Below are 56742 nucleotides of genomic sequence, written 5' to 3' on the forward strand. Positions count from 1 at the left end.
ATATCGAGTGAACGTTTTTTTTGAGGAATCGGGCGGATTGAAGGCGGGCAGCGTGCTGTCGCGACAAGGCGATGCGCTGCAAGTCGAACTGCCGGGCGGCCGGCGCACGAAAGTGCGCGCCAAGGATGTGCTGATCGAGTTCGGCGAGCCCGCGGCCGGCGAGTTGTTGCAAAAGGCGGATACAGCGGCGCAGCAGATCGATCTCGATTTCCTGTGGGAATGCGCTCCGCCGGACGAATTTCCTTTCGCGGCGCTCGCCGACGAATATTTCGGCGCGTCGGCCGGGCCTGTCGAACGCGCCGCGCTCGTCTTGCGCCTGCAGGGCGCGCCCGTGTATTTCCGCCGCAAGGGGCGCGGGCTTTATCAGCGTGCGCCCGAGGAACAGCTCAAGATGGCGCTCGCCGCGCTCGAGCGCAAACGTCAGCAGGCGCTCGTCCAAGCCGGCTACGAGGAAGAGCTGAAGGCGGGACGCCTGCCCGCGGCATTCAATGGCAAGGCGCTCGCGCTGCTGACGAAACCCGACAAGAATTCGATCGAATACAAGGCGCTCGAAGCGGCCGCCGCGGCGCGCGGAGTGTCTCAGGCGCGGCTCATGCTCGAGTGCGGCGGCGTCGCATCGGCGCGCGCGCTGCACGAAGCGCGGTTTCTGTCCGAATATTTTCCGCATGGAACGGGCTTTCCGAGCGTCGTGCCCGGGCCGGTGCCCGACGATCTGCCGACGGCTCAGGTCGAGGCGTTCTCGATCGACGACATCACGACGACGGAGATCGACGACGCGTTTTCCGTCGAGATTCTTGCCGATGGGCGCGTGCGCGTGGGCATCCATATCGCGGCGCCCGCACTTGGCATCACGCGCGGCGACGCGGTGGACGCCATCGCGCGAGCGCGCCTGTCGACCGTCTATATGCCCGGCGACAAGATCACGATGCTGCCCGATGAGGTCGTCGACGTTTTCACGCTCAAGGAGGGCGGCCTGCGTCCGGCCTTGTCCCTTTACGTCATCGTCGATCGCGCGACGCAGGATATCGTCGCGACGGAAACGCGCGCCGAACGCGTCTTCGTCAAAAGCAATCTCCGGCACAACACGCTCGATGCGCAGGTGACGGAAGAGGCGCTCGCCAAAGGCGAAGGCGACTATCCGCACAAAGAGGAGATCGCGATTCTCTGGCCGCTCGCGCAGGCGCTCTTCGAAAAACGCCAGGCTGCGCGCGCGGGCTATGGGCTCCGACGCGAAGTGTTCGGCAACACCGACTACAACTTCTATGTCGACGGCGAACATGTGACGATCACGCCCCGCCGGCGCGGCTCGCCGCTCGATCTCATCGTCGCCGAGCTGGCGATCCTCGCGAACTCGAGCTGGGGGGCGTTTTTGCACGATCACGGCGTGCCCGGCATCTATCGTACGCAGCGCACGTTCGCCGCCGCGGGGCCGAAACGCACGCGCATGCAGACGAGCGCCGCGCCCCACGAGGGGCTCGGCGTCGCGCAATACGCATGGAGCACGTCGCCGTTGCGCCGCTATGTGGATCTCGTCAACCAATGGCAATTGCTGGCCTGCGTGCAGCACGGCGTGACGGCCAAACTCGTCGCACCGTTCAAGCCCAAGGACGCCGATCTTTTTGCAATCGTGCAGGGCTTCGACGATACCTATTCCGCCTATGCCGACCACCAGCGGCGCATGGAGTACTTCTGGTGTCTGCGCTGGATCACGCAGGAGGGCAAGCGTGAAGTCGTCGCCGTGGTCGTGAAGGGCGATCTGGTGCGTCTGGAGGAAGTGCCGCTGCTGTTACACGTGCCTGGTCTCGGTGTACACGCGCGCGGTACGCGCGTGGTGCTCGAAGTGATGTCGGTCGACGAGTTGACGGTAGAAGCATCGGTGCGTCCGACTCGTGTGCTCGACGCGCCTGGGTTGGCGGCGGGCGCAGGCGACGAGCTCGAGGCGGGCGAGGACGAGCAGCTCGACGACGTCCTCGATCCGGCGGATGCATCGGACGCCTCCGCCGAGAGGGAAGAAGAGGCGCGAGCCGAAGGCGGTGAGGGCGACGCAGGCGACGCGGGCGCACAGAGCGAGCAGCGAGGCGAGCCGGACGCTGACGGTGACGGTGACGCTGGAGCGGATGGCGCGCGCGTTTCGGGCGCGGGGCAGTCGATGGGCCCGTCGAGCCGTGCGACCCATCTGACCGAGTGAGCACGATGGAACCGATCGAACTCCCAGCGATCGCTCCGGCTACGGAGGGTCGCGAACTCTATGCCGTCGTGGGCAATCCCGTTGCGCACAGCAAGTCGCCGTTCATTCACGCGCGTTTTGCCGGGCAGACGGGAGAGCCCGTCGAATATCGCCATCTGCTAGCGCCGATCGGGGGATTCGCCGACACGGTACGTGCATTCATCGCCGCACGGGGACGGGGCCTCAATGTCACCGTGCCGTTCAAGCTCGAAGCGCATGGGCTGGCCGACCGGCTGTCCGCGCGCGCCGAGGCGGCAGGCGCGGTCAATACGCTGCGCGTCGACAGCGACGGCCTGTACGGGGACAACACCGACGGCGTGGGTCTCGTGCGCGATATCGAGTCGAACCTCGGAGTCCGTCTTGCGGGCGCGCGCATTCTGCTGCTCGGCGCGGGCGGTGCGGCGCGCGGCGTCATTCTGCCGATACTGGCTCGTTCGCCGGCTGAATTGACGATCGTCAATCGCACGGCCGAGAAGGCCGATGCGCTCGTCGACCGATTCCGTACTGCCGCGAACGATGCGGGTTGTGCGCTCGGCGGCGGCGGCCCGCAGGCGGCCGCCCCGCGCGCGTACGATATCGTCGTCAATGCTACGGCGGGCAGCCTCGACGCGGCGCTGCCCGAATGCGACGAGCGCGTTTTCGGCGCCGGCACACTCGCCTACGACATGATGTACGGCATGCAACCGACTGTCTTCATGCACCATGCCGAATCGCTCGGCGCGCGCGCGGCGGACGGTCTCGGCATGCTTGTCGAGCAGGCGGCCGAGTCCTTCTTCGTCTGGCGCGCGGTGCGGCCGGCGAGCGCACCCGTGCTCGCCGAGTTGCGCGCAACGCTCGCCGCCGCGCGCGCATGAAGCGGGGTGGCGGCTCGACGGGCCCGGCCCGCTGGGCCGTGTATGCGGTTTCGGTTGCCGTTGCCGCGTGGCTTGGAACGCAGGCCTATTACTTCGCGCAGATTGCCGTGTGGACGTTCGTCAATCCGGGATCGACTGCGTTCATGCGCGCCGATGCGTGGCGTCTTGCCGCGGACCGCCCCGACTTGTCGATCGCGCATGAATGGGTTCCCTACGACAAGATTTCGCGCAATCTGAAGCGAGCCATCATTGCGTCCGAAGACGCCAACTTCGTCAATAACAGCGGCTACGAGACGGATGCAATCCTGCAGGCTTGGGAGCGCAACAAGTCGCGCGGCAAGATCGTCGCGGGCGGCTCGACGATCACCCAACAGCTCGCGCGCAACCTCTTTCTCTCGCGCGAAAAGAGCTACGTGCGTAAAGGGCAGGAATTCGTCATTACCTGGATGCTCGAAACGCTGATGGACAAGCAGCGCATCTTCGAGATCTATCTGAACTCGGTGGAATGGGGCAATGGCGTCTACGGCGCGCAGGCCGCCGCACGCTACTACTACCGCGTTTCCGCGGATCGGCTCACCGCCTGGCAGGCGGCGCGGCTCGCCGTCATGCTCCCGCGGCCGAAGTATTTCGACGAACATCGGTCGTCAGGCTATCTGGCGCAGCGCGCGGCGGTCATCGCTCGGCGCATGGGGGCCGCGGAAGTGCCGCGCTGAGGCGTTCCCGGGTCGACCGGCGCCGCGCGCGCGTGCTCAGTCGTTCCGCTGCGCCGCTGCGCCGCTGCTCAATTGCCTTCCCAGTAGCCGACGCCGGCTTCCTTGCGCGAGACGAAACGGAAGACGGTGGAGGGCTCGCCAGCGCGGCCGGGTAGTTCGGCGAGCAGGCCGAATTTGCCCGAGTCGGGATATTCCACCACTTCGGGCAGACTCATCGTGCTCACCGCCAGATACCGCAATTCCGACTCGCCCGTATTCACGATCTGATGGGCAGCATCTTCGCCGCCAGGCGGGCATGCGATGACATCGCCGGCGCGGATCGGATAGCGCGCCTCGCCGATCCGTATTTCTCCCGTACCTTCGAGCACGAAAAACATTTCCTCGTTGACCGAATGGCTGTGACACGGAAACGCCCGCTTGCCGGGCGGCACGGCCGTCACGTTGTAGCCGAGCTTGCGCGCACCGATTGCGCGCCCGATCTGGCCGATCCGGACCTCCCCGTAACGGTCGTTCATCGATTCTGGCGGTGCGAAGGCGGCGGGCCGCGGTGAGAGTTCGACGTCGGCAAGATTGATGATCGGTTTCATTTCGTGGTCCTCGAAAGGGGCGGGCCCAGGGAAGAGAGAAGCTGCTCAATATAGAACACGTACGCGCGGCCGGCGCTCATCTCCCCCTATCGAGCCTTCGCGGTACGCAATCGCCGGCATGACCGGATGCGCGAAGAATCCCAATATATGGACGTTGAACTCATATGTTGAACAGTCGAAGGCGGCCGCCTACAATCTCGACGAAATGACATGGGAGACAGCGATGAACCCCCCCGAACAAGCGGCGCATACGCCCGACGGGCCGGATACGTCGGATATACCGGAAACGCCGGGCGGCGCAGCCTTGGCCGCCGCGCTCTCCTCGCGCGCCGGTGCGGACGAAATCAGCCTTTCGGGTACCCCGCTCGACATCGCGAACCAGCAGGCCGGCACGCAGACACTGCTGCGCGGCCTGGCGATTCTCGAAGCCGCGGCCGCGGGCGCGCACGACATGCGTGCATTCGCCGCGGTGCTCGGCACCTCGCGCAGCACCACGCATCGTCTGTTGAACAGCCTCGTGCAGGCGCGGTATCTGCGTCAGACGCCCGCGGGCTATTTGTTGGGACCGAAGCTGATCGAGCTCGGTACCATCGCGCTCGAGCAAATGCCGCTGACGGCGGTGGCGCGCCCCCATCTCGAGCGGCTCGCGCAAGCCACGCTCGATACGATCCACCTGGGCGTACGCGATGGCGACGACGTTCTCTATATCGACAAGATTTCCGGCCAACGCGGACTCGAAATGCGTTCGCGTGTCGGACACCGGATGCCGCTGGCGTCCACAGGGATCGGCAAGGCACTGATGCTCGATTTGAAGCCGGACGATTGGGAGCGGCTTTTCGACGTCTCGCGTCGGGCCCTCGCGGGCGTGACGTTCAAACCCGAGAATCGGCCCGACAAGCCGCTCTTCCTGCACCGCATGGTGCGCTATGCAGCAGGCGGATTCACGTTCGATCTCGAAGAAAACGAGACGTCGATCCGCTGCGTGGCGGGACCGGTGCGCGATGCGTCGGGTGCGATCGTCGCGGCCGTCTCGGTTGCCAGCACGGTTCCGTACATGTCGCTCGAACGCATGGACGAGCTCGTGCCGCTTGTGCAGCGCGAGGCACGCGGAATCTCCGAGGAACTCGGCTGGCGCGCGCCCCAGGGAACACGGCGGATCAAACGATGATCGGATCGCATTCGACATTTGCCGAGCCGGCACTGATCGGGCTCGATTGGGGCACGACGTCGCTGCGCGCCTATCTTTTCGATGCGCAAGGCAACGTACTGGCCACCCGCGCATCGACTGCCGGAATCATGAACTTGCCGCGGCCCGGCGGCTTCGACGTCGCGTTCGAAGCCGTCGCTGCAGAGTGGTTCGAGGCGTTCCCCGATCTGCCGGCGATCGCCGCGGGCATGGTCGGCAGCGCTCAAGGTTGGCGCGAGGCGCCCTATGTCGATACGCCCGCCACGGCGCGGGAGCTCGTTGCGGGCATCGTCGATGTCGCGACGGCGCGCGGAGTCGTGCTTCACATCGTACCGGGCGTGATCGAGCGCGGCGAGCTGCCGAACGTCATGCGCGGAGAAGAGACGCAGATCGTCGGGGCGCTCGCAAGCGATGCCGCGCTCGGTGCAAACGGCGCGGCGGCGCTCGTCGGATTGCCGGGCACGCACGCGAAGTGGGCCGTGGTGCGCGGCGAACGCATCGAAGCCTTTCATACCTTCATGACGGGCGAGCTCTTTGCCGCGTTGCGCGATCACACGATCCTCGGCCGCACGATGACGCAGCCGGCCAAGCCCGACACGGAAGCATTCCTGCGCGGCATCACGGTGGCGAAGAACGCCGATCATGCGGGGCTGCTGGCGACGATCTTCAGCACCCGAACGCTGGGCCTCACCGCGCAGTTGCAAGCGGACCAGCAGCCCGACTATCTATCCGGGCTCCTGATCGGGCACGAACTGGCCGGCCTTCGGGCGGTGCTGGCCTCGCGAGGCGAGGGGCTCGAGAACGAGGCCCTGCGGCTGATCGGGGAGCCCGCACTGTGCGAGCGGTACCGACTCGCGCTGGCGGAATTCGGCAGCGCGAATGCCGCGATCGTCGAGCATGCGGCCGAGCGCGGATTGTGGCGCATCGCCGTGCAAGCCGGGCTCGTCGGCGGCGCGGCAGCGCCGGCCGCGAACGCGGTCGGCACCACGGACCTGGGCCGCTGAGCGGCGCATCACGACATCGACGGAATACGACATGGTTACGACCGACCCTAACACCACCGATCTCGACCTGCCTGCACCGTACCGGCCGCACCCACGCTTTGCCGCCGCGTTCGCCGCTTGCCCGCTGATCGCAATCTTGCGCGGCATCGAACCGGGAGAAGCTGGCGAGCACGGGCTTGCGCTCTATGACGCGGGGTTCCGGGTCATCGAAGTGCCGCTGAATTCGCCTGCGCCGTTCGAGAGCATTGCGGCGATACGCGCGGCGCTGCCGCACGATGCGATCGTCGGGGCCGGGACCGTATTGCGGCCCGAGCTCGTCGGTACGCTGGCCGGCGCAGGCGGCGAGCTCGTCGTCATGCCGCATGCGGATGCGGCGGTCATTCGTGCGGCGAAGGCCGCGGGACTGGCATGCACGCCCGGCGTGGCCACGCCGACCGAGGCATTTGCGGCGCTCGCGGCCGGTGCCGATGCACTGAAGATGTTCCCCGCCGAGCAGCTCGGCGCGCATGTGGTCAAAGCATGGCGGGCGGTCGTGCCCAAGCGCGTACCGATCGTACCGGTGGGGGGCGTCTCGCCTGAGAACATGCAGCCGTTTCTCGCGGCGGGTGCGGACGGATTCGGGCTCGGCTCGGCGCTTTATCGCCCGGGTCAGGGTCCTGACGAAACCGCCGTGCGTGCGCGCGCATTCGCCGACGGACTGCGCGCGGCACGCGAAGGAGTCGCGCGATGAATCGGCTGGCCGGCAAAGTCGCGCTCGTGACCGGTGCCGGCCGGGGCATCGGCGCGGCCATCGCACGGGCATTCGCGGGCGAAGGCGCAGCGGTGCTGCTGGCCGAACTCGATACCGATGCCGGTGAAGCGAGCCGCGACGCGATCCAGCGCGAGCATGCCGGGGCGCGCGTGAAGGCGCATCGAACCGATGTGACCGACGCGGCCTCCGTGCGCGACGCGGTCGCGGCGGCAGAAGACGCGTTCGGTCCCATCGACGTGCTCGTCAATAACGCCGGCATCAATGTGTTTTGCGATCCGCTGACGATGACCGACGACGATTGGCGCCGGTGCTTCGCGGTCGATCTCGACGGAGTCTGGAACGGTTGCCGGGCGGTGTTGCCGGGCATGGTCGAACGCGGACGCGGCAGCATCGTCAATATCGCTTCGACGCATGCGTTCAAGATCATTCCCGGTTGTTTCCCGTACCCGGTCGCCAAGCACGGCGTGATCGGGCTCACGCGTGCGCTCGGTATCGAATACGCGGCGCGACAGGTGCGGGTCAATGCCATCGCGCCGGGCTACATCGAGACGCAGTTGACACTCGATTGGTGGAATGCGCAGCCCGACCCCGAGGCCGCACGTCGCGCGACGCTCGCGTTGCAGCCGATGAAGCGAATCGGCCAGCCGGAGGAGGTGGCGATGACGGCGGTGTTTCTCGCATCGGACGAGGCGCCTTTCATCAATGCGAGTTGCATCACGGTGGACGGGGGACGCTCGGCGCTCTACCACGATTGAGCGACGGGGCCGGCGGTGCCGAGGCGACTCGCACGCGGTATCCGGGTAGCAAAGAAAGCAGCAAGAAGGCAGCACGACAACAAATCATCGACATCGGATGACGCACCGGCCGCGTGAGTTATCCGACCAAGACAACGCGGCCCACACCTTCAATAGACAGGAGACACGCACATGAAGCGCAGAATATTCCTTTCGCTCGCAGCGGTTGCGGCAGGCGCGATGTTCGCCGCAGCGCCGGCTGCCCAGGCGGCCGACCCGGTGAAAATCGGCTTTCTCGTGAAGCAGCCCGAAGAGCCGTGGTTCCAGGATGAATGGAAATTCGCCGAGAGCGCTGCGAAGGAAAAGGGCTTCACGCTCGTGAAGATCGGCGCGCCCTCCGGTGAAAAGGTCATGAGCGCGATCGACAACCTGGCGGCGCAAAAGGCGCAGGGCTTCATCATCTGCACGCCGGACGTCAAGCTCGGGCCCGGTATCGTCGCAAAGGCGAAGGCGCACAACCTCAAGATGATGACGGTCGACGACCGTCTCGTCGATGGCAGCGGCAAGCCGATCGAAGCCGTGCCGCACATGGGCATCTCCGCCTACAACATCGGCAAGCAAGTGGGTGACGGCATCGCGGCCGAAATCAAGAAGCGCGGCTGGGACATGAAGGACGTCGGCGCCATCGACGTGACCTACGAGCAGCTGCCGACGGCTCACGATCGCACGTCGGGCGCGACCGACGCGCTCGTTGCCGCGGGCTTCCCGAAAGCCAACGTGATCGCCGCGCCGCAAGCGAAGACGGACACGGAAAACGCCTTCAACGCCGCGAACATCGCGCTCACGAAGAATCCCCAGTTCAAGCACTGGGTCGCCTACGGCCTGAACGACGAAGCCGTGCTCGGCGCCGTGCGCGCAGCCGAGGGACGCGGCTTCAAGGCCGACAACATGATCGGCGTCGGCATCGGCGGTTCGGACTCGGCCTTGAATGAATTCAAGAAGCCGAACCCGACGGGCTTCTTCGGCACGGTCATCATCAGCCCGAAGCGTCATGGCGAAGAAACGTCCGATTTGATGTACACGTGGATCACGACGGGCAAGGAGCCGCCCAAGCTCACGCTGACGACGGGCATGCTCGCGACGCGCGACAACGTCGCGCAGGTGCGCGAGAAGATGGGCCTGGCCTCGAAGTAACCGTGGCGGCAGTCTCTGCGGACATGGGGCGGCGAAGCCCCATGTCGGCGGGGATCTTCAATCAGTACGAGGTGAAGCGACATGGCAGCAACGCTGCGTTTTGACAACATCGGCAAGGTCTTTCCGGGTGTGCGCGCGCTCGATGGCGTCTCGTTCGAGGTCGAGGCCGGGCAAGTGCATGGCCTCATGGGCGAAAACGGCGCGGGCAAGTCGACGCTGCTGAAAGTGCTCGGCGGCGAGTACCAGCCGGACTCGGGCCGCATCATGATCGACGGGCAGGAGGTGCACTTCTCGAGCGCGGCCGCGTCGATCGCCGCCGGCATTGCCATCATCCATCAGGAACTACAGTACGTGCCCGATCTGACGGTCACGGAAAACCTGCTGCTGGGCCGCCTGCCGAATGCGCTCGGGTTCGTCGACAAACGCGGCGCGCAGCGCTTCGTGCGCGAGCGGCTCGCCGCGATGGGCGTCGATCTCGATCCGAATGCGAAGCTCGGACGGCTCTCGATCGCGCAACGCCAGATGGTCGAAATCTGCAAGGCGCTCATGCGCAATGCGCGCGTCATCGCGCTCGACGAGCCGACGAGCTCGCTCTCGCACCGCGAGACCGAAGTGCTGTTCAAGCTCGTGCGCGATCTGAAGGCCGATGGCCGTGCGCTCATCTATATCTCGCATCGCATGGATGAAATCTATTCGCTTTGCGATGCCTGCACTATTTTTCGCGATGGCCGCAAGGTCGGCTCGCATCGCGATCTCCACGAAGTCAAGCGCGAGACGCTCGTCGCCGAAATGGTCGGGCGGGAAATCACGGACATCTACGATTACCGGCCGCGCGAGCTCAAGGACGTGCGTCTTGCCGTCGACGGCATAGAGGGGCACGGGCTCGCCGCACCGGCGAGCTTCGAGGTCCGCGCGGGGGAAATCCTCGGATTTTTCGGCCTCGTGGGCGCCGGGCGCAGCGAGCTCATGCGGCTCGTCTACGGTGCCGAAAAAAAACGCGGCGGGCGCATTGCCCTCGACGGTGCCGAGATCGACATCAGGAGCCCGGGACAGGCGATTCGCCACGGCATCGTGCTGTGTCCCGAGGATCGCAAGGAAGAGGGCATCCTTGCGATCGCGTCCGTGGCCGAAAACATCAACATCAGCTGCCGCCGACACGGTCTGCGCGCGGGCCTCTTTCTCAACCACGCGAAAGAGGCGGAAACGGCCGAGCGTTTCATCAAGCTGCTCAAGATCAAGACGCCGCACCGCCGGCAGCGGATCCGGCTGCTTTCGGGCGGCAATCAGCAAAAGGCGATTCTCTCGCGCTGGCTCGCCGAGCCCGGGCTGAAGGTCGTGATTCTCGACGAGCCGACGCGCGGCATCGACGTCGGCGCGAAGCACGAAATCTACAACGTGATCTACGAGCTGGCCGAGCGCGGTTGCGCGGTCGTGATGGTGTCGTCCGAGTTGCCCGAGGTACTCGGCGTATCGGATCGCATCGTCGTCATGCGCGAGGGGCGCATCTCGGGCACGCTCGAGCGCGGCCAGGCCAACGAGTCGGCCCTCTTGAGCCTCGCGTTGCCGCAAGGCGGCGACTCGCAGGCAGCCGGCCAGGCGCAAGAGGCCGCGTAGCCGATCCGCGTCGCGCGGGCGGCGCATCGATGGCCGTAGCGGGACCGAAGCGACATGCTTTGACAGGACAACACGGTAGCCCGTGGACGACGGACGAACAAACGGACCGGGAAGCGGGCGAAGAAACGGGTGAAGGAGCGACGAAATGCAAGCTAGAGAAAACCTCGCGAGTTCGGCGGCCAAGCAGGCCGCCGAGGCGCTGATTCCGAAGACGAACGATCGGCAGAAATGGTGGCAGCAGGTCACCGAATACAGCCTCATCCTGATCTTCGCCCTGATGTTCATCACGACGTCGCTGACGGTCGATCACTTTTTCTCGATCGACAACATGCTGGGCCTCGCGTTGTCGATTTCGCAGATCGGCATGGTCGCCTGCACGATGATGTTCTGTCTTGCCTCGCGCGACTTCGATCTCTCGGTCGGTTCGACCGTCGCGTTCGCGGGCGTGCTGTGCGCGATGGTGCTCAACGCAACCGACAACACGTTCGTTGCGATCGTCGCGGCCGTCGCGGCCGGTGCCGTCATCGGATTCGTGAACGGTGCCGTCATTGCCTACCTGCGCATCAACGCACTGATCACGACGCTGGCGACGATGGAGATCGTGCGGGGCCTCGGTTTCATCGTGTCGCACGGACAAGCAGTCGGCGTGTCGTCCGACACGTTCATCGCGCTGGGCGGCCTGACGTTGGGTGGCGTCTCGCTGCCGATCTGGGTGACGCTGATCTGCTTCATCGTCTTCGGCGTAATGCTCAACCATACGATCTACGGCCGCAATACGCTCGCCATCGGCGGCAATCCCGAAGCGTCGCGTCTGGCCGGTATCAACGTCGAGCGCACGCGCGTCGTCATTTTTCTCGTCCAGGGCGCGGTGACGGCGTTGGCGGGCGTGATCCTTGCATCGCGGATCACGTCGGGCCAGCCGAATGCGGCACAGGGCTTCGAACTCAACGTGATCTCGGCTTGCGTTCTGGGCGGCGTCTCGCTGCTCGGCGGCCGCGCGACGATCTCGGGCGTCGTGATCGGCGTGCTGATCATGGGCACGGTCGAGAACGTCATGAACCTGCTCAATATCGACGCGTTCTACCAATACCTCGTGCGCGGCGCGATTTTGCTCGCCGCCGTGCTGCTCGACCAACTAAAGAACCGCGGCTCGCGCGATTGACGCGCCGGCCGACGTAATCGACGGAGATTCCTCACGATGGCGTTACCCGATCATCCGCAACCCGGTCCCTACGCGCGGTATCCCAGCCTCGTCGATCGCACCGTCTTCATCACCGGCGGCGCAACGGGCATCGGCGCCTCGTTCGTCGCGCATTTCGCGGGACAGGGCGCTCGCGTGGCCTTTTGCGATATCGACACGAGCGCGGGCGAGGCCCTGGCAGACGCGCTGGGCGATTCGCGGACGAAGCCGCTGTTTCTTGCTTGCGATATCACCGACATCGAGGCGCTGCGCGGCGCGCTTGCCGATGCGCGCGGCGCATTCGGACCGATTGCGGCGCTGATCAACAATGCGGCGAACGACAAACGTCACACGATCGCCGAAGTCACGCCGGAATCGTTCGATGCGGGCATCGCGGTCAATCTGCGGCACCAGTTTTTTGCGGCACAGGCCGTCGCCGACGATATGAAAGCATCCGGCGGCGGCTCGATCGTCAATCTCGGCTCGATCAGCTGGATGCTTAAGCAGGGCGGCATGCCGGTCTATCTGACGTCGAAGGCGGCGATCACGGGGCTCACGCATGCGCTGGCTCGCGATCTAGGTCCGTTCGGGATTCGCGTCAATACGCTCGCGCCTGGCTGGGTCATGACCGACAAGCAGCGGAGCCTGTGGCTCGACGAAGCCGGCTTGCGCGCACTGAAGGCCGGCCAATGCCTCGATGGCGAATTGCTGCCCGAGGATCTCGCGCGCATGGCCCTTTTTCTCGCTGCGGACGACAGCCGGATGATCACGGCGCAGGAGTTCATCGTTGACGGAGGTTGGGCATGACGGGGCACGACACGAACGGCGATACGCCGCGCAGCTATCGCGCAGCGCTTGTCGTCGATACGGAATGTACGCTCGGTGAAGGGGTGCTCTGGTGCGCCCGCACGGGGCAACTGTATTGGACCGACATCGAAGGCCAGCGGCTCTTTCGTTACAACCCCGGCACCGGCGAGCGCGCCGAGTGGCGCATGCCGGAACGGCTGGCCACGTTCGCGTTCACCGCGCGCGCGCACGTGCTGCTCCTTGGCCTGGCCTCGCATCTGGCGTTTTTCGATCTCGCGACGAATGAATTCACGCGCATCGTGGAGGTCGAGCCGGGCATGAGTACGCGTCTGAACGACGGCAAGTGCGATCGGCAGGGGCGCTTTGTCTTCGGCACCATGCATGAAGCGGACAAGCAGCAGCCCGTCGGCGGTTTTTATCGTCTGGGTCTGGACTTGTCCGTTGAAAGGCTGCCTCTACCCGCGCCGGCAATCGCGAACAGCATCGCGTTCAGCCCCGACGGCGCGACGATGTACTTCTGCGATTCGTTGACGCGCGAGATTCGTGCCTGCGCCTATGGCGCCGATGGCAGCGTCGGACCGTCGCATCGGTTCGCAGCCGTCACCGATCCCGACGGCGACCCCGACGGATCGACCGTCGACGCCGAGGGCGGTTTATGGAATGCGCACTGGGGCGCCGGGCGGGTCGTGCGCTACGACGCCGCCGGCCACGAAACCGAGCGCGTCGTGGTCCCGGCCCGGCAGCCGAGCTGTGTTGCGCTGGGCGGAGCGGACCTTGGCACGCTCTACGTCACGACCGCGCGAGTCGGGCTCGATGCCGATCAGCTTGCCGCCGAGCCCGACACAGGCGGCGTGTTCGCCGCGACAGTCGTGCGCCGCGGGGTGCCCGAGGTGGTGTTCGCGGGTTTGCCCGCCTGAGGTTCTGGCCAACTGCCAGGAACCGAACGATAAATAAAGAGACAAAGGCGGCAGGTATCGCCGCCTTTCAAGTAAGACCCGTCCGATCCGGACCGCATCTCGCCTCTCGAGGAGCAGACTATGGCCGCAGCGAATTCCGATGCCCGACTGGCGCGGGGCGAGACACCGTCCGCGGCGCGCCGTGCCAAGCTCGCGGCGGTGAGTCAGCCGGTGCGGCCGGGGCCCAGCACCGCGGTGCTCGCGCGTGGGCTCGGCGCGGGCGGCGAAAGCGCCACCGTGTCGCTCTCGACTTCACAATTGCGTCTCGACGTGGCGCCGGCGCTGGGCGGCGCGATTACGCGTTTCGACTGGCGCGGCAGCGGCAACGGAACGGTCCCGGTGTTTCGCCGCACGCCGTCCGTCACAGCGGGCGCGGACCCCAACGCGCTGGCCTGCTATCCGCTCGTACCGTATTCGAATCGCATCGGGGGTGCCTCATTCAGGTTTGCGGGGCGCCAGGTCGACGTGCCGCGCAACCGTCCGGCCGAGCCGCTGCCGATCCATGGCGATGGCTGGCTGCAGGCTTGGGAGCTCGTCGCGCACGACGCCACGAGTGCGACGCTCGCGCTCGATCGCAGCCGCGGCAAGCCGTACGGCTACCGTGCGGCGCTGACCTATGCGCTCGACGGCGCCAGCCTTGTCGTCTCGCTCGCCGTCGAAAATGCCGGGCGCGAGCCGTTGCCGTTCGGGCTCGGCCTCCATCCGTTTTTGCCGCGCAACGGCGAGACGCATCTTGCCGCGGCGGCGAGCGGCCTGTGGTTGGCCGGCGACGATTGGCTTCCCGTGCGGCATGTGCCGGTGCCGCCGGCCTGGCAATTCGGTGTCGCCTATCCGCTGCCCGGCGCGCTCGTGAACCACTCGTTCACAGGCTGGAGCGGACATGCCACGGTGGTCTGGCCGGAAAAGCGCTTGTCATTGACGATCGCGGCGGACGCCGACTACTACGTGCTTTACACGCCGCCGGGTGAAGCGTTCTTTTGCTTCGAGCCCGTCGATCATCCGATCAACGCCGTCAATCTGCCCGGCGGCCCCGATTCACACGGCATGACCGTGCTTGCGCCCGGAGAGAAGCTCTCGCGCGAGTTCCGGTTCACGGTCGAGCGCGTCGGCAGATAACGCCGCGAGCCGTGCCGCACCGCGATGGTGGTCGCGGGCGGGTCCGGCTTGCGCATGACGGCGGTTAGAATACGCACCTCACATTCGATAACCGGCCCTCGCGGGCGCTCGATCCATGTCTTCCAGCCCGTCTTTCGTCCGCACGCTCGACCGTGCGTGGCAACGCACCGATTCCCTGCTTTGCGTCGGGCTCGACCCCGAACCGTCGCGTTTTCCCGGCGCGCTGGCGAACCGCGGCGATGCCATCTTCGACTTCTGCCGCGCGATCGTTGATGCGACGGCGCCGTTTGCAAGCGCCTTCAAGCCGCAGATCGCCTACTTCGCGGCGCATCGTGCCGAGGATCAGCTCGAGGCACTGATTGCCCATATTCATGAGGCGCACCCGGGCCTGCCGGTCATTCTGGATGCCAAGCGAGGGGATATCGGCAGCACGGCCGAGCAGTACGCACGCGAAGCATTCGAGCGGTATCGCGCGGACGCGGTGACAGTCAACCCGTACATGGGTTTCGATTCGATCGAGCCTTACCTCGCGCACCCGGGCAAGGGCGTCATCGTGCTTTGCCGGACCTCGAACGCGGGCGGCTCGGATCTTCAGTTCCTCGACTGCGGTGGCCGGCCGCTCTATCAGACGGTGGCGACGCTTGCCGCGCAAAAGTGGAATGCGAGCGGCGAGCTCGCACTCGTCGTCGGCGCGACGTTTCCGAAGGAAATCGAAACGGTGCGCGCAATCGTGGGCGATATGCCGCTGCTGATTCCGGGCATCGGCGCGCAAGGTGGCGATGTCGAAGCAACCGTGCGCGCCGGGCGCACGCAGGCGGGCACGGGGATGATGATCAATTCCTCGCGCGCGATCCTTTATGCGGGGAAGGGCGACGATTTTGCGCAGGCGGCCGCGACGGCGGCACGCGAGACGCGGGATACGATCAACCGTTACCGATAGCAGTCAACGGGCGCGGCGCATGACTGACCGCCGTGCCCATCGAGCACTCCATGTCGAACCCGCGAGGCGTGCTGCTTCGTCTGCCTGGCAGGCGGAGATTCTTGAAGTGGTTGAAATCATTTTCAGCCATTAAAAGATTGGGGAATTCACCCAATTCGAATAGATCGGCTAATCGATCGGAAGTCCTATTCAAAAGGACATTCTAATTTTCCCATTCCTCTCCGTAGTATTCTCCGGCGCTCGGCTGGAGCGATCGGCTTGCTCCGTATCAAAATATTCAACTGGCATGTATCTCAAATGCGTTTTGAACCGAGCATATTCGACAAGCTGTTTGAGCGTCATTCGCCCCAGGGGAGTGCGTCGACTGTACGCGCCTTGTCGCTCGATGAAATCAAGCATTCGATGGCGGGCGATCTGGAGTCGCTGCTGAACACACGCATGACGTTTTCCGAAGCGCAGATGGAGCCGTTTCCGGAATGCGCCAGTTCGATGCTGTCCTACGGGTTGAACGATTTCTCGGCCCGCAGTCTTGCAAGCTCCGACGATCGCGAATTCATCTGCGAGTCCATCCAGCGCGCGATCGCGCGTCACGAGCCGCGACTGAAAGACGTCGAGGTGACGCTTGCGCTTCATGAGCGGTCCGTCAGCGCGCTGAACTTCACGATCAGGGCCTTGCTGGTTCTACATCCGGCACAAGAGCTGGTTAATTTCGATGCGCAGTTGCAACCGTCGACACGCCGGTACTCTGTGGCCCGCACGAGAGGTAAGGCTTAAGGGGATTCGGGATGGACGATTTGCTACCCTACTATGAGCGGGAACTGGCGTATCTGCGAAGGTACTCGCGCGAATTTGCCGAACGCTATCCAAAAACTGCCGGCCGCCTGGGCATACGCGGCGAGCTTGCCGAAGATCCTCACGTCGAACGTCTGATCGAGTCGGTGGCGTTTCTGAATGCACGGATCAGCAAGAAGATCGAAGACGATTACCCTGAATTGACGGACGCTCTGCTCGAGGTCCAGTATCCCCATTATTTGCGACCATTTCCGGCCTGTTCCATCGCACAGTTCAGCGGTGGGGACGAAGTCAACCAGCTCACGAAGCCTCGCATCATTGCGCGCGGTACGGAGGCGAAGTCCCACCCGGTGCGCGGCGTTCGATGCACGTTCCGGACGGCCTACGATGTAGCCCTTGCTCCGATTCGCGTGCTCGACGCCCGCTATGTGCCGGGCGGCCCCGACCCGAGCGTGGCTGTCGTGCCGTCCAATACGGCGGGAATGATTTCGATCACGTTCGAATCGAGCGCGCCTCAGTTCGACCTCGGCGGCCTGCAGCTCGACCGGATACGCGTGCATCTGTCGGGCGATCAACCGCTCGTTGCATCGCTGAACGACGCGCTGTTTCTCCACACGTTGGAAGCTTACGTAGAGCAGGGGGCCGGCGGGCGTTGGACACGTCTATCGAGCGTTCCGGTTGCCGAAGTCGGCTTCGATGAGGCCGATGCGCTGATCGACTTCCCGGGTCATGCACATCCGGCCTATCGCTTGCTGACCGAGTATTTCGCTTTCCCCGACAAATTCAACTTCATCGACTTCGACCTCGCGGCTATGGCGAGAGCAGCCGGCCCATGCGAGCGCATCACGCTGCACCTCGCCGTCAGGGAAACGGGCGATTCGCATGCTGCGGGATTGCTGGGCTCGCTCGCAGCGCATCACCTGCGGCTTTTCTGTACGCCGGTCATCAACCTGTTCAGAAGACCCGCAACGCCCGTGCTGCTGACCCAACAGGCCGCGGCTTCTCCGGTGGTGGGTGACAGCCATAAAGCCTTTGCGTATGAGGTGTACTCGATCGACTCCGTTCGCCTTGTGCGCAAGAAGGAAGACCGAGGTGAAGAGATCGCCGAACTCCGGCCTTTCTTTTCTCTGCGTCATGGCGAGGCATCGCAGGCCGGGCTTTACTGGTATGCGCGCCGCAGCGACTGGGTGGCGCAGCACAGCCCCGGTTATGAAACCGAGCTATCGATCGTCGATCTGGGCTTCAACCCGGCCGAGGTACAGATCGACACGCTCAGCCTTGAGATCACCGCCACCAACCGGGATCTGCCGGAGCGTCTTTCGATCGGCCAGCCGAGCGGCGATCTGTTCATCAGCGGCGCGCCGCTCGGGCAGCGGATCGCGCTGCTGATGCGGCCGACGCAGACCACACGTTTCGACCGGCGAAACGCTGCTCACTGGCAGATCGTCTCGCACCTGTCGTTGAACCATCTTTCGCTCGCGAGGAACGGCGAGAAGACGCTCAAGGAAATGCTGCGGCTCTACGATCAGCGCCGCACATCCGTATCCGCCCTGCATATCGACGGTATCGTGTCGCTCGAGGCAACTTCAGCCCTCGAACGGATGGCTCGGACGCCGGAGACAGGCAATTATCCGTTCCCAATCTATGTGCCAGGTATCGGCATTCGGCTCACGCTGGACGAAGAGCATTTCGTCGGGGCGAGTCTTGCCACCTTCATCGATGTTCTGGACCGGTTCTTTGGCTTGTACGTCCACATCAACAATTTCACGCAACTGACAGTGGTGTCGGCGAAGACAGGGCGGGAAATCATTCGCTGCAAGGCTCGCAGTGGCGAATCGATTCTCGTGTAATCGCGTGCGGACCGCAACAGGAACACGTGCATGAACCTCTACGACCCGATTCAAAGTGTCAGCCGGGGCGTGGCGCAGAACGGGCGCCTATTGAAACTTGACACGCCCCTGGGCCAGGACGTGTTGCTTCCGCTGCGCCTGGTGGGGCATTCACGCGTCGGCCGCAACTTCAGCTTCCGGGTGGATACGGTCTCGCTGGCGAGTCAGATCGAACTGAAGCATCTGATTGCGCAGCCTGTCACGCTCTGGATGCAGCAGGCCGATCGGTCTTACCTGCCGCACCATGGTTATGTGCATACGGCGAGCAGATTGGGCGCGGATGGAAGTGCGGTGTACACGCAGCTCGAATTCTCGTCCTGGTTGCACTTTCTCAAGTTCCGCAAGGACGCGCGGATCTGGCAAGACAAGACGGTCGAAGACGTTCTTTGCGATGTGTTCGAGGCGCACCCGCAGGCGCTAGGACGATATCGTTTTGCGTTGTACAACGCGCTGCCGAATCGCTCATTCTGCATGCAGTACGAGGACGACTGGAATTTCGCGCACCGGCTCATGGAATCCGAGGGGCTATGGAGTTACTTCGAGCAGGCGCCGGATGGCCAGTCCCACACGCTGGTCATCACTGACCTGACGCATTTCTGTGAACCGCTCGAGCCATCGACGATTGCCTTTTGGCGATCGGACGTCGACGCCGAGATCGATGCGCTCACGCAATGGGCCGGTACGCGGACCTTGCAGAGCGTGAAATACACGCCCATCACGGGCGACTACAAGTCCCCAGCGGATCACCGGATCACATACGGTGAGACGATGCCCAACCAGGGAAGCCTGCCTGAGCAGCTGGAGGTCTACGAGTATACGGGCCCCTACAGCCACCTCGATTTCGATCGGGGCGACCATTTGAATCGGATACGGCTCGAGGAATGGGAATCGCGCGCGAAGCGGTTTTTCGGGAGCGGCGGTGTGCGTCGCGTGGACGCGGGCCGCTGGTTCGAACTCGCGGATCACCCGGACCATCAGAAAGACAAGCGGCAGGATCGCAGCTTCCTGATCATCGAGACGCGCTGGTTCATCGAGAACAATCTGCCGCTTGGCAATACGCGGCGATTCCCGGGCAGTTTGGAAGCGGAGCTTGAACAAGCTCGGGCCATCCACCATGGCGAGCCGACAGCAGCGGCCGGCAGCGCAGGGTTCTTTCTGACGTGGATCGAAGCGCAGCGTCGGGCCATACCGTTTAGGAGCCCATGCGAGCACCACAAGCCGCAGATGCGTATGCAGTCGGCGACGGTCGTGGGGCCACCCGGCGAAGAGGTCTATACCGACGCGCTAAATCGCATCAAGGTGAAGTTTCGGTGGGACCGGCATGCTAGCGGCGACGAGACGTCGTCATGCTGGATACGCGTGATGCAGTCCGACACGGGAAGAGGATACGGCGGTACGCACGTGCCTCGTGTCGGCGAAGAAGTGTACGTCGATTGGGATGGGGGAGATTGCGACCGACCGATTGTCATCGGACGAGCGTACAACGCAGCCGTGCAGCCGGCCTGGCACACGAGCGGCATTCTCTCGGGCTTTCGCTCGAAGGAGTATTCGGGTAGCGGTTATAACCAACTGGTCCTGGATGACTCGACGGGTCAGACGCGCGCTCAACTCATGAGCAGCAGCGCCAACAGCATGCTGCATTTGGGCTACCTGATTCACCACAGCGGCAATGTACGAGGCTCCTACCTGGGCAGTGGTTTCGATCTGAAAACCGATGCGCACGGTGCAGTGCGTGCGAACCGCGGCTTGTATGTGACGACGTACTCGACATCGGTGAATAGTCCGCCGATGGACGCTCGGCAAACGCGTGCGCAGCTGAACGATGCCGGTAGTCTCGTGCAATCGCTGTCCGACGCCAGTACGAAACATAACGCTGAGACGTTGGCGCCGGGCCGCGATGCCCTGAGACAGTTCGTGGATGCGACCGATCACAGCGTGACGGGAGAGGCAAAAGGTGGTGTGACTGCGGGCGGTGGATTGGGTACCGCCGATGCGTTCAAGGCGCCGGTTCTGGTGCTTGGGAGTCCCGCTGACATTGGCGTGTCGAGCCAGCGGAATGTGCACGTTCAGGCCGGTCAGCACGTGAATCTGGTGAGCGGGCAAAGCACGCACCTGGCAGCCGGGAAGTCGCTGATTGCGAGTGTGGCCGAGAAGATCAGCCTGTTCGCGCAGAAGGCCGGCATCAAGCTGTTTGCCGCGCAAGGGCCAGTCGCAATCCAGGCGCAAGGCGATCAGATGGCGTTGGCATCGTTGAAAGACCTCACGATCACCAGCTCGGACGGGAAGATCGTTATCAATGCGGCGAAGGAGGTGTGGATTGGAGCGGGTGGGTCCTATATCCAGATCAGTGCGAACGGGATCGTCAATGGGTCGTCCGGGCCCATTGTCGAGAAAACGCCGCGGTGGAGTAAGTCGGCGACCGATGCGCAACGTCAGCCACTGCCCACCCTGCCTCAGGGCAGCTTGAAAACGACCAGCGTTTATCCTCAATCGCGCTAATCATGATCATCAGCCCTCCTTTTCTCCCACATTCCGGTCTTGTATCGAGCGACGCCGCCGATCCGGACCCGATGATGACGGCGGTCGATGCATACGCATCCGGTTATTCCGGCATCTATCCCGTCGCATTTGATCGTCGCTGGCATGGGGGCGTTCATCTGGACAACGCGCCCGCGAATGAACCGGTTCGAGCTATTGCCGATGGCGAGGTGGTCGCATACCGCGTTAGCCAATCCACCATTTCGGATGGCCATGTCGATGAAGCGACAGGCAAGGAAGTACTCAATACCAACACTGGCTTCGTGTTGCTTCGGCATGTTACCGAGACGGGGGCTGGGCGGACGCTGACCTACTATTCGCTTTATATGCATTTGCTGGATCTGGCGGCGCAAGCCGCATTCGTCGGTTCACGTCCATCGAATCCCCCGCTGGACACATCGCCCACGGCGCTCTCGGCGTGGTTACTCGAACCGGGAGGCGGGGTAACCTCCGGCAATGGCAAAAGGGTCTATCGCAAGGACATCCTTGGCTACATGGGGCAATCGCAGGGCCTGAGGCATTTGCACTTCGAGATCTTCATGACCCAGCAGGACTTCACGTCGTGGTTTGACCAGGCGGGACACATCGTTCAAGTTGGGCACAAGCGTCCGGTTCAACCGACCTGCCAAGATTGGTGGGGGCACGCCTACTACATCATTCCCGGCTCGATTGAATTTGTCGATCGCCCGGGGACGCAAAACGATACGACTTGGTTTCCGAAGCTGAGGGCGGGGAAGCTTCCCAATGCGAGCAGCAATTTGTACGTGGAGACCTATTTCCATATCGGTCAACGGTATATGCGCGCGTGGATAGATGAAAACGGCGACGGGAATTGCCGGCTGCTGACACCGCAGCCAGTAAAGGATCCCTATGACGACTACGAATACAAGCTATACGAGCGTTCGATGGCGCTGTATCCCGGGTGTCCAAGCGACGGCTATGAGCTGCTGAGGTTTGGCCGCATTCTGTCGACTACGCCAACTTTAACCTCTGAACAGGACAAGACTACCTGGGTCGCCGTTCCATTCAATGAAAACGGGTCACTGGGGTACGTCGATATCAATCGAGCATCCATCGTGAAACTGTCCGATGCGGATTTTCCCTTTTTTGCGGGTTGGCGAAAGATCGATGGTCGCGACGCACCATTGGACGGTGACGGTCTGTTCAGCTACCAGAAACTGAGCAAGCTATTCGGTAACGCAGCGACGAACACACGCGGCGCCTCGCAGACCGGTCAACAATTCGGCCTTGACGGCCAGCTCATTGACTATATTCGAAACACGGATGGTGTGCAGGAAAGCTTGAGTGGCTTTATATGTGAGTCAAAGAGCGAATGGGATCCGGTCAATAACGACGCCCGCTATCGGGGGCTCAATAGGTGCGACGGTTATTTCGGTCGCTGCAAAGAAACGAATCCAGATGGTTACGACAAATTCTTGGGGTTTGTAACGAAGCTCCAGTTTCTGGATCAGGTGCCGGCGTTATCGGGCGGGAGGAGTTTCTGGTACTTTCATCCACTGGCATTCATTCGACATTTTAGAAAGTGTGGGTGGCTGGCTCTTGCGGAAATGGCATCGACCTTCCCAAAGTATCCTTATTATGAGGAAGGTGATGGCGTATATCGGGCAGTTAAAAAAGGGCCGAGCAGTGCGTTGCAAAATGATGTAGCGAAAAGAAGAATCAAAAACTATGTGATGAGCATGAATTGCTCGATGCGCAAATACGGAATTTCTGTAAGCAGAACTCGACAGTCGCATTTTCTTGCTCAGGTCTTACTGGAGACCGATCGATGGAATACTGTAGAAGAATATGGTCGCGGAAAATACAACCCGCGTCAACCGGCGACCCAATATTACGCGGCATTCTACGGGCGCGGGTGCTTGCAGCTCACATGGGCGAGTTTGTATGAGGAGTATGGAAAATTCATGAGTTTTCCCCACAATGCCGCCGGCGTGTATGCAGATCCCCGCATTACGCGGGCATCAGCACATTGGTTCGGGGATCCCCGACGGAGAGGGGCGCGCAATGGCACAACTATTGGAAGCCAGAGACTGTGGTTTCCTCGCTACGATCCACGGGTAATTTCCGATTTCCCACATTACGCATGCGACAGTGCCGGGTTCTTCTGGGTGCATAGACATTACGCACACGTTCGCGACATAAATCGCGTTGCAGATCGTGGCGTCGATTCATTCGTCGTGGGGCGAGTTTCGGTTTTGGTAAACGGCGGAGCCAATGGATTTTACGAGCGACAGGCTTTTGCATTGGTTGCGGCGGAGTACTTGCTTGACTGTATTCGGCATGCAACAACTAGAACTTTAGTACCTAGTGGTCGTCAGAGTTCAATCGTTGTTGATCTCGAAAATGCCAAGAGTGACTGAGTGAAATCATTTATAACGCATATGACTGCCGCAGGGATCGCCGTCATGCTGTGCATTCCGCATCTTTCGCATGCGGCGGGAAAGTATCCGATATTACATTATACTAAAAAATTGCCGCGCGCTCAGCGCACGACTCTTGCCAAAGAAGGTTTCGATATGGATCGAGTGAAATCTGTCATTGCGTGGGAGCTTAACGGCGTCCGTCATTATTTTGTCGCCGTGAATGACATTGGTGGTGGGTGCGGTATTATTGATATAAGCGACGCCGGATCGTCTAAGATCCTGGATTCGTATGGTCAGTGCAGAATTTTGGGTGCGCCTCGGATCGCTGACTTGAGTGGCGATGGCAATCAAGGGATTGTCGTGAAATTGCGAGTTAATTCGAACGGTGCGGCGCCCGCTGTCGTTGAGCAGGTTAACGGTTATCTATACGTGAAAAGCGCTTCCGAATTTTGTAGGAATAACGATGCTGGAAGCTTTGCCAATGGGACGAGGGTTCCAAATTCGGTACTAAAGTATAGCGCGTCGATCTGCCGATAATGATGAACTCTGCCAAAAATGACCAAACTCCTTGTCTGCCACGATGACCCCACCACCACTGGCGGCAAGGTCATCGCAACAGCATCGACCATGTTCGACGGCGGCCGACGCATCGCGCTCGACCGGGAGATGGCGACGTGCGGCAACTGTCCCGGCGAGTATCCCATACAGGGAACCGGCACCGACATGGACGAAGACGGCCGGGCCGGCGTTCTCGACGGCGATGCTGTCCAGTGCCCGTGCGGCAAGAACTATGTCAAGGCAAACCCCAACGCCGGATGCTCGATCGGCTGACACCAAACGGCTTCACCATGTCCTTCTCGCTTGAAAATCCTCGCGTTCTCGAGCGTTTGCTCGATAAACCGTACCGCTTTCAATTCGTCCAGGCAGTGCGCCTGCTCGAACGCTGGTTCACCGAGCACGGCGGAGCCCAGCTGCGCCACGTTGTGCCTTATCGCATTGCTTTCCGCACCACGCTCACGACGACGTTTCCACCTAGCGAGATAGAGCAAGCGTTATCGTTCGACGACGCCGGTGAAGATCTAACCGATAAAGCGACCCGCATAGGCGCCATGATGGCCGGCAAAATTTCAAAGGTGGACTTGACGCCAGCATTCTTCGGGCTGCTTGGCGGTCAAGGCGCATTGCCCCTGCGCTACACCGAGCAAATCGCCAGTAGCGACTGGTCGAGTCCCGACCGCCCCTCACAAGCTTTTTTCGACATCTTTTCGAATCGCTCGACGGCGCTCTTTTACGCGGCGTGGAAGAAGTACCGCCTGCCGCTGCACTATGAGCTCGATCGAAACGAGCGTTATCTCCCGATCCTGCAGGCCCTGGCCGGCGTAGCCGACACAAGTTCCCGCGAGGCGTTGCGCGAAGAGCCCGGCGCGCTCGCGGACGATGCCGTCGCGGGACATAGTGCGGCCGTCCGCCATCGCGCAGTGTCGGTCGTGTATCTGCGACGCACGTTGTCCGAATACTTTGGCATACCGATCCAGATCGAGCAGTTCATCGGCAACAAGTACCGGGTTCCGCCTGAAAAGCAATCCAGCACCGGAATCGGCAACATGGCCCTCGGTTCGACCGCAATGCTCGGCGAACACATCTGGATGCGTCACGCTCGCATCCGTCTCGTCCTTGGGCCGCTATCGGCAAGCCAATACGAGGAATTCCTGCCCAATTCCGCGAGCATGTGCGTGCTGAACCGCCTGCTGCAGTTGCTGATCGGCATCACGCTCGAAGCTGAGGTACGGCCGGTACTGAAACGGGACGAAGTCCAGCCGCTTCGGCTCGGTTCGAACGGCCGCGTCGGCTACGATGCCTTCCTGGCGACACGTCCGTCGCAGATCGACCGTTCAGACATGCGTTACACGCTGAACGCATTGTCGATCGCTCGATCGGAACAGGACGCTGGAGCCGGTTAACGTTTGTAGTCCACCCGCTACCGCTCGTTCTCGTCGATGAGCGCAAGCAAGCCACGCAACGCATGCGCCGCAGCCTGCCCCCGGATCTGCTCGCGATCGCCTTTGAACGTCACGGTCTCGCACGACGTATGAAGGCGATTGCTCCACGCAAACGAGACCATGCCGACCGGCTTCGTTTCCGTGCCGCCACCGGGGCCGGCCACACCCGTAATCGCAAGCGATACCTGTGCGCGGCTATTGCGCAGCGCGCCTTCGGCCATCGCTCGAGCAACGGGTTCGCTCACCGCGCCATGCTTGTCGATGAGTTCGGCCGGCACGCCGATCATTTCGGTTTTCGCCTGATTCGAGTACGTCACGAACCCGCGCTCGAACCATCCGCTGCTGCCCGAGATGTCGGTGATCGCCGCGGCAACCATGCCGCCCGTGCAGGACTCCGCGGTCGTCAACATGAGCCGCGTCTCCCGTAGCTTGTTGCCGGCACGGACGGCGAGTTGGTGCACAACGGAATCGGTGGCCATGGCTGTATTCCTGCTCAACGGTTCAGATCGTCATACGCCAAAGGGCGATGACGAGCAGCGTCAGAAACGCTGCGACCAGATCATCGATCATGATGCCGAAGCCGCCCGAGAAGTGCTGATCGAAGTAACGAATCGGCGGCGGTTTCACCATGTCGAAGAAACGAAAGATGACGAATGCGCCGAGTTGCCCCATGAACGTCTCGGGCGTCACGAAGAGCAGCACGAGCCAAAAGGCGACGATCTCATCCCAAACGACGGGAGAAGGATCGTCGATGCCGAGCCTTTTAGCGGTGAAGCCGGTGATGCCGACGCCGGCAACGAAGCCGACGGCAATCAGCGCGCCCCACTCAGCGGCAGTCAGCCGGCCCGCCAGCGCCGCGAACGAGAGCCAGGCGAACAAGGTGCCGAACGTGCCGGGCATGAGCGGCGACAAGCCGCTGCCAAAGCCGAGCGAAATCACGTGAAGCGGATGCGACAACATGAACCGCGCTGTCGCGCGCCGCGGGCGCGAATCGGAAGGAGGGCGGTGTGCGATGCCGTCGCCAATCATGGGATCACGCTGCATTGAAATGATCGAAACCCTGCAACTTCAGATCGAGCGGCGCATGCGACGCGTCGACCCATACAATTGCCGGTGCCTCCGAAGGAGCGAGTAAGGTCGTTATTGTACCGATGCGCGAGACTGTCACGCCTGCACGCGCGCCCGCCGCGATGACGGCGTCGCGATTTTCGGGGGCAGCCGTGAAGCAGAGCTCGTAATCGTCGCCGCCCGCGATCGCGCACCGCAACTGGTCCGCGCCAGCGAGCTTGCGCAGCGCAGGGGAGCGGGGCAGCGCCTCGACGTCGACCTGCGCTTTCACGCCCGAGCGTTCGAGAATATGCAGGAGATCGCCGGCGAGCCCGTCCGATACATCGAGCGCCGCGTGCGCGACCCCTCCCAACGCAAGCCCCAATTCGATGCGCGGTTCGGGGCACTCGAGCGCATGGCGCAGCCGGGCCGCTTCGTCCGCATCGAATAGGCTCGCGGCCCATTCGCCACGCATGAGCCCCAACCCCGCACGCGCATCGCCGAGCGTGCCGGAGACCCAGATGTCGTCACTGGGCCGCGCGCCGTCGCGACGCAGCGCACGTTCGCGCGGCACATCGCCGAACACGGTGATGCAAAGGTTCAAGGGCCCGCGCGTCGTGTCGCCGCCGATGAGTTCGCAGCCGAAGCGCTCGGCCAGCGCGAACATGCCGTCGGCGAGGGCCGCGAGCCACGTTTCGTCAGCTGTTTCGAGTGCGAGCGCGAGCGTGAAGGCCCGCGGCTTCGCGCCCATCGCCGCAAGATCCGACAGATTCACGGCGAGCGCCTTGTGGCCCAGCGCGCGCGGATCGACATCGGGCATGAAATGCCGGCCCTCGACGAGCATGTCGGTCGAGATGGCCAGCAGTTGATCGGCGCGCGGGGCAATCAGCGCGCAATCGTCGCCGATGCCGAGCGCCGCGGTAGCCGCGCTGCGGCGTGCGCGGCTGGCGAAAAATCGTTCGATCAGGGAAAACTCGGAAAGCGGCATGGAATCGGTACGATCGGCAGCGAAGTGGTCGATAAAATGCGGCGTCGTCACTCAAACACGTCCGCAACGAGCGGCGTCGAGCCGGGTTCGGGCGGTCATTGCGCCCCCCGCCGGTTCGGGGAATGGCCTCGGATTGGCGCTACAATGCGTCGAATTCCGATTCCAAATCAGCACTGTAGCCTGGACTTTTCCCTCATGTCGACCAGCCCCACCAAGACGAAGTTGCGCGAAGCCGCGCTCGATTATCACGAATTCCCGTCCCCCGGCAAAATCGCCATCGCCCCCACCAAGCAGATGATCAACCAGCGCGATCTGGCGCTGGCGTATTCGCCTGGCGTGGCCTTTGCCTGCGAGGAAATCGTCGAAAACCCGCTCAACGCGGCGCGCTTCACAGCGCGCAGCAATCTCGTCGGCGTGGTCACGAACGGCACGGCGGTGCTCGGACTCGGCAACATCGGTCCGCTCGCGTCGAAGCCCGTGATGGAGGGCAAGGCGGTCCTCTTCAAGAAGTTCGCCGGCATCGACGTATTCGACATCGAAATCAACGAGACCGATCCGCACAAGCTCGTCGATGTCGTCGCGGCGCTCGAGCCGACGTTCGGCGGCATCAACCTCGAGGATATCAAGGCACCGGATTGCTTCATCGTCGAGCGCGAGTGTCGCAAGCGCATGAAAATCCCGGTCTTTCACGACGACCAGCATGGCACGGCGATCGTCGTGGCGGCGGCGGTGACCAACGGTCTGAAGGTCGTCGGCAAGGAGATCGGCAAGGTGAAGCTCGTCGCCTCCGGTGCCGGCGCAGCTTCGCTCGCCTGCCTCGATCTGCTCGTCGATCTCGGCATGTCGCTCGAGAACATCTTCGTGACCGATCTGGCCGGCGTGGTCTACAAGGGCCGCACCGAACTCATGGATCCGGACAAGGAGCGCTTTGCGCGTGAAACGAGTGCGCGCACGCTCGCGGAAGTCATCGAAGGTGCCGATATCTTCCTGGGACTGTCGGCCGGCGGTGTGCTCAAGGCCGAGATGGCCAAGACCATGGCCGCAAAGCCGCTGATCCTCGCGCTCGCGAACCCGACGCCCGAAATCCTGCCCGAAGTCGCGCTCGAAGTGCGGCCCGACGCGGTGCTCGCCACCGGCCGCACCGACTATCCGAACCAGGTCAACAACGTCCTCTGCTTCCCGTTCATTTTCCGGGGAGCGCTCGATGCAGGGGCAACGACGGTCACGCGCGAGATGGAGATTGCCGCGGTCAACGCGATTGCCGAGCTGGCCCGCCAGGAGCAAAGCGACATCGTCGCGACGGCCTACGGCATTCAGGATCTTTCGTTCGGCCCCGAGTATCTGATTCCGAAGCCGTTCGACCCGCGCCTCATCGTCAAGATCGCGCCCGCGGTGGCCCAGGCCGCGATGGATTCCGGCGTGGCGACGCGCCCGATCGAGGATATGGAGGCGTACAAGCAGCATCTGCAGCAGTTCGTCTACCACAGCGGTACGACGATGAAGCCGATCTTCCAACAGGCGCGTAGCGTGGCGGACGGGAAAAAGCGTGTCGTGTTCGCCGAAGGGGAAGAGGAGCGCGTACTGCGCGCGGTGCAGATCGCCGTCGACGAAAAGCTGGCCAAGCCGATATTGATCGGCCGGCCGTCCGTCATCGAAAGCCGTATCGAACGCTACGGCCTGCGTTTGACCGCGGGCGTGGACTACACGGTAGTCAATACGGAGCACGACGAACGTTACCGCGAGTTCTGGCAGACCTACGCGCAAGTGATGGCGCGCAAGGGCATCAGCCACCAGATGGCGAAGCTCGAGATGCGCCGCCGCACCACGCTGATCGGCTCGATGCTGCTCGCCAAGGGCGAAGCGGACGGCATGATCTGCGGGACGATCAGCACGACGCACCGGCACCTGCACTTCATCGACCAGGTGATCGGCAAGCGCGCCGGCTGCAGTGTCTATGCGGCAATGAATGCACTCGTGCTGCCGGGTCGGCAGATCTTCCTCGTCGACACGCATGTGAACGTGGACCCGACGCCCGAACAGCTCGCCGAAATCACCATCATGGCAGCCGAGGAAGTGCGGCGCTTCGGTATCGAGCCGAAGGTGGCGCTCGTCTCGCATTCGAACTTCGGCACGAGCCACGCGCCATCGGCGCAAAAAATGCGCGACACGCTCGCGCTGCTCAAGGAGCGCGCGCCGGATCTGCAAGTGGACGGCGAGATGCACGGCGATGTGGCGCTCGATGCGAATCTGCGCAAGGAAGTGCTGCCCGAATCGACGCTCGAAGGCGATGCGAACCTGCTCGTGCTGCCGAACATCGACGCGGCCAACATTTCCTACAACCTGCTCAAGACGGCGGCGGGCAATAACATCGCGATCGGTCCTATCCTGCTCGGTGCGGCCAAGCCCGTCCATGTGTTGACCGCGTCCGCGACGGTGCGCCGCATCGTCAACATGACGGCATTGCTCGTGGCGGACGCGAACGCGGTGCGATAAGCAGAAACGAGCAGGCGGCTACAGCGAAGCAGGCAAAAAAACGGCGTGCCCGCAATGGGCACGCCGAGGGCGAAAGAGAGAGAGAAACTGCCCTTAAAGCGTGAAACGACGGCTCCGTACCGCTCGACCCGCGGGGAGGCAAAGACCCGGGGCCGCCGGAACCGTCATTTGTTAGCTTATCGTAAACAGGATAAAAAATCGCCTGCTCGGGATAAAATTTTGCGCGAAAGGCCGAAAATGTCGGCGGAACCCATCCGACCCTTTCACGTAAATCCTTCATTTTCCTAACAAAGATTGCTTCCGCGGGCTGTTAGGGATAACCTTGCGTTTTTCGTGGTTTATCCGTCCTGTCGAAAACGGGGTCAGCCGGCCGATGAGCGCACAACCGGGCGCCGCCAGTGGGAAGCACTCGCGCGCGCGTAGCAGTCACGCGGGTTTCGTCGCGGCTATTGCGCTCGCGCTCAGTCTGGGATCGGTCCTGCCGCCCGGCGGCGCGGCACTCGCGCGCGAATCGGTCGCCGCGGCGCCTGCTGCAGTCGATTGGACAGGCCCGACGGTCGCGTCGCCGGAGTTGCCGCGCCAGGCGCGCGACACATTGAAGTCGATTTCAGCGGGTGGGCCTTATCGGTTCTCCAAGGATGGCGTCGTTTTCGGCAACTTCGAACGGTTGCTGCCGCGGCGGCCGCGCGGCTATTACCACGAGTACACGGTTCGGACACCGGGCGCCAGGAATCGAGGCGCTCGCCGCATAGTCTGCGGGGGTCCGCCGAGGCAGATCGACAACTGCTTTTATTCGGACGACCACTACACCAGTTTTAAACGCATCATTGAATGATATCGGGATGAACGGCATGAGCGACAACATCTACGCGTACGACGCCACGGTCGCGACGGATCTTTTCGCGGCCCGCGACGGCAACCTTTTTCAGCGCGTCATGCAGATGCGTACGGGCGAAAACGGTCCGTGCAACAACGATCCGCAGCCCGGGCCTTCATCGAGCGAGGAGCCTATGAGCCTGTTCTCGACGGTGCGGCCGAATATCGTCCAATCGATCCGCGCGTTTCGCGTGCAGGATCTCGCCGACGAAGCGAACCGGCTCGGCGAGCATTTCCTCTATGCCTATTGCGGCAACGCGAACTCGAAGCAAGAAGTGCTCGAGACGATTTCCACGTCCTTTTTCTTTCCGAAGCATTTCGGCAAGAACTACGACGCGCTTTACGACTGTCTCACCGATCTCGTTCACAAGGCCGGTCCCCAGCCAGGCTTCGTAATCGTGCTCGAGGCACTGCCCATTGCGCAAAAGTTCGACAAGGAAGGCCGCGAGACGCTGCTCGACGTGTTCCGCGAAGCGGCCGAATTTTGGGCCGAGCGCAAGGTCGCGTTCCGCGTGTTCTACTCGTTCGCGTAAGAACTCAAGCGCCGCCCTCGAGCGCTTGCCGCTTCGGGCGGCGCTCGCCTTACTCGTGCACCGCGATCACGGCTTCGATCTCGACCGTGATGTTGCCGGGCAGCGACCCCACGCCGATGGCCGAGCGCGCATGCCGTCCGGCTTCCGCGAATACCTCGATGAAAAGATCGGAACACCCGTTGATGACGCGCGAGTGCTCCGCGAATTCCGGGGTGGCGTTCACCATCCCCAAGAGCTTGACGATGCGCTTCACGCGCCCGAGGTCCCCGAGCTCGCTCTCCATGACCGACAGCAGATTCAGTCCGACGCGCCGAGCGTGATCGTAGGCCTCTTCGGCCGTCACCGTGGCGCCGACCTTGCCTGTCAGCAGCCGGCCGTCGTCGCCGAGCGGTCCCTGCCCCGAGAGGAACACGAGACTGCCTTCACGCGCACTGTGCTGGAAGTTGCCGATTGCTTTCGGCACCGGTTGCAGCACCAGGCCTAGTTTGCGCAGTTGCGCATAGCAGTCGTGTGGAATCTTTGACATCGACGTTTCTCAGGAAGAAATCGGGATGAGCGGCTGGCCGGCGGCGTGTTGCCAGCCGAGTCGTTCTTCGATGCGTCGGGCGGCCGACTGAACGCTCGCGCGATAACGTTCGACGCCTTCGGCGACTTTGCTTTGCGTCATGACGATCGAGATCGTGAGCACACACTCTCCGGTCGTATTGCAAACCGGCGCGGCGAGGCACGCTACCGTTGCGTCCGATTCGCCGATTTGCAGCGCGAACCGGGACTCGAAGGCCTCGCGCGAGCGCCGCGCGAGCGTGCTCGGATCGGTCTGCGCGAGACCCGTCGGCGAAGGCTTGCTATGACGCGCGAAAAACGCCTCACGTTCGCCGTCGGGCAGATGGCCCACGAGCAGCCGCCCCGAGGCGGTCCAGTTGATCGGCATGCGCGAGCCCACACGCGATGTCACGCGAAAATGTCCGGGGCCTTCGACCATCTGCAGCACAACCATCATGCCTTCTTCGCGGCCGCACACCTGCACCGTTTCGCCCACGGTCTGCGACAAGCGCTCCATTTCCTCGGCCGCGACCGCGAGGTAGTCGAGCGAGCCCGCGTACGTGAGCCCATAGCCGTAAAGGCGCGGGCCGAGCCAGATCGCTCCCCCCGTCGCGCGGGTCAGCAGGTTTTTGTCGACGAGATCGTTGATGAGCGCATAGATGGTAGACGGGGGCGCGCCGACCGTCTGCGCGATCTCGTATGCGGTCATCGGTCGGCCCATCTGCTGCAGGCCATCGAGGATCTGCAGCACGCGCTCGATCGCACCGGTGCGCGAACGAGCGGCTTGCACTTGACCCTCTCGACGTGCCGGTTGCCCGGCTGGCAAGCGCTCATTGTCCTCGGCACCGAGTGCTTCCGGGTTCCGACTGCTTGCCATGGCTCACTTCCTGTTCAAGAGACAACTCGGGGGAGGGTTTGTGACCGATTGACGGTATCCGACGATACGCCTAGACTGATCCACAGTCAAAGATGTTATTCCGTAATTGTGGAATTGGCAAGGAGGCCACAGATGGATTTCCGTCGCCGTCACGGGCTGCGCCCCGTCATCAACGTATCGGGCACGATGACCGGCCTTGGCGCTTCGATCGCGGTTGTCCCCGTCATCGAAGCCATCGCCGAGGTGCTGCCGGAGTTCGTCGAAATCGACGATCTGCAGCGCCGCGCATCCGCCGTCATCGCGGCGGCTTGCGGCAGCGAAGCCGGCTACGTCACGGCCTCCTGTTCGGCTGCCATCACGCTGACGATCGCCGCGACGATGACGGGCGATAACCTCGCCTTGATCGAGCGGCTGCCGGATACCACGAGTTTGCGAAACGAAGTCGTCGTGCAGACGGGGCATCTCGTCAACTACGGGGCGCCGATCGATCAGGCGATCCGGCTCGCCGGCGCGAAACTGGTCTCTGTCGGTGCCGCCACCGAAGCGCACGGCTATCAGCTCGACGGCGCCATCGGCGAGCGCACGACCGCCGCGCTTTTCGTCGTTTCGCATCACACGCAGCAATACGGGATGATCCCCTTCGAGGAATTCGTCGCGGTGGCTCGCGCGAAGGGCGTACCCGTCATCGTCGATGCGGCCTCCGAGTACGATCTGACGAGTTTTCTCGCGCGCGGCGCCGATGTCGTGCTTTATTCGGCGCACAAGTTCCTGGGCGGCGCGACAGCAGGCATCGTGGCCGGCAAAAAGGCACTCGTGCGCGCGGCCTACTTTCAAAACGGCGGCATCGGTCGAGGCTTCAAGGTGGGCAAGGAGGGGATCGTCGGCGCCATGGCGGCATTGCAAGCATGGGCGCGACGCGACCACGATGCCGTGCGGGCGCGAGAACATGCCTACCTCACGCTATGGCGCGATGCGCTCGCCGGCTTTGCCGGTGTCCGCGCCGAAATCGACCCGGACCCGACCGGCAATCCACTCGACCGGCTCAAGATTCACGTCGATCCGAAAACCGCGCGGATCACGGCCTGGGACCTCGTCGACGCGCTCGCGAAACCGCAGGGCGACGAGCCGCCCGTCATCGCACGCGATCACGAAGCCGAGCATCACTTCTTCTTTCTCGATCCCTGCAATCTGCATCCTGGCGAAGAGGAGATCGTCAAGGCACGTCTCGTTGCCGAGCTCGAGCGTGCCCGCGACGCGAGCGTACCGCGTATCACGCCATTCGCGCAGCGCAATGCGCGTCGCACGGCGAGTAGGCTGAACTGGCCGGATTAGGCGGTCCGAGAAAGCCGCGGCGCAACCTGGCGGCCGCCGCGTGCGCCGCTTAGAGCGGCCGGCCTCGATCGCCCCGCGCGGCCCGTATAATCGGTCGCTTCGACTTTAACGGAGCGGCGCCGCGGTGTTCAGGCAGATTTTCCGGTTCGCCATAGCGGGCGTCCTCGGCTTCATCGTGGACGCGGGCGTCTTATGGATCGCGCTTCGCCTCGGTCTCGGGTATTTCGCGGGGCGCACGGTCTCGTTTTTGGCGGCTGTCTGGACGACATGGCAGGTCAACCGGCGTTTCACGTTTTCGGAGCGAAGCGGCGGCTCGGTATGGCATGAGTGGTGGCGGTACCTTTCGGCAATGTCCGTGGGCGGCTGCGTCAACTATGCCGCGTACAGCGTGGTGGTGCTCACGCAGCCGCGAACCGCGTTTCTTCCGTTTATCGGGGTCGCCGCCGGTTCCATTGCCGGCTTGTTCGTCAACTTCGTGTCGGCCCGCTGGTGGGTGTTTCGACATCGACGGGAACAGCAGCAACCGCACCCCTGACTGCGCGGTCTACCAACCGCCCCACCGCGCGGCGAGCGCGGCCAGGACCGCAATGCCGGCCGTTTCCGTGCGCAGCACGCGCGGCCCCAGCGCAATCGGCGCGAATCCACGTGTCGCCGCGGCGACTTCCTCCTCCGGCGCGAGGCCTCCCTCCGGGCCGATCAGCACGGTCACGGCCGCGCAGGGTGCCCTCGTGGGCAACGCGTCGAAAGGCTGCGCCCCGCGCGGCGAGAGCATCAACCGCAGCTCACCGTCGCCGGGTGCGGCCGGCAGCGCCTCGAGCCACGCCGACAGTTCGCGCGGCGGCTCGACTTGCGGCACGCGATTGCGGCCGCATTGCTCGCACGCGGCCGCAATGAGCGCCTGCCAATGCGCCTGGCGGCGGGCGGCGCGCTCGCCCGCGAGGCGCACGACGGCGCGCGCCGTTCCGATCGGCACGATATGCGATGCGCCGAGCTCGATCGCCTTTTCGATGAGCCAGTCCATTTTGTCGCCGCCGGCGATGCCTTGCGCAAGCGTGATCCGGTAGGGCGGTTCCGCTTCGACGGCGACAAATGCGCCGAGCTCCACGGTGGCCGAGCGCTTGCCCAGCTCGGCGAGCCGCGCATCGTACTGGCCCCCTTGGCCGTTGAATAACGTGAGCGCATCGCCGGGCTGCAAGCGCAGCACCTGGATATGACGGGCGACCTCCTCGGGCAGCGCAAGTAGCGCGCCGGTCTGCAACGGCATGTCGACAAAGAAACGGGGCATGGCGGGTGGCATCGTTCAAGAAAGGCTGCGCAGCGGATGCCCGGGCGCCCCGGTGCGTCGCCTGAGGCGGCCTCAACCCGGCAACTCGGGACGCGCTTTGCGCGAAGCAGCGAGTTTAGCCTCAAGCGCGGCAGGCAATGCGAAGAGCGGGCGATGCAAGGCCGCGCCATAGTATTGGAGACCCTCGATGCGGCGCGCGGCGAGCCGGGCCTCGATCTCGTGCTTGAACAGCGCTGCGGCGTCGAGCGTGTCGCTGGCCACAGCCATGAGCCACTGCGAGCCGTAGAGCGGCACGAATGCCGACATGGTGTCGACGATGGCGAAGTGTTCGCGCAAACCCGCGATGAGCGCGGCGACGCGCCCGGCGTGAAAGTGAGGCGAGCCGAGATGCATCGAAAGCGCCGAGCGGGGCGCCAGCGCCTTTTTCAGGCGCGCGTAGAACTCGCTGGTGTAAAGCGCGGCGGCCGGCGAATCGGGTGGCGTCAAGTCGAATACGACCACATCGAATTGCTCTCTCGTGCGCGCGACGAACTGCGCCGCATCACCGATCACGAGTTCGACACGGGAATCGTCGAGGGCGCCGCGATGCACATCGCTCAGATGGCGCCGCGCCATTTCGACGACGGCTTCGTCGAGCTCGGCCACGACGATGCGTTCGATGCTCGGGTGCATCAGCAGCTGCCGCGCCGCTCCGCCGTCGCCGCCTCCGAGCACGAGCGCTTTTCTGGGTTCCGGATGCGCGAGCGCCGCCGGGTGCACCATACACTCGTGATAGACGAACTCGTCGCCGGCGGAGGTCATCGGCCGGCCGTCCAGCGTGAACAGCACGCCCAGCTGCGGCGTGTCCCAGACCTCGATGCGCTGGTGCGGCGAAGTGACGCTTGCAAGCCGCCGCGCATGTGGGAAACCATAGACGGCATGCGCGGTCGGTCGAAACATGAGCGGGACAGGGGTGCGGGCGGTCACGGGAAGGCGCGGCGGGCGGCGCGTGCAATGAGTCGTCGACCGCTCGATTATAGGTGCCCGAACGCCGACGCGGTACCTGCGCGCGGCCGGCGGGCGGGACGCCGATCGCCCGCGAGGCAGGCCGGCAAAAGGGGGCATCTGTTAGAATGGCATGCTTTGCAGCCCCGTCCGTTTGCTCTATCGATCTGTCCCCGCCGTGCTCGATTCATTCGTGCCCGGGCGGCGCCTTGGGCAGCGAGCAACGGCCTTCAGCACGGCCCCGCTTTCTCGACTCGTTCTCCGGACTCGACATGACGACCTCGTCTCCCGCCCCCACCGCCCTGATGGCGAACGCAATCCGCGCGCTCGCGATGGACGCCGTGCAACAAGCGAACTCGGGCCATCCCGGCATGCCGATGGGCATGGCGGACATTGCCGTGGCGCTCTGGTCGCGCCACCTGAAGCACAATCCGGTCAATCCGCACTGGGCCGATCGCGACCGCTTCGTGCTCTCCAATGGGCACGGCTCGATGCTGCTTTACGCGCTCTTGCATTTGACCGGCTACGACCTGCCGCTCGCCGAACTGAAGAATTTCCGCCAGCTTCATTCGAAGACGCCCGGTCACCCCGAATACGGCATCACGCCCGGTGTCGAAACGACGACAGGGCCGCTCGGCCAGGGGCTTGCGAACGCCGTCGGCATGGCGCTTGCCGAGGCGCTGCTGGCTGCCGAGTTCAACAAGGCCGATGCCAAGATCGTCGACCATCACACCTACGTCTTCCTCGGCGACGGCTGTCTGATGGAGGGCATCTCGCACGAAGCCTGTTCGCTCGCGGGCACGCTCAAGCTCAACAAGCTGATTGCGCTGTACGATGACAACGGCATCTCGATCGACGGCCACGTCGAACACTGGTTCCACGACGACACGCCGAAGCGCTTCGAAGCGTACGGCTGGAACGTGATTCCCCACGTCGACGGTCATGACGTCGATGCAGTGGATGCGGCCATCGCGGCGGCAAAGCGTGCGGACAAGCCCACGCTGATCTGCTGCAAGACCGTGATCGGCAAGGGTTCGCCGAACAAGGCCGGCGGCCACGACGTCCACGGTGCGGCGCTCGGCGCACAGGAAGTCGCCGCCACGCGCGCGGCGCTTGGCTGGACATGGGAGCCGTTCGTCATTCCGCAAGAGGTCTATGCGGCGTGGGATGCGAAGGAGCTGGGCGCGCGCAACGAATCGGACTGGAACGGCGCGCTCGCGCAGTATCGGGCCAAGTACCCGGTTGAGGCGGCCGAATTCGAGCGCCGCGCGGCAGGCAAGCTGCCCGCCGACTGGGCCGCGAAGGCGCAGGCGATCATCGCGGGCGCGAACGAGCGGGCCGAGACGGTCGCCACGCGCAAGGCGTCGCAGCTTGCGCTGGACGGACTCGCGGCGGCGTTGCCGGAACTGCTCGGCGGCTCGGCCGACCTGACCGGCTCGAACCTCACGAACTGGAAGGCCAGCAAGCCCGTGCGCGCGGCCGGCGAGGGCGAAAGCGGCATCGTGTGGGGCAACCATATCAACTACGGTGTGCGCGAATTCGGCATGAGCGCCATCATCAACGGCATCGCGCTGCACGGCGGCTACAAGGCGTTCGGCGGCACGTTCCTGACGTTCTCGGACTACAGCCGCAATGCGCTGCGCGTCGCCGCACTGATGAAGGCGCCGTCGATCTTCGTCTTCACGCACGATTCGATCGGCCTCGGCGAAGACGGTCCGACGCATCAGTCGATCGAACACCTGGCGAGCTTGCGCCTGATTCCGAATCTGGACGTCTGGCGCCCGGCCGACACGGTCGAGACGGCCGTGGCCTGGACGCGGGCCATCGAGCGTCAGAGCCCGTCGTGCCTGGTGTTCAGCCGGCAGAATCTGCCGTTCTCGGAGCGTACCGAGGCCCAGATCGCGAATGTCGCGTCGGGCGGCTATGTGCTGCGCGACTGGGACGATGAGATCGTCGCGCGCAAGATCATTCTCATCGCGACGGGTTCCGAAGTGGAACTCGCCCTGAAGGCAGTGGAGCCGCTTGCGCGCGAAGGCATCGCCGCGCGCGTGGTTTCCATGCCTGCGCCGACGGTGTACGACCGTCAGGACGCCGAATATCGCGAGCGCGTGCTGCCGAAGGGCGTGCGCCGCGTGGCAATCGAGGCAGGCGTGACCGACTACTGGCGAAAGTACGTCGGGCTCGAGGGAAGCGTGGTCGGTATCGACACGTATGGTGAATCGGCCCCCGCCGGCGTGCTGTTCAAGCACTTCGGCTTCACGGTGGAGCACGTCGTCGCGGCTGCGAAGACGGCGCTCGACCAATAAGAGGACGAGAGGGGTCCGACCGCGGGGTCTCGCCCAGCCGCGCCGCCGGACTGTTGGAAAACACAGGACTTTTTTCAGCCCAAGTTCAGGAGAAACAGCATGACGATTCGCGTTGCAATCAACGGCTATGGCCGGATCGGCCGCAATACGCTGCGCGCGTTCTACGAGAATGGCAAGAAGCACGATCTCGAAATCGTCGCCATCAACGACCTCGGTGATGCAAAGACGAACGCGCATCTCACGAAGTACGACACGGCGCATGGGCGGTTCAATTCAGAAGTGGCAGTGGACGGCGATTACCTCATCGTCGACGGCGACAAGATTCGCGTACTGGCGAACCGCAACCCGGCCGAGTTGCCGTGGGGCGAACTCGGTGTCGACGTGGTGATGGAGTGCACGGGCTTTTTCACGTCGAAGGCGAAGGCCAGTGCGCATCTGCAAGGCGGCGCCAAGAAGGTGCTGATTTCGGCGCCGGGCGGCAAGGACGTGGACGCGACGATCGTGTATGGCGTGAACCACAACACGTTGAAGGCCGAACACACGGTCGTGTCGAACGCATCGTGCACGACGAACTGTCTCGCGCCGCTCGTCAAGCCGCTCAACGACAAGATCGGCCTCGAAACGGGTCTGATGACGACGATCCACGCCTATACGAACGACCAGGTGCTGACCGACGTCTATCACGAAGACCTGCGCCGCGCGCGCTCGGCCACGCACAGCCAGATTCCGACGAAGACCGGCGCCGCGGCGGCCATCGGCCTCGTGTTGCCTGAGCTGGCGGGCAAGCTCGACGGCTATGCCATTCGCGTGCCGACGATCAACGTTTCGATCGTCGACCTGTCGTTCATCGCCAAGCGCGACACGACGGTCGAAGAGATCAACGCGATCATGAAGGATGCGGCCGCGGGTGAGCTGAAGGGTATTCTCGGCTACAACGATGCGCCGCTGGTCTCGGTCGACTTCAACCACAACCCGGCTTCGTCGACGTTCGACTCGACGCTGACGAAGGTGGCGGGGCGCCTCGTGAAGGTGTCGAGCTGGTACGACAACGAGTGGGGCTTCTCGAACCGCATGTTGGATACGGCTATCGCGCTCGCCACGGCGAAGTGACGACGGTATCGGGTGCACGCCGCGAGGGGATGCGCCCGTTCGCCGATCGCCCAGATGCAAAGAGCCGCCTCATCGACGGGCGGCTCTTTGCGTTTATGGCGTGCGAGCACCGATGCTCGATGCTGGCCTCAGTGTTTGCGATGAGGGCAGTTTTCCTTCGTACAAGTGCCGTAGAGCGCGAGCGCATGCTCTTGCAGCTTGAAGCCCCGCTCTTCGGCAATCGCTTGCTGGCGCTTTTCGATTTCGGGATCGAAGAACTCTTCGACGCGGCCGCAGTCGACACAGACCAGATGGTCGTGGTGCGTGCCCTCGTTCAGTTCGAACACCGCCTTGCCCGATTCGAAGTTGCTGCGCGAGAGCAGGCCTGCCTGTTCGAACTGCGTCAGTACGCGATATACGGTGGCGAGCCCGATGTCGAGTTGTTCGTTGAGCAAATTGCGGTAGACGTCTTCGGCCGTCAAATGGCGGACCGGACTGCGCTGGAAGATCTCGAGAATCTTCAGGCGTGGAAGGGTCGCCTTGAGCCCGATATTTTTGAGATCGGTCGGATTGGTCATGGCAAGGCATCCCTAGAGTACAATGCAGGGCTCCAATAGTAATGGGTTTTTGCGGTTCCGGTCATCTTCGGTGAAACTCGCGCGGTCTCGGCGCATGCAAAAAGAGGCCCGCTCGGTGGGTGAAATGAGTCCAAATTTTCTTTTGAAGTGTCGGGGGAGCGGCGCGCGCGGCGCGTTCGTTATCGCCGCGGCAGTTGCGCTCCTCGCTGGATGTTCGACCTACGACAGCCTCACGCAGCGCATCGCCCAAAGCATCACGCCGTATCGGATCACCGTCGTGCAAGGCAACTTCGTCTCGAAGGAGGCGGCTGCCAAGATGCACGTCGGCATGACGCGTGCCGAAGTGAAGGCCGCGCTTGGAACGCCGTTGTTGACCGACATGTTCCATGCGGATCGCTGGGACTATTTGTTCTACTTCAAGCGCGGTTCGACAGCCGTCGTGCAGCAGCGCGATTTCGTCGTCAATTTCAAGGACGATGCGGTCACGAGCTGGCAAGGTGGGGACGATCTGCCATCGGAACTCGAGTTGCTTGCCGATATCGACGGCGACAGGCGCGGCAAGAAAGCCAAGGCGGCCCAGGCCGCCGCCGCGAGTTCCGCCGCAGCGGCCTCCGAGTCGGCGGCTTCGGCTGCGGCGGCTGCTTCGGCGCCGGCTGCGGCTCAGTCAGCTTCGGAAACCGCACCCGATGCCAACGCGCAGGCGGCGCAGGCGGCCAATCGCGCCGTCAATCAGACGAGTTCGGCTCCGGCGGTGCGCTCGGGCGTACCCGGCACGGGCGCTCCGTCCGGCGCCTCGCCGCAATTCCAATTCCACCGCGAGCCGCCGCCGGCCAAGCAAAACGAGAGCGAGCCGGTTGGCCCCACCAACTCGCAGTGAGTCCTATCGTCATAAGAGTGAGCGCTGAGTGCCGATGAAAATCGCCATTGCAGGCGCATCGGGCCGGATGGGCCGGATGCTGATCGAAGCGGTGTTCAACGATCCCGATGCGGTGCTCGCTGGGGCGCTCGGCCGTCCGGGCGCGGCGGCGCTCGGTGAGGACGCCGGTGCTTTTCTGGGCAAGAAGACGGGCGTCACGCTGTCCGATGACGTCGATGGCGTGCTGGCCGGTGCCGATTGTCTGATCGATTTCACGCGCCCCGAAGTCACGATGGCGCATCTGGACGCGGCGCTGCGGCACGGCACCAAGCTCGTGATCGGTACGACCGGCTTCGACGAAGCGCAAAAAGAGGCGCTCGCGCGCGCGGGCGAAAAGATCGGCATCGTGTTCGCGGCCAACATGAGCGTCGGCGTCAATGTGACGCTGAAGCTGCTCGAATTCGCGGCGCGCCATTTCGCCGAGGGCTATGACATCGAAATCATCGAGGCGCACCATCGGCACAAGATCGACGCACCGTCGGGCACCGCGCTGATGATGGGCGAGGCGGTGGCGGGCGCCCTCGGCCGCAAGCTCGAGGATTGCGCCGTCTATGGCCGTCACGGCATAACGGGCGAGCGCGATCCGTCGACGATCGGGTTTTCTGCGATTCGCGGCGGCGACATCGTGGGCGACCATACGGTATTGTTCGCCGGTACCGGCGAGCGTATCGAGATCACGCACAAATCGGCAAGCCGCGTCTCGTACGCACAAGGCGCGCTGCGCGCCGCACGGTTTCTCGCCGAGCGCGGCACCGGCTTTTACGACATGCGCGACGTGCTCGGCTTGCGGTAATCGGGCTGCGTGCGCGGAGGCGGCCGGCCCCGGCAACCCCGCACTCCCTGAGCGAGGCGAGGTCGGCGCGGTCGATGGCAAACGCGACAGGAAACGCGATGGCAACTACCGGCGTAATGCACTATCTGCAAACGGGCGATGCCGTGACACACGGCGTTGCCTATCTGCTGCTCGCGATGTCGGTCGCGAGCTGGTGCTTCCTGCTCGTCAAGGCCTGGATGCTCGTGCGCGCCAAGCGCCAGGGGCCGCGGTCGGTGGCGCTCTTCTGGCAATCCGCGACACTCTCCGATGCGGTGCTCGCCCTGCGGGCCGTCGACAAGGAACGCGTGTTCACGCCGCTCGCCGTGGCGGCACTCGAAGTCTCGCAGGCGCATGGCGCGATGGGCACGACGGTATTGCTCGCGCGGGTCGACTTCGGCGAGCGCGTGACGCGCGCGCTGCGTCAGGCGCTGCTCGTATCGCAGCGCAGGCTGGAATTCGGCCATGTGCTGCTGGCGTCCATCGGCAGCACTGCGCCCTTCGTCGGTCTGCTCGGCACCGTGTGGGGGATCTATCACGCGCTCGGCAGCATCGCGGCCAGTGGGCAGGCGATGATCGAAAACGTCGCGGGGCCTGTCGGCGAGGCGCTCATCATGACGGCATTCGGGCTCGTGGTCGCCATCCCGGCCGTGCTCGGCTATAACATCCTGGGCCGTTTGCAGCGGCAGGTGTCCGAGGATCTCGACGGTTTCGCCCGCGATTTGCAAGCCTATGTCTGCGCGCCTGAAAAGGAAGCGCGCCGGCTGCGCGACGCGCAGCTGCAGTCCTAGCTCGAGCAGGCGCTAGCCCGGGAGAAGCGCATGGCATTCGGCGGATTCGATTCGAAGCAGGACAGCGCGCCGATGGCGGACATCAACATGACGCCGCTCATCGATGTGATGCTCGTTCTGCTCGTCATTTTCATCATTACGGCGCCGTTGTTCACGCACGCGATCCGGCTCGATTTGCCGAAGGTCTCGTCGGCGCCGGCACGGCAGACCCCGCAGACGATCACGCTCTCGATCGACGACGCTGGGCACTTTTACTGGGATGGCAAGCTTCTCCCGCTCGCAGCCTTGCGCACCCGGCTGATGGCGGCCGGCAAGTCGCCGCAGCCGCCCGATATCCATCTGCGCGCCGCACGCGCCACGCGCTACGACGTCATTGCCGAGGTCATGGCGGCGGCACAGGCGGCCGGGCTCGAGCGCATCGGCTTCGTGACCGAGCCGCCCGCTGCTGCAAATCCCTGAAGCGATACCGGCGGCCGTAGCATCGAACGGTATAATCGACCCTTTCTCCGCGCGCACGGTAATGGCATCCGCCACCCGAGCGCGCGTTTCGCCTGCGCGGGCGCGACAGCACCGGCCAGCGCGACGACCGCCAAGCCCTGACCACGCCATGCAAGAAAAGTATTTACCCGCCGATATCGAAGCCGCCGCCCAGGCAGACTGGCGCGCATCCAATGCGTATCTGAGCGCGGAAGATCCGGCCAAGCCGAAGTTCTATTGCGTTTCGATGTTGCCATATCCGTCGGGCAAGCTGCACATGGGGCATGTGCGCAACTACACGATCAACGACGTGATGTACCGCTATCTGCGGATGAACGGTTACAACGTGCTGATGCCGATGGGGTGGGACGCGTTCGGCATGCCTGCCGAAAACGCGGCCATGGCCAACGGTGTGCCGCCGGCCAAGTGGACCTACGACAACATCGACTACATGAAAAGGCAGATGCAGTCGATGGGGCTGGCGATCGACTGGTCGCGCGAAGTCGCCACTTGCAAACCCGAGTACTACAAGTGGAACCAGTGGCTGTTCCTGAAGATGCTCGAAAAGGGCATCGTCTACAAGAAGACGGGCACGGTGAACTGGGATCCCGTCGATCAGACGGTGCTCGCGAACGAGCAGGTGATCGACGGCCGTGGCTGGCGTTCGGGTGCGCTCGTGGAAAAGCGCGAGATTCCGATGTACTACATGCGCATCACGCAATACGCCGACGAACTGCTCGGCGATCTCGACGGCCTGGGCTGGCCCGAGCGCGTGAAGATCATGCAGCAGAACTGGATCGGCAAGAGCTTCGGCGTGAACTTCGCTTTCCCGTACGAACTCGACGGCGAGAAGAAGCAATTGCGCGTATTCACGACGCGGGCCGATACGATCATGGGTGTGACGTTCGCCGCCATCGCGGCCGAGCATCCGCTTGCCACGCGGCTGGCCCAGGACAAGCCCGAGTTGCAGACCTTCATCGACGAATGCAGACACGGTGGCATCGCCGAGGCCGACGTCGCGACGATGGAAAAGAAGGGCGTGCCCACGGACTTTTTCGTCACTCATCCGCTCACCCATGAGCGCGTCGAAGTCTGGATCGGCAACTATGTGCTGATGGGCTACGGCGAAGGTGCGGTGATGGGCGTGCCGGCGCACGACGAGCGCGATTTCGCGTTCGCGAAGAAGTACGGCTTGCCGATCAAGCAGGTGATCGCCAAGCCCGGTTGCGACTATTCGACCGAGGCATGGCAGGATTGGTACGGCGACAAGGATGGCGTGAGCTGCATCGACAGCGGCAAGTACGACGGCCTTTCGCATGAAGCGGCTGTCGATGCGATCGCTGCGGATTTGAAGGCGCTCGGCCTCGGCGACAAACAGGTGACCTGGCGCCTGCGCGATTGGGGTATTTCGCGCCAGCGCTACTGGGGCACACCGATTCCGATCATTCATTGCCCGGCCTGCGGCGATGTGCCGGTGCCGGAAAGCGATCTGCCCGTCGTGCTGCCCGAGGACCTCGTGCCGGACGGCACGGGCAATCCGCTCGCCAAGTCGGCGGCGTTCCTGGCGTGCCAGTGTCCGAAGTGCGGCGCCGATGCGCGGCGCGAGACGGACACGATGGATACGTTCGTCGATTCCGCCTGGTACTTCTCGCGCTACCCGTGCCCCGATGCGCCTACGATGGTCGACGCGCGCACCGATTACTGGATGCCGATGGACCAGTACATCGGCGGGATCGAGCATGCGATCCTGCATCTGCTTTACTCGCGATTCTGGACGAAGGTCATGCGCGACATGGGCCTGGTCAAGTTCGGCGAGCCCGCGAAGAATCTGCTCACCCAGGGCATGGTGCTCAACGAGACCTTCTACCGCGAGGATGCCGCGGGCAAGAAGACCTGGTACAACCCGGCCGACGTCACCGTGTCGCACGACGACAAGGGCCGTCCGATCGGTGCGACGCTCAACACCGACGGTCAGCCGGTCAGTCTCGGCGGCGTCGAGAAGATGTCGAAATCGAAGAACAACGGCGTCGATCCTCAATTGCTCATCGATCAGCATGGCGCCGATACGGCGCGACTGTTCACGATGTTCGCGGCGCCGCCCGAGCAGCAGCTCGAGTGGTCGGGCTCCGGCGTCGAAGGCGCGAGCCGCTTTTTGCGTCGAGCCTGGTCGTTCGGCCACGCGAACCGCGAAAGCCTTGCCACGCGCGAGACGTTCGATGCGGCGACGCTCGGCGAGCCCGAGAAAGTGTTGCGGCGCGAGATCCATGGCGTACTGAAGCAGGCCGATTTCGACTACCAGCGGCTGCAGTACAACACCGTCGTTTCCGCCGCGATGAAGATGCTCAACGCGCTCGAAGCGGCCAAGGGCGCGCGTGCCCCGGTGCTGCGCGAATGCTACGGTGTGTTGCTGCGCGCGCTCTATCCGGTCGTGCCGCACATCACGCACGTGCTCTGGGGCGAACTCGGCTATACCGCGGAATTCGGCCCGCTGCTCGATGCGCCGTGGCCGAAGGTCGACGAGCAAGCGCTCGAGCAGGCGAACATCGAACTGGTGTTGCAGATCAACGGCAAGGTCCGCGGTGCGCTGACGATCGCCAAAGACGCGCCGCGCGAAGCCATCGAGGCTGCCGCGCTTGCTCACGAGATGTTTGCACGCTTCAGCGAAGGCAAGCCGGCGAAGAAGGTCGTCGTGGTGCCGGGCCGGCTCGTGAATGTCGTCGTTTGACGATCTGACGGTTCAACTCGTGCTTCGGGCGCACCGGAACGCCGTCGGCGCCCGTGCGAACAGACCCTTTTGGGAGCCAATGTGATTCGCCGATCATTTCTCGCCTTTCTGGCGGCAACGACGATGCTGAGCGCGTGCGGCTTTCAGCTGCGCGGGCAGCAGAACTACGCGTTCAAACGGCTCGCCGTCTCGGGCGGGACGCCTGTCGTCGCCGCGCGCCTCACGCGCATGGTGCAAGGTGGCAGCGACACCGTCATCGTCCACTCGCCGGCGAATGCGGACGCCATTCTGACGATCTCGGAAAGCCGCGGGCAATCGACGTTGACGCTCAATACGCAGGGCGTGGCCGAGGAGTATCTGCTGACCTACTCCATGACCTACTCGCTCGTCGGCGCGGATGGTGCGCTACTGATCCCACCGAGCATCATCGCGCTGAACCGCGCGATGACGTACAGCCCTAGGTACACGACGGCGAAACAGCAAGAGTCGGAGTTGCTTTTCGCGGACATGCAAAACGATGCCGTCGATCAGCTCACGCGCCGTCTCGGTGCTGTGCGCTCGCTGCATCCGGCGCCGAGCGAGCAGGCACCGGCCGTCGCGCCGCGCGCGCCGCTGCCGCCGCCGCCGCTTTGATGGCTGCGCTGCCAAGTCCGGAGCACACCGCATGCAGCTACGACTCGACGCGCTTGAACCGCATCTGACCAAGGGGCTCGCGCCGCTCTACGTCGTCTTTGGCGACGAGCACCTGCTCGTGCAGGAGGCGAGCGATCGCATCCGCGCCGCGGCGCGCGCGGCGGGTTTCACCGAGCGGTCCGTGTTCACCGTCGAGCGCAGCTTCGATTGGAGCTCGCTCATTGGGGCGAGCCAGTCGATGTCGCTCTTCGGCGATCGCCAACTCGTCGAGTTGCGCATTCCTTCGGGCAAGCCCGGCAAGGAGGGTGCCGACGCGTTGAAGACGCTCGCCGCGGCCGGCAATCCCGATGTTCTGATGCTCGTCACGTTGCCGCGTCTGGATGCCGCGACGCAAAAGTCCGCGTGGTTTTCGGCCCTGGAGCAGGCCGGCGTCGCGCTGCGTATCGACCCGGTCGATCGCGCGCAATTGCCGAACTGGGTGGCCCAGCGTCTCGCGCAGCAAGGCCAGCGGGTGCCGCCCGGAGAGCAAGGGCGGCGTGCACTGCAGTTCATTGCCGAGCGCGTGGAGGGCAATCTGCTTGCCGCGCATCAAGAGATTCAGAAGCTCGGGTTGCTTTATCCGGCCGGCACGCTGACATTCGAACAGGTGCACGACGCGGTGCTCAACGTCGCGCGTTACGACGTCTTCAAGCTCAATGAGGCGATGCTCGCGGGCGATGTCGGCAGGCTCGCGCGAATGCTGGACGGCCTGAAGGGCGAAGGCGAAGCGGCCGTCCTCGTGCTTTGGGCGCTCACCGAAGAGGTGCGCACGCTGCTGCGTATCAAGCGCGGCGCGGCGGCGGGCAAGCCGCTCGCGACGCTGTTGCGCGAAAACCGCGTCTGGGGGCCGCGCGAGCGCCTGGTCGGCCCGGCGCTCGGAAGGTTGACCGAAAGCGTCCTGGAGCAGGGGCTGGTGCTGGCCGCGCAACTCGACAGGCAGGTGAAGGGCCTGACGGGCGCCATGCCGGGCGGGCGCTGGCGCGACGCGTTGCCGCCCGATCCGTGGGACGGCCTTTTCGAGCTTGCCGCGCTCGTTGCCGCGCCGGGCAAGCGCACCGCACCCGCGCCGGGCAAGGCTGCGTGAGCGGCCGGCGACGGTGCTGGTCCCGCGCTCGCGGCGCCTGCGGCCGGTTGCGCTTACAATCGGTGCATCGCGGCTTGTCATGCCGCTATCGCCATCCCTATCCCTAATCAGCCTGAAGCATCCGCATGGCGCGCACTGCGCGCACGATCGACGAGAAGCAAGATGAATATCGACGAATACATGACCGGCGTCGGCCGGCGCGCCCGCCAAGCATCGCGGGCGATGGCGCGTGCCTCGAGCGCGGCGAAAAACGATGCACTCGAGGCGATTGCCTGTGCCATTGAGCGCGAGGTGCCGGCACTGAAAGCCGCCAACGCGGGCGACGTCGCGCGCGCGCGGGACAAGGGACTCGATGCGGCGTTCGTCGATCGGCTGACGCTGTCCGACAAGGCGATCGCGACGATGATCGAAGGGCTGCGCCAAGTGGCCGCGCTGCCCGATCCCATCGGCGAAATCGATGGTCTCAAGTACCGGCCGAGCGGCATCCAGGTTGGGCGGATGCGTGTGCCGCTGGGCGTTGTCGGCATCATCTACGAATCGCGGCCGAATGTGACGATCGATGCGGCGGCGCTGTGCCTGAAGTCGGGTAACGCGACGATTCTGCGCGGCGGCTCCGAGGCGCTCGCGTCGAACTCGGCGCTTGCAGTGTTGATCGGCGAAGGCCTCGCCGCGGCGGGTTTGCCGCGCGATGCGGTCCAGGTCGTCGAGACGGCCGATCGCGCAGCCGTCGGCAAGCTCGTCACGATGACGGAGTTCGTCGATGTGATCGTGCCGCGCGGGGGCAAGAGCCTCATCGCGCGCCTGATCGAGGAAGCGCGCGTGCCGATGATCAAGCACCTGGACGGCATTTGCCATGTCTATGTCGACGATCGCGCCGATATCGCCAAGGCGCTCGCCGTGTGCGACAACGCGAAGACGCACCGCTACGGTACCTGCAACACCATGGAGACGCTGCTGGTGGCACGTGGCGTCGCGCAGGTCCTGCTGCCGCCGCTCGCGCGGCTTTATCGTGACAAAGGCGTCGAGCTACGCGTCGATGCGGCCGCGCGCGCTGCGCTCGAAGTTGCCTGCGGGAGCGATGCCGCGGCGTTCGAGCTCGTCGATGCGACCGAGGCCGACTGGCGCACCGAATATCTTGCACCCGTGTTGGCGATCAAGGTCGTCGATGGAATCGATGCGGCCATCGAGCACATCAACACCTACGGCTCCGCCCATACCGACGCCATCGTGACCGAGGACCACGACCGCGCCATGCGCTTTTTGCGCGAGGTCGATTCGGCGAGCGTGATGGTCAACGCCTCGACGCGGTTTGCCGACGGTTTCGAGTACGGGCTCGGCGCGGAGATCGGCATCTCCAACGACAAACTCCATGCACGCGGGCCGGTCGGTCTCGAGGGGCTCACATCGTTGAAGTACGTCGTGCTCGGTCATGGAGAAATAAGGCAGTAAGAACGAACCCTAGGACGATAACCATGCTCTGGATCAAGACGTTTCATATCGTCCTCGTTGCATCCTGGTTTGCCGGCCTTTTCTATCTGCCGCGGATTTTCGTCAATCTGGCCATGGAAACCGAGCCGGCCGCTCAGCGCCGGTTGCTGACAATGGCGCGCAAGCTTTTTCGGTTCATGACCTTCATTGCCGTACCCGCACTCGCGTGCGGTCTGTGGCTTTGGCTCGTCGTGGGTATCGGGCAGGGGCAAGGATGGATTCACGCGAAGCTCGGCGTGGTCGTGCTGCTCGTTCTTTACCACGCCTATTGCGGCCGCTTGCTGCACGTGTTCGAGCGCGGCGAGAACCGCCGCTCGCATCGCTGGTATCGCTTCTTCAACGAACTGCCCGTGCTGGGATTGTTGGCGGCCGTGGCGCTCGTCGTCGTCAAACCGTTCTGACGACTGTCCATCAGGCGTCGATTTCGATGCGACGGCGCGTCAGCGTCGCTTTCGCTTGCGCCAGCTTGTCGACGAGTTCCGCGCCGCGCGTGAGCGCCACACCGACGGCAAGAATGTCGCCGATCGCAAGATGCGACATGCGCGAAGTCATCGGAGAAAAGATATCCGTTTCCTCGGCGACGTTCGCCGATAAGCTCACCGTCGCGAGCCGCGCCAGCGGCGAGTGACTATGCGTGATGGCAACGACGCTCGCGCCGCAGCCGAGCGCCGATTGCGCGGCATCGACGATATCGCGTGTGCGCCCGGTGTTCGATATCGCCACCACCACATCCCCTTTATTCAGCAACGCGGCCGACATCGAATACGTGTGCGGATCCGCATAGGCCACGCTCGGAATGCCGAGCCGGAAGAACTTGTGCTGGATGTCCTGGGCGGCAATGCCCGAGCCGCCCGCCCCATAGAACTCGATGCGCGAGGCCTGGCCGAGCAGCTCGACCGCCTTCGCGACGCTCGCGGCCGACAGGCTGTTGCGCACTTCGATCAGTGCGCCGATCGTTCTATCGAATATCTTCGCGATGATGCCGGGCGCCGGCTCGTCGTGGCGGACGTCGCGGTAGACCGAAGGCACGCTTTGCGCGATGCTTTGAGCGAGGCGGATCTTGAACTCGCGAAAGCCGCCGCAGCCGAGCGCATGGCAAAAGCGCGCGATCGTCGGCTGGCTCACGCCGGCTCGCTTGGCGAGTTCGGTCATCGCGAGATCGAGCACCTCGCGGGGCGTATCGAGCACGTAGTCGGCCAATTTGCGTTCGGAGGGGCGCAGTTGCATGCGCATTGCTTCAATTCGGGCGAGCATGGCAGTCGGACCGCGCGGGGGCGGCGGGCAAGCGGTTGTCGGCGAATAGTATCGCGGTTTGTGTGTAGAAAATCTACACGAAGATCGAGCTGACGATGTCTGCGGGCGCTTAATTCATGGCTGTATGGCGGCCATTTCTCGCGGATAGGCATTGAAGTCATGTAGTTTTTCTACTAAACTGGCTGCGCTCAAAACGATTCAGCTCATCAGGCGGCCCCGCGCGGCCGCATCGCCTCACATGCAAGGCGCCGCGAGCGCCGTCTTCCGGTAAGGAGCGTTTCTCCATGGTTTCGCCGCATTCCACGCTGATTCAAGTAACCAGACGCATCGTCGAACGGAGCCGGGCGACGCGCGAGGCCTATCTCGCGCGTATCGACGCCGCGCAAGGCCGGTTTCCCGCGCGCGGTGTCTTGTCCTGTGCCAATCTGGCGCATGGTTTCGCCGGCCTCGAAGGCAACGACAAACTCGCCATCAAGGCGCAACGCGCGCCGAACATCGGGATCGTCTCGTCTTACAACGAGATGCTGTCGGCACATGCGCCGTACAAGGATTTTCCGGACCTCATCAAGCGCGCCGCGCGCGAGAACGGCGGCGTCGCGCAATTCGCGGGTGGGGTGCCGGCCATGTGCGACGGCATCACACAGGGCAATCCCGGCATGGAGCTGTCGCTTTTTTCGCGCGAAGTCATCGCGATGTCGACGGCTGTCGCGCTGACGCACAACATGTTCGATGCGGCCCTGTGCCTCGGCATCTGCGACAAGATCGTCCCGGGCCTGTTGATCGGCGCGTTGCAGTTCGGCCATCTGCCGACGATCTTCGTGCCGGCCGGGCCGATGACGAGCGGCTTGTCGAATGACGATAAAGCGAAGATCCGTCAGCAGTTCGCAACGGGCCAGGTCGGGCGCGACGCGCTGCTCGAAGCCGAGTCGGCCGCTTATCACGGGCACGGGACCTGCACGTTCTTCGGTACAGCGAACAGTAACCAATTGCTGATGGAAGTGATGGGATTGCATTTGCCCGGCGCGGCGTTCGTGCATCCGCACACACCGTTGCGCGACGCGTTGACGGCTGCCGCCGCACGCCGCGTGCTCGATCTCACCGTGGAGCGCGGCAATTACACGCCGATCGGCCACGTGATCGACGAGAAGGCGATCGTCAACGGCATCGTGGCACTGCTCGCCACGGGCGGCTCGACGAACCATACGCTGCACCTCGTCGCCATCGCGCGCGCGGCGGGCATTGTGATCGACTGGGACGACTTCGACACCCTGTCGCAAGCGGTGCCGCTGCTCGCGAAGATCTATCCGAACGGCAAGGCCGACGTGAATCACTATCATGCGGCAGGCGGCATGGCATTCCTCGTGCGCAATCTGCTCGAGGGCGGCTTGCTGCACGACGATGTGCACACCGTCGCGGGCAAGGGGCTCGCGCATTACACGCAGGAGCCGCGTCTCGTCGATGGCGAACTCGCCTGGGTACCCGGTGCCGAGACCACCGGCGATGCCAGCGTACTGCGGCCGATCGGCGAGCCGTTCCAGCCCGACGGCGGGCTGCGCCTTATGCAAGGCAAACTGGGCCGCGGCGTCATCAAAATCTCCGCCGTGGCGAGCGAGCATCGGAGCGTGCGCGCACCGGCGATCGTCTTCGAATCGCAGGAGGCGGTGCAAGAAGCGTTCGACAATGGTGAGCTCAAGCGCGACTTCGTCGCTGTCGTCCGTTTCCAAGGCGCGCGGGCGAACGGCATGCCGGAGCTTCATCGTCTCACGCCATTGCTCGGCGTACTGCAGGATCAGGGTTTTCACGTCGCATTGGTGACCGACGGCCGGATGTCGGGCGCATCGGGCAAGGTGCCCGCCGTCATCCACGTCTCGCCCGAAGCGCTGCTGGCCGGGCCGCTCGGGAAGGTTCGCACCGGCGACATCGTCACGATCGATGCCGAGCGTGGCGTGCTCGATGTCGAAGTCGACGAGGCCGAATGGGCCGCGCGCGCCGTCGATGCACCGAAGCATCAGGCCGAAAACGAAGTCGGCTTCGGCCGCGAATTGTTCGGCGTCTTTCGCGCGGCCGCGTTGCCGGCGGAAATGGGCGCCTCCGTGTTCGGCTCCCTCGTCCCACAGGGACTTCCGTTGGTCGTCGGAGAGCAGGCCGAACGACATATTCATGCCATCGAGCGATAAGGAGTGCAGATGAAAAAGATCGAAGACATCGTCCGGCTCGGCCCGGTCATTCCGGTGCTGGCATTCGAGTCCGTCGAGCAGGGCGAGCACGTGTCGCGCGCGCTCCATGCGGGCGGCGTCAAGGTGCTCGAAATCACGTTGCGTACGCCGGCCGGGCTGCAGGCGATCGAGCGGGCGAGCCAGCTTGCGACCGATATCGTCGTCGGCGTCGGTACCATTACCGAGCCCGGGCAGTGCGCACTGGCCAAGAAAGCGGGGGCGCAATTCGGCGTGTCCCCGGGGCTTACGAAGGACATGCATAAGGCTGCTCAGGATGCCGGGTTGCCGCTCTTGCCCGGTGTCATGACGCCCACCGACATCCTGCTCGCGCTCGAACTCGGCTATGAGATCGTGAAGTTCTTCCCCGCACAGCAAGCGGGTGGGGTCGCGATGCTGCAAGCGTTCCATGGCCTGTTCCCGGCGCTCAAGTTCTGCCCGACCGGCGGCATCACCGCCGAGACGGCGCCGAATTTCCTCGCGTTGCCGAACGTCGTCTGCGTCGGCGGTTCCTGGTTGACGCCGAAGGCGGCGCTGGCCGCCCACAAGTGGGACGAAGTCACGCGCCTCGCGCGCGGCGCCTCGGAGCTGGCCGCGCATCAGCATTGACGCAGCGCGGGAAGCCGCGCTTTCTGAGCCGTTCTATCGCCGCGCCGTCTGTCCGCCTACAATGCAGCGACGGCGCGGCGCATCGCGCCCGGTCACTTACCTTCATTGCATGACAAGCCAAGGAGGGTTTCATGGGATCGGTCCACGGCGGCCTGTTGCTCCTTTACGCGGTGATCGCGATTGCAGTTCTCATCATTCTGATCACCCGCTTCAAGCTCTACCCGTTCATCGTTCTGATCCTCGTCTCGCTTGCTTTGGGCATGGCGGCGGGCATGCCGATGGACAAGATCGTCAAATCGTTCGAGGCGGGCAACGGCGGCACGCTCGGCCACATCGCGATCGTCGTGGGTTTGGGTACGATGCTCGGCAAGATGATGGCGGAGTCCGGCGGGGCCGAGCAGATCGCCACCACGCTCATTCGCTGGTTCGGCGAAAAGAACATCCACTGGGCGATGCTGTTCGTCGCCGTCATCGTCGGTTTGCCGGTCTTCTTCGAAGTCGGCTTCGTGCTGCTGATTCCAATCGCATTCAACGTCGCGAGGCGGACCGGTAAATCGCTGCTGCTGATCGGCTTGCCGATGGTGGCGGGGTTGTCCGTCGTGCACGGACTCATCCCGCCGCACCCGGCGGCACTGCTTGCGGTGCAGGCGTACGGCGCGGACATCGGCAAGACAGTGGCCTACGGGCTCATCGTCGGCGTGCCGACCGCGCTCGTTGCCGGTCCGATTTTTGCGCTACTCATTTATCGCCACGTCAAACTGCCCGATACGAATCCGCTCGCCGCGCAATTCGTCGAATCCGACGAGGTTGGGGCGGCCGGCACGGGCGCGGCGCGGCGCGCTTTACCGAGCTTCGGGATTACACTTTTCACGATTTTGCTGCCGGTCTTGCTGATGCTGGTGGGGAGTTGGGCCGATCTCGCCTTCGCGCCGAAAACGCTGCCGAACGACTTGCTGCGCTTCGTCGGCAACGCGGACGTGGCGCTGCTCATCGCGGTGCTCGTCAGCTTCTGGACGTTCGGCGCGCTGCGCGGTTTTACGCGCGCGCAGATCCAAAAGTTTTGCGGCGATTGTCTCGCACCGATCGCCGGCATTACGTTGATCGTCGGTGCGGGCGGCGGTTTTGGCGGCGTCTTGCGCGATAGCGGCATTTCGCAACAGATCGTCGCGCTCGCCACGCAGGCGCATCTCTCGCCGCTGTTGTTCGGCTGGTTCGCCGCGGCACTGATCCGGCTCGCAACGGGCTCGGCCACCGTGGCGATGACGACCGCATGCGGCATCGTCGCACCGGTGGCCGCTGCCGGTGTGATGCACGTGCGTCCCGAACTGCTCGTGCTGGCGACGGGCTCGGGCTCGCTCATTTTCTCGCATGTGAACGATGGAGGCTTCTGGCTGATCAAAGAGTATTTCGGCATGACGGTCGGGCAGACCTTCAAGACCTGGTCTTTGTGCGAGACGATCATCTCGCTGCTCGGCCTGGCGCTCACCTTCGCGTTGAGCGCGGTTCTTTGACGCACTTGCCGGCCCCTTGGGGCCCACGGGTGCCGCAGCGGGAGGCGCAATGATTTTGATCGTGATGGGAGTATCGGGCGCTGGCAAGACGCTCATCGGCGAGCTGCTGGCCGAGCGGCTCGGCTGTGGTTTCATCGACGGCGATACGTTTCACAGCGCGGCGAACAAGGACAAGATGGCGCACGGCATTCCGTTGACCGACGACGACCGTTGGCCGTGGCTGGCTTCGATACGCGAGGCGATCCTCGAGGAAGAGAACGCGGGTGAGACGGCCGTGTTCGGCTGCTCTTCGCTCAAGCGCGAATACCGCGACGTGCTGCGCGGCGGCGTACCGCCGGACGGCCGCGTGCATTTCGTCTATCTGAAGGGGTCGTTCGCCGTGCTGCACGAGCGGCTCGGCGCGCGTTCCGGGCATTTCTTCGATCCGGCGCTGTTGCAGAGCCAGCTCGATACGCTCGAGGAGCCGGGCGAGGATGAGGCGATCACGGTCGGCATCGAACCGGCACCCGAGGCGATCGTCGACGAGGTGCTCGCACGGTTGAAGACGATCGGCGTGTCTTAGACCGGGGCCGCTACGGGAGGCGTCGCCGCGAGTGCCACGCGGTCGGCGCTTGGAGCGGCAACGCGGGCAACGGGAGAATACTGGTCAGGCGATCCGTTTCGCCAGTTCCACGGCCTTGCCCGTGTACGAGGCCGGAGTCATTGCCGCGAGGCGTGCCTTCGCATCGTCGGGAATCGCGAGTTGAGCGATGAACTGCTGCAACGCCTCGCGCGTGATGCCCTTTCCGCGTGTCAGCTCCTTCAATTGCTCGTACGGGTTTTCGATGCCGTACCGGCGCATCACCGTTTGCACGGGCTCGGCGAGCACTTCCCAGCAGTTGTCGAGATCCTCGTTCAGGCGCTGCGGATTCGCTTCGAGTTTGTCGAGACCGCGAATCAGCGCGTCATAGGCGAGCAGCGAATAGCCGAGCGCGACGCCCATGTTGCGCAGCACCGTCGAATCGGTCAAATCGCGCTGCCAGCGCGACACGGGCAGCTTGTCGGCGAGGTGGCGCAGCGTCGCATTGGCGAATCCGAGGTTGCCTTCGGAGTTTTCGAAGTCGATCGGATTGACCTTGTGCGGCATCGTCGACGAGCCGATTTCACCGGCTTTCGTTTTCTGCTTGAAGTAGCCGAGCGAGATATAGCCCCAGACATCGCGATCGAGGTCGAGCAGGATCGTATTGGCGCGCGCGACGGCGTCGAAGAGTTCCGCCATGTAATCGTGCGGTTCGATCTGGATGGTGTAGGGATTGAACGTCAACTTCAACCGCTTTTCGACCACCTCGCGCGAGAACGCTTCCCAGTCGAACTCGGGATACGCTGACAAATGCGCGTTGTAATTGCCCACCGCGCCATTCATCTTGCCGAGAATCCGCACCTCGGCGATCCGCTCGATCGCGCGGGCCAGACGCGCCGCCACGTTGGCGATTTCCTTGCCGAGTGTCGTCGGGCTCGCGGGCTGGCCGTGCGTGCGCGAGAGCATCGGTTGCTCGGCATGCGCGCGAGCCAGCGCGACGAGCCGGCTTTCGACCGAACGCAGCGCGGGCAGGATCACGTGCTCGCGTGCGCCGGCGAGCATGAGCCCGTGGGAGGTATTGTTGATGTCCTCGGACGTGCAGGCGAAATGAATGAATTCGCTTGCGCGCTCGAGCTCGGACTGGCCTTTGACCGATTCCTTGAGCCAGTACTCGACCGCCTTCACATCGTGGTTCGTCACGCGCTCGATCTCTTTGATCCGCGCGGCGTCGTGGG

At 63.8% G+C, this 56742-nt stretch carries 52 protein-coding genes (1 of these 52 only partly in view); 41 read left to right on the forward strand and 11 right to left on the reverse strand.

Going from position 1 to position 56742, the window contains the following annotated elements; all coding sequences use genetic code 11:
• Positions 1-7 precede the first annotated feature (7 nt).
• Genes ACR9ZC_RS09640 through mtgA form a run of 3 tightly spaced genes read left to right on the forward strand, consistent with a single transcriptional unit; the run spans position 8 to position 3794 of the window.
• On the forward strand, positions 8-2188 hold the full coding sequence (locus ACR9ZC_RS09640; RefSeq protein ID WP_481580107.1) for a ribonuclease catalytic domain-containing protein: 2181 nt from the start codon (positions 8-10) through the stop codon (positions 2186-2188).
• A gap of 5 nt (positions 2189-2193) precedes the next feature.
• Entirely contained in the window at positions 2194-3081 is an 888-nt protein-coding gene (aroE, locus tag ACR9ZC_RS09645; protein WP_331571374.1) for a shikimate dehydrogenase, read from the forward strand.
• Positions 3078-3794, forward strand: coding sequence for a monofunctional biosynthetic peptidoglycan transglycosylase (gene mtgA / locus ACR9ZC_RS09650; protein ID WP_481580108.1), 717 nt, complete (start codon positions 3078-3080; stop codon positions 3792-3794). The genes aroE and mtgA overlap by 4 nt, the downstream gene beginning before the upstream one ends.
• Positions 3795-3862: 68 nt before the next feature.
• On the opposite strand, the gene ACR9ZC_RS09655 is transcribed toward mtgA, so the two are convergent.
• Positions 3863-4381, reverse strand: a complete 519-nt coding sequence (locus tag ACR9ZC_RS09655) for a cupin domain-containing protein (RefSeq protein ID WP_481580109.1) — start codon at positions 4379-4381, stop codon at positions 3863-3865.
• A gap of 223 nt (positions 4382-4604) precedes the next feature.
• On the opposite strand from ACR9ZC_RS09655, the gene ACR9ZC_RS09660 reads away from it, so the two are divergent.
• The 18 genes from ACR9ZC_RS09660 to tssG all read left to right on the forward strand — a co-directional run bounded on the left by ACR9ZC_RS09660 (position 4605) and on the right by tssG (position 25427).
• Positions 4605-5549 carry an IclR family transcriptional regulator gene (locus tag ACR9ZC_RS09660; protein ID WP_481580110.1) on the forward strand — a complete coding sequence of 315 codons (945 nt, stop codon included), beginning with the start codon at positions 4605-4607 and terminating at the stop codon, positions 5547-5549.
• Entirely contained in the window at positions 5546-6571 is a 1026-nt protein-coding gene (locus tag ACR9ZC_RS09665; protein WP_481580111.1) for a 2-dehydro-3-deoxygalactonokinase, read from the forward strand. The genes ACR9ZC_RS09660 and ACR9ZC_RS09665 overlap by 4 nt, the downstream gene beginning before the upstream one ends.
• A 31-nt stretch (positions 6572-6602) precedes the next feature.
• Positions 6603-7301 carry a 2-dehydro-3-deoxy-6-phosphogalactonate aldolase gene (locus tag ACR9ZC_RS09670; protein ID WP_331571363.1) on the forward strand — a complete coding sequence of 233 codons (699 nt, stop codon included), beginning with the start codon at positions 6603-6605 and terminating at the stop codon, positions 7299-7301.
• Positions 7298-8077, forward strand: coding sequence for an SDR family oxidoreductase (locus tag ACR9ZC_RS09675; protein WP_440563977.1), 780 nt, complete (start codon positions 7298-7300; stop codon positions 8075-8077). The genes ACR9ZC_RS09670 and ACR9ZC_RS09675 overlap by 4 nt, the downstream gene beginning before the upstream one ends.
• Positions 8078-8248: 171 nt before the next feature.
• The gene (locus ACR9ZC_RS09680; RefSeq protein ID WP_440563975.1) at positions 8249-9250 is read left to right on the forward strand and encodes an arabinose ABC transporter substrate-binding protein; all 1002 of its coding nucleotides are present in this window, start codon (positions 8249-8251) and stop codon (positions 9248-9250) included.
• A gap of 81 nt (positions 9251-9331) precedes the next feature.
• Positions 9332-10864, forward strand: a complete 1533-nt coding sequence (araG, locus tag ACR9ZC_RS09685; protein WP_481580112.1) for an L-arabinose ABC transporter ATP-binding protein AraG — start codon at positions 9332-9334, stop codon at positions 10862-10864.
• Between the two features lie 145 nt (positions 10865-11009).
• Entirely contained in the window at positions 11010-12026 is a 1017-nt protein-coding gene (gene araH, locus ACR9ZC_RS09690; protein ID WP_481580113.1) for an L-arabinose ABC transporter permease AraH, read from the forward strand.
• A gap of 36 nt (positions 12027-12062) precedes the next feature.
• Positions 12063-12851 (forward strand): SDR family NAD(P)-dependent oxidoreductase, encoded by a 789-nt coding sequence (locus ACR9ZC_RS09695; RefSeq protein ID WP_481580114.1) that lies wholly within the window; start codon positions 12063-12065, stop codon positions 12849-12851.
• A complete protein-coding gene (locus ACR9ZC_RS09700; RefSeq protein ID WP_481580115.1) occupies positions 12848-13768 on the forward strand; it encodes an SMP-30/gluconolactonase/LRE family protein in 921 nt (306 codons plus the stop codon). Before ACR9ZC_RS09695 ends, ACR9ZC_RS09700 begins: the two co-directional genes overlap by 4 nt.
• A 120-nt stretch (positions 13769-13888) precedes the next feature.
• Positions 13889-14923 (forward strand): aldose 1-epimerase, encoded by a 1035-nt coding sequence (locus ACR9ZC_RS09705; protein ID WP_331571349.1) that lies wholly within the window; start codon positions 13889-13891, stop codon positions 14921-14923.
• Positions 14924-15038: 115 nt separating this feature from the next.
• Positions 15039-15863 carry an orotidine-5'-phosphate decarboxylase gene (pyrF, locus tag ACR9ZC_RS09710; protein ID WP_331571347.1) on the forward strand — a complete coding sequence of 275 codons (825 nt, stop codon included), beginning with the start codon at positions 15039-15041 and terminating at the stop codon, positions 15861-15863.
• Between the two features lie 297 nt (positions 15864-16160).
• The gene (tssE, locus tag ACR9ZC_RS09715; protein WP_481580116.1) at positions 16161-16637 is read left to right on the forward strand and encodes a type VI secretion system baseplate subunit TssE; all 477 of its coding nucleotides are present in this window, start codon (positions 16161-16163) and stop codon (positions 16635-16637) included.
• Positions 16638-16648: 11 nt separating this feature from the next.
• A complete protein-coding gene (tssF, locus tag ACR9ZC_RS09720; RefSeq protein ID WP_481580117.1) occupies positions 16649-18505 on the forward strand; it encodes a type VI secretion system baseplate subunit TssF in 1857 nt (618 codons plus the stop codon).
• A gap of 30 nt (positions 18506-18535) precedes the next feature.
• Positions 18536-21043 carry a type VI secretion system Vgr family protein gene (locus ACR9ZC_RS09725; RefSeq protein ID WP_481580118.1) on the forward strand — a complete coding sequence of 836 codons (2508 nt, stop codon included), beginning with the start codon at positions 18536-18538 and terminating at the stop codon, positions 21041-21043.
• A gap of 2 nt (positions 21044-21045) precedes the next feature.
• A complete protein-coding gene (locus ACR9ZC_RS09730; RefSeq protein ID WP_481580119.1) occupies positions 21046-23463 on the forward strand; it encodes a hypothetical protein in 2418 nt (805 codons plus the stop codon).
• On the forward strand, positions 23464-24003 hold the full coding sequence (locus ACR9ZC_RS09735) for a hypothetical protein (protein WP_481580120.1): 540 nt from the start codon (positions 23464-23466) through the stop codon (positions 24001-24003).
• Between the two features lie 18 nt (positions 24004-24021).
• Positions 24022-24297, forward strand: a complete 276-nt coding sequence (locus ACR9ZC_RS09740; RefSeq protein ID WP_481580121.1) for a PAAR domain-containing protein — start codon at positions 24022-24024, stop codon at positions 24295-24297.
• Between the two features lie 17 nt (positions 24298-24314).
• Positions 24315-25427 (forward strand): type VI secretion system baseplate subunit TssG, encoded by a 1113-nt coding sequence (gene tssG / locus ACR9ZC_RS09745; RefSeq protein ID WP_481580122.1) that lies wholly within the window; start codon positions 24315-24317, stop codon positions 25425-25427.
• Positions 25428-25444: 17 nt separating this feature from the next.
• On the opposite strand, the gene ACR9ZC_RS09750 is transcribed toward tssG, so the two are convergent.
• The 3 genes from ACR9ZC_RS09750 to thiL are packed head-to-tail and all read right to left on the reverse strand — an operon-like array spanning position 25445 to position 27501.
• Positions 25445-25945 carry a CinA family protein gene (locus ACR9ZC_RS09750; protein WP_481580123.1) on the reverse strand — a complete coding sequence of 167 codons (501 nt, stop codon included), beginning with the start codon at positions 25943-25945 and terminating at the stop codon, positions 25445-25447.
• Between the two features lie 22 nt (positions 25946-25967).
• Positions 25968-26510: a phosphatidylglycerophosphatase A family protein gene (locus ACR9ZC_RS09755; RefSeq protein WP_481580124.1), complete on the reverse strand. Its 543-nt coding sequence runs from the start codon at positions 26508-26510 to the stop codon at positions 25968-25970.
• On the reverse strand, positions 26500-27501 hold the full coding sequence (thiL, locus tag ACR9ZC_RS09760; RefSeq protein ID WP_481582633.1) for a thiamine-phosphate kinase: 1002 nt from the start codon (positions 27499-27501) through the stop codon (positions 26500-26502). The genes ACR9ZC_RS09755 and thiL overlap by 11 nt, the downstream gene beginning before the upstream one ends.
• A 195-nt stretch (positions 27502-27696) precedes the next feature.
• Between thiL and ACR9ZC_RS09765 the strand changes: the two genes are divergently transcribed.
• The 3 genes from ACR9ZC_RS09765 (at position 27697) to ACR9ZC_RS09775 (ending at position 31403) form a co-directional block, all read left to right on the forward strand.
• Positions 27697-29994, forward strand: a complete 2298-nt coding sequence (locus ACR9ZC_RS09765) for an NADP-dependent malic enzyme (protein ID WP_481580125.1) — start codon at positions 27697-27699, stop codon at positions 29992-29994.
• 373 nt (positions 29995-30367) lie between these two features.
• Positions 30368-30829 carry a guanyl-specific ribonuclease gene (locus ACR9ZC_RS09770; protein ID WP_481580126.1) on the forward strand — a complete coding sequence of 154 codons (462 nt, stop codon included), beginning with the start codon at positions 30368-30370 and terminating at the stop codon, positions 30827-30829.
• Positions 30830-30845: 16 nt separating this feature from the next.
• A complete protein-coding gene (locus ACR9ZC_RS09775; protein WP_440558989.1) occupies positions 30846-31403 on the forward strand; it encodes a barstar family protein in 558 nt (185 codons plus the stop codon).
• Positions 31404-31452: 49 nt separating this feature from the next.
• On the opposite strand, the gene ACR9ZC_RS09780 is transcribed toward ACR9ZC_RS09775, so the two are convergent.
• The gene (locus tag ACR9ZC_RS09780) at positions 31453-31929 is read right to left on the reverse strand and encodes a RidA family protein (RefSeq protein ID WP_481580127.1); all 477 of its coding nucleotides are present in this window, start codon (positions 31927-31929) and stop codon (positions 31453-31455) included.
• 9 nt (positions 31930-31938) lie between these two features.
• Complete coding sequence (locus tag ACR9ZC_RS09785) at positions 31939-32823, reverse strand: IclR family transcriptional regulator (RefSeq protein ID WP_481580128.1); 885 nt, start codon at positions 32821-32823, stop codon at positions 31939-31941.
• A 132-nt stretch (positions 32824-32955) separates the two neighbouring features.
• On the opposite strand from ACR9ZC_RS09785, the gene ACR9ZC_RS09790 reads away from it, so the two are divergent.
• Both ACR9ZC_RS09790 and ACR9ZC_RS09795 read left to right on the forward strand, forming a co-directional pair.
• Complete coding sequence (locus tag ACR9ZC_RS09790) at positions 32956-34155, forward strand: aminotransferase class V-fold PLP-dependent enzyme (RefSeq protein WP_481580129.1); 1200 nt, start codon at positions 32956-32958, stop codon at positions 34153-34155.
• Between the two features lie 124 nt (positions 34156-34279).
• Complete coding sequence (locus ACR9ZC_RS09795) at positions 34280-34690, forward strand: GtrA family protein (protein ID WP_331568750.1); 411 nt, start codon at positions 34280-34282, stop codon at positions 34688-34690.
• Between the two features lie 9 nt (positions 34691-34699).
• Here ACR9ZC_RS09795 and ACR9ZC_RS09800 read toward each other — a convergent pair whose 3' ends face one another.
• Complete coding sequence (locus ACR9ZC_RS09800) at positions 34700-35440, reverse strand: 16S rRNA (uracil(1498)-N(3))-methyltransferase (RefSeq protein WP_481580130.1); 741 nt, start codon at positions 35438-35440, stop codon at positions 34700-34702.
• Positions 35441-35512: 72 nt separating this feature from the next.
• Entirely contained in the window at positions 35513-36379 is an 867-nt protein-coding gene (gene speE / locus ACR9ZC_RS09805) for a polyamine aminopropyltransferase (RefSeq protein ID WP_481580131.1), read from the reverse strand.
• A gap of 317 nt (positions 36380-36696) precedes the next feature.
• Here speE and tkt point away from each other — a divergent pair, with 317 nt between their 5' ends.
• Positions 36697-38730: a transketolase gene (gene tkt, locus ACR9ZC_RS09810; RefSeq protein ID WP_481580132.1), complete on the forward strand. Its 2034-nt coding sequence runs from the start codon at positions 36697-36699 to the stop codon at positions 38728-38730.
• A 99-nt stretch (positions 38731-38829) separates the two neighbouring features.
• Positions 38830-39840, forward strand: coding sequence for a type I glyceraldehyde-3-phosphate dehydrogenase (gene gap, locus ACR9ZC_RS09815; RefSeq protein ID WP_481580133.1), 1011 nt, complete (start codon positions 38830-38832; stop codon positions 39838-39840).
• 128 nt (positions 39841-39968) lie between these two features.
• On the opposite strand, the gene fur is transcribed toward gap, so the two are convergent.
• Positions 39969-40397: a ferric iron uptake transcriptional regulator gene (gene fur / locus ACR9ZC_RS09820; RefSeq protein WP_173255305.1), complete on the reverse strand. Its 429-nt coding sequence runs from the start codon at positions 40395-40397 to the stop codon at positions 39969-39971.
• Between the two features lie 124 nt (positions 40398-40521).
• On the opposite strand from fur, the gene ACR9ZC_RS09825 reads away from it, so the two are divergent.
• The 9 genes from ACR9ZC_RS09825 (at position 40522) to ACR9ZC_RS09865 (ending at position 49762) form a co-directional block, all read left to right on the forward strand.
• A complete protein-coding gene (locus ACR9ZC_RS09825; protein ID WP_331568740.1) occupies positions 40522-41274 on the forward strand; it encodes an outer membrane protein assembly factor BamE in 753 nt (250 codons plus the stop codon).
• 34 nt (positions 41275-41308) lie between these two features.
• Positions 41309-42106 (forward strand): 4-hydroxy-tetrahydrodipicolinate reductase, encoded by a 798-nt coding sequence (gene dapB, locus ACR9ZC_RS09830; protein WP_481580134.1) that lies wholly within the window; start codon positions 41309-41311, stop codon positions 42104-42106.
• A gap of 98 nt (positions 42107-42204) precedes the next feature.
• A complete protein-coding gene (locus ACR9ZC_RS09835) occupies positions 42205-42915 on the forward strand; it encodes a MotA/TolQ/ExbB proton channel family protein (RefSeq protein ID WP_331568736.1) in 711 nt (236 codons plus the stop codon).
• Positions 42916-42945: 30 nt separating this feature from the next.
• Positions 42946-43374: an ExbD/TolR family protein gene (locus tag ACR9ZC_RS09840; RefSeq protein WP_331568734.1), complete on the forward strand. Its 429-nt coding sequence runs from the start codon at positions 42946-42948 to the stop codon at positions 43372-43374.
• Between the two features lie 148 nt (positions 43375-43522).
• On the forward strand, positions 43523-46117 hold the full coding sequence (gene leuS, locus ACR9ZC_RS09845; RefSeq protein ID WP_481580135.1) for a leucine--tRNA ligase: 2595 nt from the start codon (positions 43523-43525) through the stop codon (positions 46115-46117).
• Positions 46118-46198: 81 nt separating this feature from the next.
• On the forward strand, positions 46199-46750 hold the full coding sequence (locus ACR9ZC_RS09850) for an LPS-assembly lipoprotein LptE (protein WP_331568730.1): 552 nt from the start codon (positions 46199-46201) through the stop codon (positions 46748-46750).
• Between the two features lie 31 nt (positions 46751-46781).
• Entirely contained in the window at positions 46782-47873 is a 1092-nt protein-coding gene (gene holA, locus ACR9ZC_RS09855; RefSeq protein WP_481580136.1) for a DNA polymerase III subunit delta, read from the forward strand.
• Positions 47874-48035: 162 nt separating this feature from the next.
• Positions 48036-49322 (forward strand): glutamate-5-semialdehyde dehydrogenase, encoded by a 1287-nt coding sequence (locus ACR9ZC_RS09860; RefSeq protein WP_481580137.1) that lies wholly within the window; start codon positions 48036-48038, stop codon positions 49320-49322.
• A gap of 23 nt (positions 49323-49345) precedes the next feature.
• A complete protein-coding gene (locus ACR9ZC_RS09865; RefSeq protein WP_481580138.1) occupies positions 49346-49762 on the forward strand; it encodes a CopD family protein in 417 nt (138 codons plus the stop codon).
• A 10-nt stretch (positions 49763-49772) separates the two neighbouring features.
• On the opposite strand, the gene ACR9ZC_RS09870 is transcribed toward ACR9ZC_RS09865, so the two are convergent.
• Entirely contained in the window at positions 49773-50615 is an 843-nt protein-coding gene (locus ACR9ZC_RS09870; protein WP_331568724.1) for a MurR/RpiR family transcriptional regulator, read from the reverse strand.
• A gap of 284 nt (positions 50616-50899) precedes the next feature.
• Between ACR9ZC_RS09870 and edd the strand changes: the two genes are divergently transcribed.
• The 4 genes from edd to ACR9ZC_RS09890 all read left to right on the forward strand — a co-directional run bounded on the left by edd (position 50900) and on the right by ACR9ZC_RS09890 (position 55510).
• Positions 50900-52792 (forward strand): phosphogluconate dehydratase, encoded by a 1893-nt coding sequence (gene edd / locus ACR9ZC_RS09875; protein ID WP_481580139.1) that lies wholly within the window; start codon positions 50900-50902, stop codon positions 52790-52792.
• A gap of 9 nt (positions 52793-52801) precedes the next feature.
• Positions 52802-53437, forward strand: coding sequence for a bifunctional 4-hydroxy-2-oxoglutarate aldolase/2-dehydro-3-deoxy-phosphogluconate aldolase (gene eda, locus ACR9ZC_RS09880; RefSeq protein ID WP_481580140.1), 636 nt, complete (start codon positions 52802-52804; stop codon positions 53435-53437).
• A 131-nt stretch (positions 53438-53568) separates the two neighbouring features.
• The gene (locus tag ACR9ZC_RS09885) at positions 53569-54948 is read left to right on the forward strand and encodes a GntT/GntP/DsdX family permease (protein WP_481580141.1); all 1380 of its coding nucleotides are present in this window, start codon (positions 53569-53571) and stop codon (positions 54946-54948) included.
• Positions 54949-54997: 49 nt separating this feature from the next.
• Positions 54998-55510, forward strand: a complete 513-nt coding sequence (locus ACR9ZC_RS09890; protein WP_481580142.1) for a gluconokinase — start codon at positions 54998-55000, stop codon at positions 55508-55510.
• Between the two features lie 84 nt (positions 55511-55594).
• On the opposite strand, the gene purB is transcribed toward ACR9ZC_RS09890, so the two are convergent.
• Positions 55595-56742, reverse strand: partial view of an adenylosuccinate lyase gene (gene purB, locus ACR9ZC_RS09895; RefSeq protein WP_481582634.1) — the 3' portion only. Its footprint extends 241 nt past the window's final position; 1148 of the gene's 1389 nt are visible here — the last part of the coding sequence; the start codon falls outside the window, past its right edge; it ends in the stop codon at positions 55595-55597.

It is taken from the genome of Trinickia sp. HAY1-2D (assembly GCF_056754935.1).

Excerpts from the sequence above, each read along its gene's own strand:
- mtgA (WP_481580108.1), top strand. The coding sequence starts at position 3,078 with ATGAAGCGGGGTGGCGGCTCGACGGGCCCGGCCCGCTGGGCCGTGTAT.
- aroE (WP_331571374.1), top strand. The coding sequence starts at position 2,194 with ATGGAACCGATCGAACTCCCAGCGATCGCTCCGGCTACGGAGGGTCGC.
- ACR9ZC_RS09870 (WP_331568724.1), bottom strand. The coding sequence starts at position 50,615 with ATGCTCGCCCGAATTGAAGCAATGCGCATGCAACTGCGCCCCTCCGAA.
- ACR9ZC_RS09885 (WP_481580141.1), top strand. The coding sequence starts at position 53,569 with ATGGGATCGGTCCACGGCGGCCTGTTGCTCCTTTACGCGGTGATCGCG.
- ACR9ZC_RS09730 (WP_481580119.1), top strand. The coding sequence starts at position 21,046 with ATGATCATCAGCCCTCCTTTTCTCCCACATTCCGGTCTTGTATCGAGC.
- ACR9ZC_RS09840 (WP_331568734.1), top strand. The coding sequence starts at position 42,946 with ATGGCATTCGGCGGATTCGATTCGAAGCAGGACAGCGCGCCGATGGCG.
- speE (WP_481580131.1), bottom strand. The coding sequence starts at position 36,379 with ATGTTTCGACCGACCGCGCATGCCGTCTATGGTTTCCCACATGCGCGG.
- edd (WP_481580139.1), top strand. The coding sequence starts at position 50,900 with ATGGTTTCGCCGCATTCCACGCTGATTCAAGTAACCAGACGCATCGTC.
- ACR9ZC_RS09785 (WP_481580128.1), bottom strand. The coding sequence starts at position 32,823 with ATGGCAAGCAGTCGGAACCCGGAAGCACTCGGTGCCGAGGACAATGAG.
- tssE (WP_481580116.1), top strand. The coding sequence starts at position 16,161 with ATGCGTTTTGAACCGAGCATATTCGACAAGCTGTTTGAGCGTCATTCG.
- pyrF (WP_331571347.1), top strand. The coding sequence starts at position 15,039 with ATGTCTTCCAGCCCGTCTTTCGTCCGCACGCTCGACCGTGCGTGGCAA.
- ACR9ZC_RS09665 (WP_481580111.1), top strand. The coding sequence starts at position 5,546 with ATGATCGGATCGCATTCGACATTTGCCGAGCCGGCACTGATCGGGCTC.
- ACR9ZC_RS09675 (WP_440563977.1), top strand. The coding sequence starts at position 7,298 with ATGAATCGGCTGGCCGGCAAAGTCGCGCTCGTGACCGGTGCCGGCCGG.
- ACR9ZC_RS09740 (WP_481580121.1), top strand. The coding sequence starts at position 24,022 with ATGACCAAACTCCTTGTCTGCCACGATGACCCCACCACCACTGGCGGC.
- ACR9ZC_RS09695 (WP_481580114.1), top strand. The coding sequence starts at position 12,063 with ATGGCGTTACCCGATCATCCGCAACCCGGTCCCTACGCGCGGTATCCC.
- eda (WP_481580140.1), top strand. The coding sequence starts at position 52,802 with ATGAAAAAGATCGAAGACATCGTCCGGCTCGGCCCGGTCATTCCGGTG.
- ACR9ZC_RS09890 (WP_481580142.1), top strand. The coding sequence starts at position 54,998 with ATGATTTTGATCGTGATGGGAGTATCGGGCGCTGGCAAGACGCTCATC.
- ACR9ZC_RS09750 (WP_481580123.1), bottom strand. The coding sequence starts at position 25,945 with ATGGCCACCGATTCCGTTGTGCACCAACTCGCCGTCCGTGCCGGCAAC.
- thiL (WP_481582633.1), bottom strand. The coding sequence starts at position 27,501 with ATGCCGCTTTCCGAGTTTTCCCTGATCGAACGATTTTTCGCCAGCCGC.
- araH (WP_481580113.1), top strand. The coding sequence starts at position 11,010 with ATGCAAGCTAGAGAAAACCTCGCGAGTTCGGCGGCCAAGCAGGCCGCC.
- ACR9ZC_RS09700 (WP_481580115.1), top strand. The coding sequence starts at position 12,848 with ATGACGGGGCACGACACGAACGGCGATACGCCGCGCAGCTATCGCGCA.
- fur (WP_173255305.1), bottom strand. The coding sequence starts at position 40,397 with ATGACCAATCCGACCGATCTCAAAAATATCGGGCTCAAGGCGACCCTT.
- ACR9ZC_RS09670 (WP_331571363.1), top strand. The coding sequence starts at position 6,603 with ATGGTTACGACCGACCCTAACACCACCGATCTCGACCTGCCTGCACCG.
- ACR9ZC_RS09780 (WP_481580127.1), bottom strand. The coding sequence starts at position 31,929 with ATGTCAAAGATTCCACACGACTGCTATGCGCAACTGCGCAAACTAGGC.
- ACR9ZC_RS09770 (WP_481580126.1), top strand. The coding sequence starts at position 30,368 with ATGAGCGCACAACCGGGCGCCGCCAGTGGGAAGCACTCGCGCGCGCGT.
- ACR9ZC_RS09800 (WP_481580130.1), bottom strand. The coding sequence starts at position 35,440 with ATGCCCCGTTTCTTTGTCGACATGCCGTTGCAGACCGGCGCGCTACTT.
- ACR9ZC_RS09835 (WP_331568736.1), top strand. The coding sequence starts at position 42,205 with ATGGCAACTACCGGCGTAATGCACTATCTGCAAACGGGCGATGCCGTG.
- ACR9ZC_RS09680 (WP_440563975.1), top strand. The coding sequence starts at position 8,249 with ATGAAGCGCAGAATATTCCTTTCGCTCGCAGCGGTTGCGGCAGGCGCG.
- tssF (WP_481580117.1), top strand. The coding sequence starts at position 16,649 with ATGGACGATTTGCTACCCTACTATGAGCGGGAACTGGCGTATCTGCGA.
- holA (WP_481580136.1), top strand. The coding sequence starts at position 46,782 with ATGCAGCTACGACTCGACGCGCTTGAACCGCATCTGACCAAGGGGCTC.
- tkt (WP_481580132.1), top strand. The coding sequence starts at position 36,697 with ATGACGACCTCGTCTCCCGCCCCCACCGCCCTGATGGCGAACGCAATC.
- ACR9ZC_RS09825 (WP_331568740.1), top strand. The coding sequence starts at position 40,522 with ATGAGTCCAAATTTTCTTTTGAAGTGTCGGGGGAGCGGCGCGCGCGGC.
- ACR9ZC_RS09660 (WP_481580110.1), top strand. The coding sequence starts at position 4,605 with ATGAACCCCCCCGAACAAGCGGCGCATACGCCCGACGGGCCGGATACG.
- ACR9ZC_RS09765 (WP_481580125.1), top strand. The coding sequence starts at position 27,697 with ATGTCGACCAGCCCCACCAAGACGAAGTTGCGCGAAGCCGCGCTCGAT.
- araG (WP_481580112.1), top strand. The coding sequence starts at position 9,332 with ATGGCAGCAACGCTGCGTTTTGACAACATCGGCAAGGTCTTTCCGGGT.
- ACR9ZC_RS09655 (WP_481580109.1), bottom strand. The coding sequence starts at position 4,381 with ATGAAACCGATCATCAATCTTGCCGACGTCGAACTCTCACCGCGGCCC.
- ACR9ZC_RS09860 (WP_481580137.1), top strand. The coding sequence starts at position 48,036 with ATGAATATCGACGAATACATGACCGGCGTCGGCCGGCGCGCCCGCCAA.
- dapB (WP_481580134.1), top strand. The coding sequence starts at position 41,309 with ATGAAAATCGCCATTGCAGGCGCATCGGGCCGGATGGGCCGGATGCTG.
- leuS (WP_481580135.1), top strand. The coding sequence starts at position 43,523 with ATGCAAGAAAAGTATTTACCCGCCGATATCGAAGCCGCCGCCCAGGCA.
- tssG (WP_481580122.1), top strand. The coding sequence starts at position 24,315 with ATGTCCTTCTCGCTTGAAAATCCTCGCGTTCTCGAGCGTTTGCTCGAT.
- ACR9ZC_RS09725 (WP_481580118.1), top strand. The coding sequence starts at position 18,536 with ATGAACCTCTACGACCCGATTCAAAGTGTCAGCCGGGGCGTGGCGCAG.
- gap (WP_481580133.1), top strand. The coding sequence starts at position 38,830 with ATGACGATTCGCGTTGCAATCAACGGCTATGGCCGGATCGGCCGCAAT.
- ACR9ZC_RS09775 (WP_440558989.1), top strand. The coding sequence starts at position 30,846 with ATGAGCGACAACATCTACGCGTACGACGCCACGGTCGCGACGGATCTT.
- ACR9ZC_RS09705 (WP_331571349.1), top strand. The coding sequence starts at position 13,889 with ATGGCCGCAGCGAATTCCGATGCCCGACTGGCGCGGGGCGAGACACCG.
- ACR9ZC_RS09755 (WP_481580124.1), bottom strand. The coding sequence starts at position 26,510 with ATGCAGCGTGATCCCATGATTGGCGACGGCATCGCACACCGCCCTCCT.
- ACR9ZC_RS09865 (WP_481580138.1), top strand. The coding sequence starts at position 49,346 with ATGCTCTGGATCAAGACGTTTCATATCGTCCTCGTTGCATCCTGGTTT.
- ACR9ZC_RS09790 (WP_481580129.1), top strand. The coding sequence starts at position 32,956 with ATGGATTTCCGTCGCCGTCACGGGCTGCGCCCCGTCATCAACGTATCG.